Origin of the sequence: Caballeronia zhejiangensis, from assembly GCF_000698575.1 — a bacterium.
Taxonomy (GTDB): Bacteria; Pseudomonadota; Gammaproteobacteria; order Burkholderiales; family Burkholderiaceae; genus Caballeronia; species Caballeronia zhejiangensis.
Genome location: NZ_JFHD01000028.1, coordinates 1 through 56,507 on the forward strand (window position 1 = coordinate 1; position 56,507 = coordinate 56,507).

Here is a 56,507-nt window from a genome sequence, read left to right on the forward strand (position 1 = left end):
CGGTGTCGGCGGCGACGACGGTCGCGTTCGCGTCCGATGCGCCCGCGTCGAGCGACACGACCGTCTTGCGGCCCGCCGCCGCGAACGCGATCGCGCAATCGGCCGCGCCCGACAGATCGTCGGCGACGATCAGCAAACTCTTCATTGCGTGGCCCCCCGAGCCTTCGCGGACGAACCCGCATCGCGCCGAGCGTTCACGCGTTTCGCGATGGATGCGGTCAATATCGGCGACACGATCGCCGTCACGACGACGCACGCCGCGACGAGCAGCGTCGCCGACTTGGCCGCCTCGTTGTACACCGGATTCGCCGCCGCGATCAGCGCCGGAACGGCCGCCGCGTTGCCCGCGGTGTTCGCTGCCGCCGCGCCCGCCACGCCCGTGCCGCCCGTCAGACGATCCGCGAAATAGAGCGGAATGCCCGTCACGATGACGACCGCGAAACCCAGTCCGATGCCGAGCAAACCGGCTTGCCAGACCTTGTGCAGATCGAGGCTCGCGCCGAGCGCCAGCGCGAAGAACGGAATCATCACCGGGACGGCGCGGCCGAGAAACTCGCGCATCTCGCGATCGAGATTGCCGAGCAGCATGCCGACCGCGAGCGGCAGAATGCTGCCGACGAGCGTCGGCCACGGAAACGCGGACAAACCGGCGACGCCGAGCGTGACCATCGTCAGGAACGGGCCCGATTCGAGCGACATGATCGTGTACGCGCCCACGTCTTCCGAGCGGCCGTACTGGCCCATCAGCGCCATGTAGAGGCCGCCGTTGGTGTCGTTCATCGCGGCGACGACGGCGAGCGTCGAAATGCCCGCGAACAGTCCCGATGAAATCGGCTGCTCGCCCAGGAAATGCCCGAGCACGATGCCCGCGATGATTGCCGTGCCGACCTTGGTCACGAACAGCGCGCCGCCTTTCTTCAGCAGATAAGGCGTCGCCTTCACGTCGATGCTGGCGCCCATGCATACGTAGAACACCGCGAGAATCGGCAGCGCGCCGGTGAAGAGCGCGTTCGTGAACGAGCCGAAGAACTTCGGCATGCCCGGCATGAACGTCGCGATCAGCGAGCCGATGAGCAACGGGACGATCATCATCCCGCCAGGAACGCGCTCGACGGCGCGCTTGATGTGAAGTTGAGCCATGAAGTCTCCTGAGTGGTCTTTGTCCGATTCGATCATCGATTGATCGAATCGATCAAAGCGCAGTGTAGTCCTCCCGTCGGTTTTGCGCAATTTGGTCGTTCTAGGCGTTTACTCTGATCGATGTCGATCATTCCGACTGTTCGAATGACCAAATCGATCAAAATATCGGCCGTGCGCTCGACACGAACCGCGAGCATTTGACGGACCCGGCCGGTTCGCTACACTGTGCGTCGCCGCCAGAACCGTCAAAAGAAAGGAACAGGATGAAAGTCGAGAAACGCCGCGAAGCCATGTTGAAGGCCGTGCTCTCCGGCATGAACGATGTCGCCGCGCTGTGCGAGCACTTCGGCATGTCGGAGGCGACGGTGCGCCGCGACCTGCGCGCGCTCGCCGACGAACGACGCATCGTGCGCACGTATGGCGGCGCGGCGTCGGTCGGGATGCACGAGCCGGAAGAATCGCTCGATACGCGGCGCGAGAGCTATCGCGAGCAGAAGGAAGCGATCGCGCGCGCGGCGGCGCGTCACGTTCAGGACGGCGACACGATCTTTCTCGACGGCGGCACGACGACCGCCGCGCTCGCGCGCTGCCTCGCCGGGCGCACCGAGATTCACGTCGTGACGAACAATCTGCTGGCGGTGAACACGCTCGCGGCGGCGGATGTGCGCGTGACGCTGATCGGCGGCGACGTGCGGCCATCGAGCATGAGCACGCTCGGACCGATCGCGCAGGTGGCGCTCACGCGCGTCACGTTCGACAAGGCGTTTCTCGGCGCGGATGGTGTCGTCGCGGGCCGCGGGCTGTGCGAGGCGACGGCGGAGCAGGCGTTTCTGAAGGAATGCATCGCGGGCCAGGCGGCGGGCGTGTTCGTGCTCGTCACGTCGAACAAGCTGGAGCGCGCGAATCAGCAGCACTGGACGCCGCTGGAACGCAACTGGACGCTCGTCACAGATGCATGGGCCGAAGCGCCGGTGCTCGCGCGCTTCGAAGAGCGGGGGAATGTGACGGTGGAGACGGCGCAGGTTACGTCGAAAGAATCGTGACCAGCGCGACGGCGGAATCGCCTGCGAGCTGACCGCCGTTATGCTCGGCGAGCGCGACTTTCGCGTCTGGCCGTTGCCGCGCGCCCGCCCGGCCGCGCAACTGCTGCGTCAACTCGACGATCTGCGCGAGCCCGGTCGCGCCGACCGGATGACCGCGCGAAAGCAATCCGCCGTTCGGCCGAAAGCGACGGCGGCGAGGGCAATCGCGGGCGCCGCGCCGGCGATGCGCGTCGACGAATTTCTCGACGACAGCGATTTCCTCGCCGACGTGCTCTCGTCCGCGCGCGATGCGAACGGCAGGTTCTGGCCTGTGCTGAAGCTGCCATATCGGCTGACGAAAACGCCCGCGCGCGCGCGCGCCCTGCCGGGCGCGCCGCAACGCGTCAGACGCGCCCCGCCAGCGCCAGCACGCGCTCCAGCTCCGGAAGATCTACCGGCTTGACGAGATGCGCGTCGAAACCGGCGGCGCGCGTGCGGGCCATGTCCTCGTCGGAGCCGAGGCCCGTCATCGCCGCGACGATGACGTGCTTGCCATCGTCACGCATGCGGCGGATCACGTCGAAACCCGTCAGGCCGGGCATCGACAGATCGAGCAGCACGACCTGCGGCCGCGCCGCTTCGAACGATTCGAGCGCGTGCGACCCGTCGTAGGCGGCGCGCGCGTTGTGGCCGAGCATGTCGACGAGCAGCGTCATGCTGTCGGCGGAATCGCGATTGTCGTCGACGACGAGCACATCGAGCTGACGTCCCGCCGTAGCGGCCGGCGTGCCGCTCGCAGGCGTTCCGCGCGCGGGCGGCTCGGCGAGCGGCAGCCACAGCGAGAACGCGCTGCCTCGTCCGGCGCCGCCGCTTTTCGCCTCGACGTGGCCGCCGTGCAGTTCCGCGATGGCGCGCACGAGCGTGAGGCCGATGCCGAGCCCGCCTTCGTCGGCATGCGCGCCCGGCGGATGCTCCTGCACGAACAGATCGAACACCGTGCCGAGCGCTTCGGGCGAGATGCCGCGGCCTTCGTCGATGACGCGCACCAGCACCGTGCCCCCGCGCGGGCCGACTTCGAGCGTGATGGTCGAGCCGTGCGGGCTGAATTTCGACGCGTTGTTGAGCAGATTGTTGAGCGCCTGCACGAGCCGCGTCGGATCGCCGTTGACGAAAAGCGGCTGGCCGCTGTCCTGAATGTCGATGCGCTGTCCGCGCTCGTCGAACGATGGCTGGCTCGCCTCGACGCTCAGGTGCACGACATCCGCGATATCGACGATGTCCGTCGAAAGACGGATCTTGCCCGAGCTGACGCGCCCCGCTTCGAGCAGATCGTCGACGAGCTTCGTCAGATGCGCGAGCTGGCGGTCGACGATCTGACGGCTGCGGATCACGTCGGCGTCGTCGGACGATTTCAGCTTGAGGATGCTGACCGCGTTGCGGATCGGCGCGAGCGGATTGCGCAACTCGTGGCCGAGCAGCGCGAGGAACTCGTTCATGCGCCGGCTCGACGCTTCGAGTTCTTCGAGACGCCGCCGCGCGGTCATGTCGCGCGTGATCTTGACGAAGCCTTGCGCGCCGCCGTTCTTGTTGGGCAGCGCGCTCAGCATGACGTGCGCCCAGAACTCGGTGCCGTCCTTGCGAACGTGCCAGTCCTCGTGTTCGACGCGGCCGCGCTTCGCGGCGAGCGCGAGATCGTCGGTCGGACGGTCGCGGCCGTGTTCGTCCGAGGTGTAGAAAAGCGCGAAATGCCGGCCGATCGCTTCGGCCGCCGTGAAGCCGTAGATCTCGCGCGCGCCTTCGTTCCACGAGCGCACGTAGCCGTTCTGGTCGAGCATGCAGATCGCGTAGTCGCTCACCGAATCGATGAGCAGGCGCAGCCGTTCGTTCGCCTCGTTCGCGACGTGCCGGTCGGTGATGTCGTGCACGAAGCACGCGAACTGGCGCTGGCCTTCGTACCAGACTTCGCTGATCGTCAGCTCGGCGGCGAACTCGGTGCCGTCGCGGCGCAGCGCGGGCAACTCGACGCGCGTGTTGATGATGCGCGCCTCGCCCGTCGCGAGATAGCGCGTGAGGCCCGTGCGGTGTGCGTCGCGAAAGCGTTCCGGCACGATGAACGACGCGAGTTCCCGGCCCGCGACTTCGCGATGTTTCCAGCCGAAAAGCACGCTCGCGGCCTCGTTCCATTCGACGACCATGCCGGCTTCGTCCATCGATACGAATGCGACGTGCGCGTTGTCGAGCACGGTCTGACGGCGGCGCAGGGCGTCGGCGAGCTTCTTCTCGTATTCGATGCGCAGCGACGACTCGACGGAGAGATCCGCGGCGACGCTGGCTTTCTCCCGCAGCAGCGCGCGATTTTCCTGCGCGATCTCCTCGCGCGCGATGGTTTCCGCGATGCACGCGCAAAACGCATCGAGGATGCTGATGTCCGAATGTCCGAAATAGTCGACTTCACCGGAGATGAGCTTCAGCACGGCGACCGAGCGGCCTTCGTAGACGACGGGCGCGACGACCATCGACACGGCGCCGACGGCTTTGCACGCCGCGCGGTCGACGCGATGATCCGTCGCCGAATTGCGGCAGATGAGCGCTTGCTGGCGCGTGATGCAAAGCCCGGACAGACTGCCGGCCGTGGGCAGCCGCACGCCGATGTGCGCCGCCGCCTTGCCGCTTGCCGCGCGGTAGTGGAGCGTGTCGCCCTCGATCCATTCCACGACGGCGGACGCGACGCCCGCGACTTCTCTCAGCGTGTCAGTGACTTTCTGCAGATAAGCGTTAAGCGGGAGCCGCGAATGGGCGAGGCTGGCGAACGTGGCGAACCATCGCTGGAAATGCGCCTGACGCGTATGTTCCGCCTTGATTTTCTTTTCCGGTGTCGACGCCTCGTATTGAGTCCGCATAGGGTATTTCCAATCGATGGATTCGCGATCTTCGAGTCGCGGAGATATCGGGTTTTTTGCGACGGATTAATCGCTCAATTGGAACACAAATACGGCCGCAATCGTTTGCTGTTCGAGAAGATTTTTAGAGGCTTGGGCCGCCGATGAAGCGCGTCGGGGCGGCATGCCGGGGATTATTGACTGGATCGTAAGCCGTTATGGGCATAAGTACGACAAATGACCGGTTGTGCATTCGCGGATTTATTGCGTGAGTATTAATTCCGTGCCGATGGGCGGATGGCGGTAAATTCGGCTTGCTTTCTTTCGCGCGTTCGGATTTGCGATGCGGGAAAGGACCCCTCGCGGCGGATAGTTTATTTCGTTATCCGGAAAATGCGGTTCGCCGAATTGGTTTATTGGGCGATTATTACGCTATTGCTTTTGCGGTTGCTTCAGGTTCAATACGCATACCTCGCCACGACTTCGGCGACGCGCCCCAACGCGTCGCCCAACGTCGCCACATCCACCGATCCCAGCGCCAGCCGCAGCGCATGCGGCACCTGCGCCGCCGTGCAAAACGGCTCGGCCGTCCATACCGAAATCCGCTCTTCCATCAGCGCCGCCGCGATGCGATCCGCGCGCACTTCCTCGGGCATCGGCAGCCACAGAAAGTACGACGCCGGATGCGTCACGCGCTTCAAACGCCCCAACGCACGCGCCGCGATGAGCTGGCGCATCGACGCATCCGCGCGCTTTTCCGCTTCGAGTCTCTCGACCGTGCCGTCCGCGAGCCAGCCGCACGCGATGGCCGTCATGACGCCCGGCGTGTTCCACGTCGTCACGCGGATGGCGCGCTCGATCTTCGGCACCCATTCGGATGGCGCGACGACATAGCCGACACGCAGTCCCGTCGCCACGTTCTTCGAAAAGCCGGATACGTACACCGTCAGTTCCGGCGCGATCGCGGCGAGCGGCGGCGGAGCGTCATCGGCGAGAAAGGCATAGGCCGCATCCTCGATGATGAAAAAGCCATGCCTGCGCGCAAGCGCTGCCAGTTGCCTGCGCCGCGTCGCCGTCATCACCCAGCCGAGCGGATTGTGCAGCGTCGGCATCGTGTAGACCGCGCGCACGCGGCGCCGCTTGCACAACGCCTCGAGCGCGTCGGGATCGGGGCCCGTGCCCGATGCGCGTATCGGCGCGAGTTCGATCCGGTGCGCGTCGGCGAGCAGCTTGAAGCCGGGATAGGTCAGCGTATCGACCGCGACCACATCGCCGGGTTTCAAGAGCGCCATGACCGTCGTGGCGAGGCCGTGCTGCGCGCCATCGACGAGCATCACGCGATCCGCGCTCACATCGAGACCACGGCGCGCGAGATGACGCGCGACCGTCGCCCGATCGCGTGCGCGTCCGCCATGCGGCTGATAGCGCAACAGCGCTTCCAGATCGCCCGCCGATGACAACTGCCGCAACGCACGGCGCAACAGTTCCGCCTGGCCGGCGAGCGCGGGGTAGTTGAAGTCGAGGTCGACCATGTCCGCGGCGATCGCGACCTGATCGATGCCGAGCGCTCGCGAAAGCGTCGTTTCCTTCACGAACGTACCGCGTCCCGTTTCGCCGCTGACGAGTCCCATCGCGTTCAGTTCGGCATACACGCGCGTCGCGGTCACGATGCCGAGCCGCTCGCGCGCGGCCAGCTCGCGATGCGTCGGCAGACGCGTGCCGGGCTTGAGGCGGCCGGAACGAATGTCATCGACGAACCTGTCGACGATCTGCTTGTAGCGCGGTGGTTTCGGCATGAGCGCCCATTCCCGATGTATCCATGACAATTGTTTGATTGTATTCGTCTCGCGCCGTAGCATGCACTCATGCGTTCCATGCGATGAAAGGAGAACATCATGCATATCGCCATTCTCACGTTCGACGGCTTCAACGAACTCGACTCACTGATCGCGCTCGGCATTCTCAATCGCGTGAAAAAGCCTGGCTGGAAGGTGTCGATTGCATGTCCATCGGACGAAGCGCGTTCGATGAACGGCGTCGTGCTCAAAGCGCAAGCCACGCTCGAAGACGCCGCGCATGCCGATGCCGTGATCGTCGGCAGCGGCATGCTCACGCGCGAAGTCGTCGCGGATCAATCGCTGATGGCGCGCATCAGGCTCGATCCCGCGCGTCAGTTGCTGGCGGCGCAATGCTCGGGCACGCTCGTCCTCGCGAAGCTCGGACTTCTTCGGGACGTCCCCGCCTGCACCGATCTGACGACCAAGCCGTGGGTCGAGGAAGCGGGCGTGCGCACGCTCGATCAGCCGTTCGTCGCAAACGGCAATGTCGCGACGGCGGGTGGGTGCCTCGCATCGCAATATCTCGCGGCGTGGGTGATCGCGCGGTTCGAAGGCGTCGAAGCGGCGCGCAGTGCGATGCATTACGTCGCGCCCGTCGGCGAGAAGGAAGACTACGTCGAGCGCGCGATGAAAAACATCGCGCCTTACATCGACGTCGCCTGGCTCGCCTGAGCGGCGAAAAATCGTGCACCGCAAAGCCCGTCGCATTGCGCGCGACGGGCTTTTTCATGCTGCACGTGCGCAAAGAAAGCCGCTTGTATAAAGCAGTAAACGCTTCGGGAAAGTCCCTACGGAAACATCAGACGTCTGATGTATATTTCATGGACTGTCATCCGAGAGAGCCTCATGCGACTGAGCGTCGAGCGATCGATGAGCGACAAGATCCAGGAGTCGCTCCTCGCCATGATCCGCGAGCGCAAGCTCAAGCCCGGCGACCAGATTCCCACTGAAATAGAGCTTTGCGAGCTGCTCGGCGTCGGACGGTCGAGCTTGCGCGAAGCGGTTGCGCAGATGATCTCGCATGGCTTGCTGTCGCGTCAGCAAGGCAAGGGCACCTTCATCAGACAAATTTCGCTGAAGCTGCACGGCGGACTCGATGATCTGATGTCGGTGACGGACATGATTCGCAGCGTGGGCGCAGTGCCATCGACGAGTCGCATCCACACGGACACCGTCGCCGCATCGGAAAGTCTCGCGGAAAAGCTCGCGATCAGGCCCGGCGATCCATGCGTGCGAATCGAGCGCGTGCGGCGCGCGGACGACGCCATCGCCGCGTATTGCATCGACACGATCCCGAAGCGCGTGTTCGATGCGGCCGAAGGCGATCTGGGCGAATCGCTTTTCGGCATGTTCGAGCGCACGGGACGGCGGCTGTCGCATACACATACGTCGATACAGCCGACCATTCTCACGCCGCGCGATCTGCCCGAACTGGGCGACGGTTTCGGTCTGTTTCTGCTGCTGGACGAAGTGGATTTCGATCAGAGCGGCGAGCCGCTTTGCTATAGCAACGACTACTACAACACGAGCATCTTCAAGTTCGATCTGGTGCGCAAGCGTCGCTGACTGGGATGCGCGCACGGGCAACATCGGAGGAGACACCGATGGAGTTTGAAGCTTTCACCGCGCAGGAACTCGCTGCCTATCTCGGCGGCGTGCCCGACGTGCGCGCGTTGCTGGGCGAGCCCGACGATCTCGAAGTCGTCGAAGTCGGCGATGGCAATCTGAACTATGTGTACTTCGTGACCAACGCGAAGACGCCGCAGCGCAGTGTCGTCGTCAAGCAGGCGCCGCCGTTCCTGCGGCTCGTCGGCAAGACGTGGCCGCTTTCATGTCAGCGCATGGAGCATGAAGTCGCGGCGTTGCGGCGCTTCGGCGCGCTGTGTCCGCAGCATGTGCCGAAGGTTTATCACGCCGACAGCAAGCGCTTTCTGATGGTGATGCAGCATCTCGCGTCGCATCGCATTCTGCGTCAAGGTCTGATGGATGGCACGACGTATCCGCGTCTCGCGAATCATCTGTCGAGCTATCTCGCGCATACGCTGTTCTACGGCTCAGATCTCTTTCTCGCGCCCGATATCAAGAAGCAGGCCGCGAGCGCCGCGGTCAACGCGGAGCTATGCAAGATCACCGAGGATCTCGTCTTCACGTATCCGTTCGAGGATCATCCGTCGAACATGTATAGCCCCGCCTTGCCGAAGGCCGCGATCGAAAGGTTGCGAACGCACGAGCCTTTGCGCATCGCGGCCGCCGACATGAAGTGGGCGTTCATAAATCACGCCGAGACCTTGCTGCATGGCGATCTGCATACCGGCTCGATCATGGTCAACGAAGACGAAACCTTCGTGATCGATCCGGAGTTCGCGTTCTATGGACCGATGGGCTTCGACGTCGGCGCGCTCATCGCGAATCTGCTGCTCGCATATTTCTCGCGCGACTGGCACGGCCGCATCGACGGACGCGATCCCGTCGCGTATCAGGAATGGCTGCTCGAACAGATGACGCGCATCTGGACCGGCTTCAGCGCGCAGTTCCTCGAACTGTGGCGCGATCACGAGAGCCGCAGCAAGCGGCGCTTCATCGGCGGGCAAGCGGAAAGCCGCGCGCTCAGCGCGTATCGCGCGCATTTCATGCGGCGTTTGCTGGCGGATACGCTGGGCTTCGCGGGCTGCAAGATGATTCGCCGCATCGTCGGCATGGCGAAGGTGGCGGAGATCACGCGCATTCCGGATGTCGAGGCGCGCGCGCGTATCGAAGTGCGTTGCCTGCGTTGCGCGGAAGCGTTGCTCGTTGGACGCGCAACGTTCGGCGATATCGAACACGTTGCGGTGCTCGCGCGCGAAATTCAGCGCGACACCGCGACGATGTGACAGGAGACTTCATGGCTTCGCAGCCCTTGTTCAGCACGCTTCCCCCGACGATCGAATGGCGCGACGGCGATCTGCTGCTGCTCGATCAGACGCGTCTGCCGCATGAGATCGTCGTGGAGAACATCGCCGACGTGAAAGCGGTATGGCGCGCCATCCGCGAGTTGCGCGTGCGCGGGGCGCCGGCTATCGGCGTGGCGGCGGCGTACGGGCTTTGCATCGCGATGCGTGATTCGACGACGCTTCCCGTCGCGCTGTATCGCGCGGAGCTGGAACGTCATGCGAACTGGCTCGAAGCGGCGCGGCCTACCGCGGTGAACCTGAGCTGGGGCGTGCGGCGCATGCTGCGTCACGCACGCGATATCGACGCGAAAGATAGCGCGACGCTTCACGCGGCGCTCGTCGAAGAAGCGAAGCGAATCCACGATGAAGATCGCGCGCTGTGCGAAGGCATCGGCGAGCATGGCATGCCGTTGATACGCGAAGGCATCGGCGTGCTCACGCACTGCAATGCGGGCGCGCTCGCGACGACGGGCATCGGCACGGCCACCGCGCCGATCTATGCGGCGCGTCGCGCGGGCCTCGCGTTCAAGGTCTACGCCGATGAAACGCGTCCGCTTCTGCAAGGCGCGCGGCTTACCGCGTTCGAACTGCAGCAGGCGGGCGTCGACGTCACGCTCATCATGGATAGCGCGGCCGCATCGATCATGTCGCAAGGGCTCGTCGATCTCGTGATCGTCGGGACGGATCGCGTCGCGGCGAACGGCGATTTCGCCAACAAGATCGGCACGCTCGGACTTGCCATCGCAGCGAATCACTACGGCATTCCGTTCTATGTCGCGTGTCCTTCATCGACGCTCGATCTGCAAACGGCAAGCGGATCGCGCATCGAAATCGAAGAGCGCGACGCCGAGGAAATCACGCATCTCGCCGGACGACGCATCGCGCCCGATGCGATGCAGGCGCGCAATCCCGCGTTCGACGTGACGCCGCATGCGCTCGTCAGCGGCTTCATCACGGAACGCGGCATCGTGCGCGCGCCGTTCGAGCGCTCGTTGCGCACGCTGTTCGACGCAGAGGGGACCGCCGCATGATCGCGGCCGATGAAAGCGCGTTGCGCCGCGCGATCGTCGATACGTCGCTCGAAATGGAGCGGCTCGGCATCAATCAGGGCACCTCGGGCAATGTGAGCGCGCGGTATCGCGATGGCTTTCTTGTCACGCCGAGCGGCGTGTCGGCGCGCGAGCTCGACGAGCAACAGATCGTGTGGCTGCCGCTCGACGTTACCGACGATGCCGACATTCTTCGTATCGCACGGCCGTCGTCGGAATGGCGCATTCATCGCGACATCCTGCGCGCGCGTGACGATATTCATGCGGTCGTGCATACGCATTCGATCGCCGCGACCGCGCTCGCCATTCATGGCCGCGACATTCCCGCGCTGCATTACATGGTCGCGGCGGCGGGCGGCAAGTCGATACGTTGCGCGCCTTATGCGATCTTCGGCAGCCAGGCATTGTCGGATCACGCGCTTGCCGCGCTGGACGAGCGTCGCGCATGTCTGCTCGCGCATCATGGCGTGATCGCGCTCGGCACCGATCTCTCGCGCGCCGTGTGGCTCGCGCATGAAGTGGAAGTGCTCGCGAAGCAATATCTGCTGGCGTTGCAGATCGGCGCACCGCCTTTGCTTTCCGATCAACAGATGGAAGAAGTGCTGGAGAAGTTCAAGACATACGGCAAGCGCAATACGGAGGATCGCTGATACGCGCGTGACGGGAAGCGATGCCTCATCGCAAGAACAAATCGCATTGAACAACTCGTACAACGGAGACAGTCATGGCCTGGAGCTCGGCAAGATTCGACAGTTGGGGAACGTTCGGCAAATCCACGGGCGCGGCGTTGCTCTGCGCGGCGGCCGCGTTGAGCGGATGCTCGAAGAGCGACAACTCGTCGTCGACAAGCAGCACCAACGCGGCATCGGGCGCGAACGCGGCGGCTAGCGCGCCGGCGAGTGCGCCGGCCGCAACCTCGGCGGGCGGCAAGACGAAGATCGGCTTTTCGATCGCGACTTTGAACAACGCGTTTTTCGTCGGATTGAAGGCGGGCGTGGAGCGCGGCGCGAAGGATCAGGGCTTCGAGCTCGTGCAGACCAACGCGAACGGCGACGCGCAGCAGCAGGTCAACGATGCGATCAATCTGCTGAGTCAGGGCGTGACGGCGCTCGTGCTGAATCCGATCGATTCGAAGGCGATCATTCCCGCTGTCGAGAAAGCCAACTCGATGAACATACCCGTCTTCACGCTCGATCGCGGCTCGGACGGCGGCAAGGTCACGTCCTTCGTTGCATCGGATAACGTCGCGCTCGGGCAGACGGGAGCGAAGTGGATCGCCGAGCAACTGAAGAAGCGCTATGGCGAAGAGAAGGGCAACGTGGTCGACCTGATCGGTCTTGTCGGCACGACCGCCGCGACGGATCGCGAAAAGGGCTTCAGCGAAGAGATCGCGAAGTATCCGAACATCAAGGTCGTCGCGCGTCAGGAAGGCGCGTTCGACCAGGAGAAGTCGCTCAACGCGATGACGAGCATCCTGCAGAAATTCCCGCAGATCGATGCGGTGTTCGGCGCCAACGATGACAACACGGTGGGCGCGGAAAAGGCCATCGACAATGCGGGCCGCTACAAGCCGCTGGGCGACAAGGAGCACATTCTCGTGATCGGCGCGGACGGCACCGCGCAGGCGCTGTCCGCGATTCGCGCGGGCAAGCAGGATGCGACGATCTCGCAGAACCCGATCCAGATGGCGGCGAAGTCGCTGCAGTTCATCGCGGATTACAACGCGAAGAAGGACGTGCCCGCGAACTATGCGTGGCCGACGATGCTCATCGACAAGTCGAACATCGATTCGGACGAAGTGAAGAAGTACGGCCTGTGGTCCGAGGAAGTGAAGCAGTAAGGCCAACCGGAACGCGCGACATGACAGTCGAAACGGCAGCACTCGCGCACACGGCTTCGCACGCGGCGAAGCCGTTGTTGCGCATGCAGGGCATCGTCAAGAGCTTCCCCGGCGTGAAGGCGCTGCGTGGCGTAAGCCTGGAGTTGCAGGCGGGTCACGTGATGGCGATCGTCGGCGAGAACGGGGCGGGCAAGTCGTCGCTCGTGAAGGTGTTGTCGGGCGCATATGAACCCGACGAAGGCACGATCGAGATCGACGGCATGCCGCTCGCGCGTGGCACGAATGCGGCAATCGATGCGGGCGTGGCCGTCATTTATCAGGAGCTTTCGCTCATCAACGACATGACGGTCGCGGAAAATCTGTTCCTCGGCCGCATGCCTTCGCGCAACGGCTTCGTGATGATGCGCGAGGCGAACACGATGGCGCGCGAAGCGCTCGCGCGCGTCGGCCTCGACAACGTGCCGCCCTGGATGCGGCTCGGCGATCTGCCGTTGAACAAGCGGCAACTCGTCGAAGTGGCGAAGGCGATTGCACGCGATGCGCGCATCCTCGTGATGGACGAACCGACTGCCGCGCTGCAAAGCCACGACATCGAGAATCTGTATGCGGTCGTGCGCCGCTTGCGCGCGGAAGGCATGGGCATCATCTTCATCTCGCATCATCTGGAGGAGGTGTTCGAGCTTGCGGATTCCGCTGTCGTGATGCGCGATGGCGCGACCGTCGGCGCGCGCCCGATGTCCGCATGGACCGAAGCCGATCTCGTGCAGGCGATGGTCGCGCGCAATCTCGAATCGTTCTATCCGTGGGAGCCGCGCGAGTATGGTCCGGTCGTGCTCGAAGTGCGCAATCTCGCGAGCGCGCCGCTTCTGCGCAATGCGAGCTTCACGGTGCGCGCGGGCGAGATCGTCGGCATTGCGGGCATCGCGGGTGCGGGGCGCACCGAGCTGCTGAAGACGATCATCGGCGCGTTGCCGGTGACGAGCGGCGAGATCCTCGTCAAGGGGAAGAAGGTCAGCAATCATTCGCCGACGCAAGGCGTGCGTCATGGGCTTGTCTATACGTCGGAGGATCGCAAGCTCGAAGGGCTGGTGCTGGAGGCGAATATCGAAGAGAACGTCGCGTTGTCGAGCCTCAAGGCGCTGGCGAGCGGCGGCTTCGTGAGCCGCGCGAAGAAGCGCAGGCTCGCGCAGGAAGCGAGTGCGCGCTTCGGCGTGCGTGCGTCTTCGGTGTTGCAGATCACGGGAACGCTTTCGGGCGGCAATCAGCAGAAGGTGATTCTCGGCCGCGCGACGGCGACGAGTCCGGTCGTCATCATGCTCGATGAACCGACGCGCGGCATCGACGTGGGCGCGAAGTCGGAGATCTACGCGCACATGGTGACGATGGCGCGCGCGGGCGCGGCGGTCGTCATGGTGAGTTCGGAGCTGCCGGAGTTGCTGGGCATGTCGGATCGCGTGCTGGTGATGTATCGCGGCAGCATCGTGACCGAGATCGCGCGCGACAAGGCGGATTCGGAAACGGTCATTCAGTGGGCAACGACAGGAGCAGGCGCATGACCTCCACGGCAGCCGATCGTTCGGATACGGAGGCGCTGTCGCGCCGTGTGATCCGTCAGTTGAGGAGCGGCATCGGACCTTTGTTCGCGGCGCTCGTCATCATCTGTATTGCGTTGTCGATTGCATCGCCCGAGTTTCTTACGACGAGCACGCTGACCAACATCATGGTGCAGGTGTCTGTGGTCGGCATCGCGGCGGTGGGCGGGACGTTCGTCATCATCACGTCCGGCATCGATCTTTCTGTCGGATCGCTCGTTGCGTTGAGCGGGATGGTCGCGGCGACCGTCATGGCGGGGTCGAGTCCGGGCGCGGTCGGATTGGGCGTTGCGGGGTTGTGCGTGGCGCTCGCGGTGGGCGCGTTCGCGGGCGCGCTGAATGGGCTCGTGATTTCGTGGCTGAGGCTCGTGCCGTTCATCGTCACCCTTGCCGCGATGGCCATGGCGCGTGGCCTGACGCTCGCCATTTCCGATGGCCGCACCAAGTTCGATTTTCCTGACGCGTTCACGATGTTCGGTGCGCAGACCGTTGCTGGCTTGCCTATGCCGATGGTCGTGATGCTCGTCGTGTTCGTCGTCGGACATGTGTTGCTGCGCAAGACGACGTTCGGGCATCAGGTGTTCGCCGTCGGCGGGAATCAGGAAGCGGCGCGGCTTGCCGGGATTCCGGTTCGACGTGTGGTGTTCTTCACTTACATGCTTGCCGGTGCGACGGCGGCGATTGCAGGCATCGTGCTCGCCGGGCGGTTGAATTCCGCTTTGCCTTCGGCGGCTAATGGGCTGGAGTTGCAGGTTATCGCGGCTATTGTGATTGGGGGGACTTCGCTGGCGGGCGGGCGTGGGTCCATCGTCGGGACTTTTATCGGTGTCGTGCTGATTGGGGTCATCAATGTTGGGCTCTCTCTTCTTGGGGTGAATCCGTTCTGGACGCAGTTCATTCAAGGTGGTGTCATCTTTGCTGCGGTCTTGCTCGATGCGCTTAGTCAGCGGAGGAAGGTTTGATGGTTTCTGCTTTTTATCGCCGGATCCCGCTGTCGTGTCGGTCTATTAGCGTTGCCCCTGTGCGGGGCGGCAGTCACTTTCTTTGCTGCTGCAAAGAAAGTAACCAAAGAAAGCAGCTCGTCACCGCCCGCGGTCACACGCAATTTGGGTAGTTCTCTCGTCCACGGCGGCACTCGCCTAAAGAGTGCCCTCATAAGCCCCATCCGGCTTGGCTCGCGCACGGTCCGCCGCCCAATAACTTCGAGCGCGCCGGTTCAGCACGAAACAGCTCCGGCACAGCGCTACGCGCTGCCGCCGGGTATGCAAGGGAAACCAAAGGGCGGCGATTGCAGTGAGATGGAGACGTTAGCAGAGAAGCACATGCACTCCCGATTGACCCATCGGCCGCGAAGCGGGCCGGAGCTATTTGGTGCTGAACCCGTTTGGCGTGTGGTGCGATGAGACGGACCGTGCGCGAGCCAAGTCCGATGGGGCCTATGAGGGCACTCGTTAGGCAGCCCACGAAGGACGAGAGGACTACCCAAATTGCGTGTGACCGCGGGCGTATCGGAAGCTGCTTTCTTTGCTTACTTTCTTTGCAGCAGCAAAGAAAGTGAGTGCCGCCCCGCACAGGGGCAGTGCTAATAGACCGACACGAAATCAGGCTTCCACACAAACGCAAGCGAACAGAACAGAACCGAACCGAACCGAAACAAGGAGCAAACAAAGAGATGAAGAAGATCATCAACAACCCTGAAGCCTTCGTCGATGAAATCATCGAATCCCTGCTGATAGCGCATCCAAAATGGATCAAACCCGCGACAGAAGACAAACGCGCACTCGTCCGCGCTGACGCCCCGACGCAAGGCCGCGTAGGCATCGTCACCGGCGGTGGCTCGGGCCACATGCCCGGCTTCCTCGGCTACGTAGGCGAGGGCCTATGCGCCGGCGTGGCAGTCGGTAACGTCTTCTCATCGCCATCATCGGAACAGATATTCGAAGCGACGAAAGCAGTCAACGGCGATGCAGGCGTGCTCTACGTCTACGGCAACTACGGCGGCGACGTGCTCAACTTCGATCTCGCCGCGGACCTCGCGGAAGCCGAAGGCATCGACATCAAAACGGTCGTGCTGACCGACGATGTCGCCTCCGCACCGAAAGACCGCGCCGCCGACCGACGCGGCGTCGCCGGCATGGTCTTCGCATTCAAATGCGCTGGCGCCGCAGCAGAACGCGGCGATTCGCTCGACGACGTCGCGCGCATCTGCGCCAAGGCCAACGCGAATTGCCGCACGATGGGCGTCGGCCTCTCGCCGACCATCCTGCCCGCCGCAGGCAAACCGACGTTCACGCTGCCCGAAGGCGAGATGGAAATCGGCATCGGCATACACGGCGAACCCGGCACGCATCGCGGCAAGCTCGAATCCGCCGATGCCATCGCCGAGCGCATCACGAAGCAGATCGTCGGCGATCTCGCCGCGCCGAAAGGCTCGCGCGTCGCGTTGCTCGTCAACGGCCTCGGCGCGACGCCGCTCGAAGAGCTCTATCTGCTGTACCGGCATTCGGCGAAACTCATCGCCGATGAAGGGCTGAAAATCGCGCGCTCGTATGTCGGCGAATACGTGACGAGTCTCGAGATGGCGGGCGCATCGATCACGATCATGCTGCTCGACGACGAACTCGAGGCGCTGCTCGAAGCGCCCGCGCGTTCGCCGTTCTTCCGCGACGGCACCGAATCCTGAAAGGAGCGTGCAATGAGTGTGACGAGCAAGGAACTGCGGGACATCCTCACGCGCGCGCTGAACGCGCTTCCCGCACACGCCGATGAACTGCGCGATCTCGACGCGGCGCTCGGCGATGGCGATCTCGGCATCACGGTGCAGGCGGGATCGACGGCAGTCGTGAAAGCGTTGAACGCATTGCCCGACGAGGCGACGTTGAACGACATCATGCTGGCCGCGGCCAAGGCATTCTCGACGGCGAATCCGTCGACGTTCGCGGCGCTCGTCGGCGGCGGATTGATCGCAGCGGCGAAGACGGTGAAGGACAAGGACGCGATCGGCCGCGACGATGCGCTTGCGATCGGTCAGGCGGTGGCGGCGCGCATCATCGAACGCGGCAAGAGTCAGGTCGGCGACAAGACCGTGCTCGATGCGCTCGTGCCGAGTATCGATGTGCTGGCCGCATCGCAAGGCAGCGCGACGGACACGCTCGATGCCATGATCGCCAAGGCACGCGAGCAGGTCAGCGCGACTGCCACGCTGCAGTCGAAGAAGGGCCGCGCTGCATGGGTGCAGGAGCGCAGCATCGGGCACGCGGATCCCGGCGCGACGGCTTATGTCAGGTTTCTAGAGGCGTTGAGAGATGCGGTCGGGGGATGAATGCCAACGCCTTCACGCTCGCTTCCTCTGCACCACGACCTCACGCTCGCGCTTGCCCGCCGGCACCACCTTCAACTTCTTGCGCGTAAGAGCGAGCGCTTCGGCCTTCGTTGCGACGCACGGCCCTGAGCCGAGCAAAGGCTGACGCGCCGTCTCGCGCAACGCGAGCACGGACACCACGCCAATCACGGATGCCGCCATCAGGTAATACGCGGGCATCATCAGATTGCCGGTCGCATCGACGAGCCACGCCGTGACGAGCGGCGTCGTGCCGCCGAAGAGCGACACGGATACGTTGAAACCGATGGCGAGCGCGCCATAACGAATGCGCGTCGGAAAGAGCGCGGGCAGCGATGAAGGCATCACGCCGGTGAAGGTCGATAGCAGCGCGCCGAGTATCAGCAAGCCGAGAAACACCGGAAGCATCGCGCCCGTTTGAACGAGCAGCAACGCGGGAATCGACAGCGCGAAAAGCCCGATGCAGCCGATTATCATCACCGGCTTGCGGCCGATGAGATCGGAGAGATGGCCCGCGAAGAGCGTCATCGGGATCATCAGCATCATCACGAGCAACACGAGAAACAGGCCGTGCGTTTCATCGAAGTGCAGCGTCGCCGAAAGAAAGCTCGGCAGATAAGACAGCGCCATATAGTCGGTAACGTTGAAGATCAGCACGAGGCCGACGCATTGCATCATCGGCTTGAATTGCCGCGACAGCAGTTCGGCCAACGATTGTTTCGGACGCGACCGTTCATGCGCCTCGCGTGTCTCGGCTTCCTTCTTGAACGCGGGCGTCTCTTCGAGCTTCATGCGGATATACAAGCCGACCAGCCCGAGCGGACCCGCGATCATGAACGGCACGCGCCATCCCCATGAAAGCAGCGCGTCGTGCGGGAGCAGGGCGGTCAGCAACGCGACCGTGCCCGCGCCGAGGATATAGCCCGCGAGCGTGCCGACCTCCAGAAAGCTGCCATAGAAGCCGCGCCGCGCATCGGTCGAGAACTCAGCGATGAACGTCGCCGCGCCGCCGTATTCGCCGCCCGTCGAGAAGCCTTGCACGAGACGCGCGACGAGCAGGAGAACGGGCGCGAGAATGCCGATCGAGTGATAGCTCGGAATCAGGCCGATGCAGAACGTGCCGACGGCCATCATGATCATCGTCATTGCGAGCACGCGCTGGCGGCCGATCCTGTCGCCGAGCGGCCCGAAGACCATCCCGCCGACAGGACGCACGAGAAACGCAGCGGCGAACGTGCCGAAGGTCGCGATCAACTGCGCGGACGGACTGCTCGACGGAAAAAATACTTTCCCCAGCACGACGGCGATATAGCTATACACGCCAAAGTCGAACCATTCCATGGCGTTGCCGAGCGCCATCGCGCCGACGGCACGTTTCAGCAAGGCATGGTCGACTACCGTGATATCGCCCAGCGTGAGATGCGGCGACGTTTTGCTTCGGGCGTTGCGCTCGTGCGAGAGGCTCAATTGTCTCACTCCTGATTTCGCGGCGAACGCGAGGGACTGCGTTGCGTTCGCGCGGAAGGCCGCCGATGGGGCGCGGGGCCCTCGGCACGATGAATGATCAGAGTGTGCGGGTCGCGGCGCGTGCATGCCTTCGCTCACGCGTCCTTGAATCGGCAGAAAACGACACTCGCATCATTGCAATGTCGGATTGCATCGCACACGCGACGCGCAAGCGTTGGCCTCGGTCCGACAGGAGCGCCTTGACGCGATCATCGCTCAACGCGCCAATCCCTTTACGCGCAACGCTCACAGCGATTCAGCGCGTCATTGGCACGAGCCATGCGTTTGATGAAGCGGGCGCGATGCCGCCGGCACGATGATTTCATTCCGGGAACCCTGTCGACGGATCGCGCCTCTTTTTATCGACGGATTCACGGGGTTGCCATGAAAGCGAAGACCATCGCCGTTCTTCTCGCCGCGAGCGCGGCGTCGTCGGCCGTGCCTGCGTTCGCGCACGATTGCGGCGCGGCGAACATGCAGTGCGAAAGCGCGGTGAAGCATGTATCGCACAAGGAGAACAGCGCGCGGGCGGTTCATGGGATGCGCGCGAAGAGCACCGGACACGAAATGCCCGACGCTGCCAAGACGCCGCCAATCGAACACGAGCAGCACGACAGCATCGATGCGTGGTATCGCGGCGGCTGATCGCTCAATCGAACGTGATGCCGTCGAAACGATGTCCGCCGAGCGGACTGATCAGATAGCCATGCACGCGTTTCGATATCGGCTGGAAGATGTTGGCGTGCGCGAGCGGCGTGTACGGCACCTGATCCTTGAACACCACTTGCGCTTCTTCATAGAGCTTCGTGCGCGCGTTCTGATCGGTGACGAGACGCGCTTTCGCGAGCAGATCGTCGAACTGCCTGTTGCACCACTTCGCCATGTTGCTGCCGTGAACCGCGTCGCAACCGAGCGTCGTGCCGAGCCAGTTGTCTGGATCGCCGTTGTCGCCGAGCCAGCCGTAAAGAATCGCGTCGTGCTCGCCGTTCGTCTTCGCGCGCTTGTTGTACTCGGCCCATTCGTAAGTGACGATGTTCGCCTTCACGCCGATCTTCGCCCAGTCCGATTGAATCAGTTGCGCCATCAGACGCGCGTTCGGGTTATAGCCGCGCTGCACCGGCATCGCCCATAGCGTGATCGTGAAGCCGTTTGGAAAGCCCGCTTCCTTCAGCAGTTCCTTCGCCTTCGCGGGGTCGCGCGGTGCGTCCTTCAGCGCCTTGTTATACGACCATTGCGACGGCGGCATCGGATTCGTCGCGATGGTCGCTGCGCCTTCGCAGACCGTCTTGATGATCGCCTGCTTGTCGATCGCCATGTCGAGCGCGCGGCGCACGTTCACGTTATCGAGCGGCTTGTGCGTCGTGTTGTAGCCCACATACGCGACGTTGAAGCCGACGCCCGACAGCACCGTGAGCTTCGGATCCTGCTTCGCTGCGGCAATGTCGGCGGGACGCGGAAACGACGTCACCTGGCATTCTCCGCTCGATAGCTTCTGCTGACGCACGGCGGCATCGGGCGTGATCGAGAAAACCAGCTTGTCGATATGCACGTCCTTGCGGTTCCAGTAAGTCGGATTGGCGTCGTAGCGGATCGTCGCGTCCTTCTGATAGTCGCGGAACACGAACGCGCCCGTGCCCACTGGCTTCTGATTGAGGTCTTCCGGCTTGCCCTGCTTCAGCAGTTGCGCGGCATATTCCGCCGATACGATCGATGCGAACTCCATCGCGATGTTGCGCACGAACACGACATCAGGCGTCTTCAAGGTGAAGCGCACGGTGTAGTCGTTGAGCTTGTCGACGGATGCAATGTTCTTGTCGTAGCCGAGATCGGTCAGATACGGGAAGCTGACGGGATGCGCCTTCTGAAACGGCTCGTTCGGATCGATCATGCGCTTGAACGTGAATACGACATCGTCCGCGTCGAAGTCGCGCGTCGGCTTGAACCAGGCGGTCGACTGAAACTTCACGCCGCGCCGAAGATGAAACGTGAAGGTCTTCGCATCCGCGGACTCATCCCCACTTCTCGGCGAGACCCGGCACGAGATCGAGCGTGCCGCGCTTGAATTCGACGAGCTGATCGTAGACCGCATGCGCGCCCGCATCGAAGTCGGTGCTCGTCGTGTATTGCGCGGAATCGAAACCGGCGGGGCTGCCTTCGGAACAGAACACGAGCGTCTTGTTCGCCGCCGATGCGGCTTGCGACGTCAATGCGAATGCGGCAAAGAGGGAAACGGCAAGGAGTCGATGCGTCAGAACCATTTTTCTTGTTTGCTCGGAAGAGTGGGCAAGCCGCCTCGCGGCGGGCGTGAGCCATACTCTACCAAGCAAACGTTTTTCGAGCTTGCTACATCGAGCGCAACGCGAAGCGCTTGAGCTTGCCCGTCTCGGTGCGCGGCAACGCCGTTAGAAACGTCACGATGCGCGGATACTTGTAAGGCGCGACAGTGCGCTTGACGAACGCCTGCAATTCAGCAATGAGCGCATCGTCGCCGGTGAAACCGGGATTGAGCACGACGAACGCCTTTACCGCTTGCCCGCGCGTTTCATCGGGCACGCCGATCACGCCGCATTCCGCCACCGCTTCATGCTGCATCAGCACGCTTTCCACTTCCGGCCCGGAGATGTTGTAGCCCGCCGATACGATCATGTCGTCGGCGCGCGCCTGATAGAACACGTAACCGTCATCATCGATCACGACGGAATCGCCGGGCAAGTTCCAGCCGTCGCGCACGAATTTCGACTGACGTTCATCGGCGAGATAGCGGCAACCCGTCGGGCCGCGCACCGCGAGCTTGCCGATGGTTCCGGGCGGCACCGGCTGCATCGCATCGTCGACGGCCTGCACGATATAGCCCGGCACCGCGCGTCCGATCGCGTGCTCGCGCACGTCCGCACCCGCCGACGAAACGAAGATATGGATCATCTCCGTGCCGCCGATGCCGTCGATCATTTCGATGCCGCTCGCTTCGCGCCATGACGCGCGCGTGGAATCGGGCAACGCTTCGCCCGCCGACACGGTCTTCTTCAGGCTCGACACATCGAAGCCTTCGATGAGCGGCGCCATCTGCCGATAGAACGTCGGCGCAGTGAACATGATCGTCGCGCGAAAGCGCTGCACGGTTTGCAGGAGCGTTTCGGGCGTGAGCTTTTCGAGCAGGATCGTCGACGCGCCCACGCGCAATGGAAAGCACAGCAGGCCGCCGAGGCCGAACGTGAACGCGAGCGGCGGCGTGCCGCAGAACACATCGTCGGCCGTGGGCTTCAGGATGTGTCGCGGGAACAGATCGCACATCGCAAGGACGTCGCGATGAAAGTGCATGCAGCCTTTCGGCGCGCCGGTCGTGCCGCTCGTGAATGCGATGAGGCACACGTCGTCGGCGGCGGTGTCGCAGGCATCGAAATGATCGGGCTTGCTTCGAGCCAGCGATTCGAGCGACGCGGGTGCATCGTCGTGAAACGTCAGCACTTGCGCGAGCGCTTCGCAATGGAAGTCGTCGCCTTTCGTCGTGCAGCGCTGCAGTTCTTCCATGAGACGCACATCGCATAGCGCCGCCGATATCCGCGCCTTCTCGATGATCTGCTTCAGTTCTTTCGCGCGCAGCAGCGGCATCGTCGGCACGACGACGAGACCGGCCTTCAGCGCCGCGAAGAACGCGACGGCCATCTGCAAGGTATTCGGCCCGCGCAACAACACGCGATTGCCCGGACGCAAACCCATTTCATCGACGAGCACATGCGCGCTGCGATTCACGAGCGTGCGCAACTCGCGATACGTCGTTGCGTGCGGCTCGCCGTTCGCATCGGACCAGATTGCCGTGCGATCGCCATGTCCGCTCTCGATCGCGCGATCCAGCAATTCGGTCGCGCAATTCACGCGCGCCGGATAAGCGACGTCCGCATTGTCGAGCATGAGCACCGGCCATTGTTCCTGCGGCGGCAGATGATCGCGCGCGAAAGTATCGATGTGTGCCGAGCGTTCCATCGTGTCCTCCGCTTAGTCGGGGATAACAGCCGTGGCTTCGATCTCCACCAGCGCATCGTCTTCGATGAGCGCGACGACTTGCACCGCACTCATCGCGATGTCGTAATCGCCGATCAGCTCGCGGAATGCCGCGCCGATTTCCTTCGCCGCCGCGAGATACGCGCGCTTGTCGGTCACGTACCACGTCATGCGAACGAGATGCTCCGGCTTGCCGCCCGCTTCGCGCAGCACGGCCACGATATTGCGCAGCGCCTGCGCGGCCTGAGCGCCGAATGCGTTGCTGACGAAGCGCGCCTCTTCGTCCCAGCCGATCTGCCCCGCGATGAACACCTGCGTGCCGCGCACCGCGACGCCGTTCGCGTAACCGCGCGGCTTGATCCAGTCCGAAGGCTGAAGGGTCTTTTTCATGAGCGTGATTCCTCTTGAAGTGCGCGGCTCGTGCCCGGCGCGAACCGTTCGATCGCGAGGGCGATGTCGCCGGGAATGGCGATCGAGCGGCCATCGTCGAGCGATGTCGTCACGAGGACCTGCTTCGCGCGAAAGCGCACTTCGCCGTCGCAATGACAGACGATGTCGATGCGGATCGAGCGCTGTCCGACGGAATCGACCGCGAGCGACAGCGTCACCGTTTCGCCCATGCGGCTCGGTCGCGAGAACTCGCAATTGAGCTTGACGATGGGAAGTCCGACGCGGCGCCGCGAGATCATGTGCGCGTAGTCGATGCCGAGCGCATCGTCGAACCAGTCTTCGACGAGCATGTTCGTCATCACCAGGTATTGCGGAAAGTACACGATGCCCGCCGGATCGCAGTGCGCGAAGCGGATTCGCATCGGCATGTCGAAGCGTTGTGTCATCGTTGATGTGCTCCGTGCGCCTTGAGCAAGTCGCGTCCGACGATCAACTGCTGCACTTCCGTCGCGCCTTCATAGATGCGCAGCGCGCGTATCTCGCGATACAGCGATTCGACCGCCGTACCGCTCTTCACGCCGAGGCCGCCCCACAACTGCACGGCTGCATCGATGACCTGTTGCGCGCCTTCGCTCGCGTGCCATTTCGCCATCGCGGCTTCGCGCGTCACGCTCTCGCCCTGATCGCGCAGCCACGCGGCGCGATACACGAGTAGCGCGCTCGTGTCGATGGTCAACGCCATCTGCGCGAGCTTCGCCTGCGTGAGCTGAAAGTCGCCGAGCGTCTGGCCGAACATCTTGCGCGATGCGGCGCGTTCGAGCCCTTCCTGCATCGCGTGACGCGCGAAGCCGAGCGATGCCGCCGCCACCGACGTGCGGAAGATATCGAGCGTGCGCATCGCGATCTTGAAGCCTTCGCCCGCGGCGCCCAGCATCTGACTGCGCGGCACGCGCGCGTTCTCGAAGTGCAGGCGCGCGAGCGGATGCGGCGCGATCACGTCGATGCGTTCGGCGATCTGCAAGCCGGGCGTATCCGCATCGACGATGAACGCGCTGATGCCGCGCGAGCCCGGCGCTTCGCCTGTGCGCGCGAACACGACATGGAAGTCCGCGATGCCGCCGTTCGATATCCACGTCTTGTCGCCGTTCAGCACGTAGGCGTCGCCATCGGCGCGCGCATCGAGCGACATCGCCGCGACATCCGATCCCGCTTCCGGTTCCGACAACGCGAACGCCGCCAATGCAGTGCCGTTCGCGACGCGCGGCAAATAGCGCTCTTTCTGCGCATCGGTGCCGGCGAGCGATATGGCGCCCGAGCCGAGCCCTTGCATCGCGAAGGCGAAGTCCGCGAGGCCGTCGTGTTTCGCGAGCGTTTCGCGCAGCAGGCACACGGCGCGCGTGTCGATCGTATCGTTCGATGCGCCGTATCGGGTGCCGCCGATGCAATGCCTGAGCCATCCCGCATCGCCGAGCATGCGCACGAGGCGCTTGCAGGCCGCGTCGGTATCGGCGTGATCGACATGCTTCAGATGCTCGTTCGCCCATGCATCGGCATCGCGTGCGAGTTCGCGATGTCTCTCATCGAAGAAGGGCCATGCGAGCGCGCTGTGTGGATCGGCGTTCATTCAGTCTCCTTCGAACACGGGACGCGTCTTCCCCGCGAACGCGCGATAGGCGCGCTCGAAATCGCGCGTGCTCATGCAGATGGCTTGCGCCTGCGCTTCCGATTCGATCGCTTCGTCGATGCTCATGCTCCATTCCTGATGCAGCATCTTCTTCGTGATGCCGTGCGCGAAGGTCGGCCCGGCGACGAGTTCGGACGCGAGCTTCGCGGCTTCGTCGAGCAAGGTTTCGGGTGCGCAAAGGCGGTTGTAGAAGCCCCAGTGATAGCCTTCTTCGCCGCTTGCCGAGCGGCCCGTGAAGAGCAATTCGGCAGCGCGTCCCTGACCGATGATGCGCGGCAGAATCGAACACGCGCCCATGTCGCAGCCCGCGAGACCGACGCGCGCAAAGAGAAATGCGAGCTTGCTGCGCGCGGTGCCGAGACGCATGTCGGACGCCATCGCGAGGATCGCGCCCGCGCCCGCGCAGACGCCATCGACGGCGGCTATGATCGGCTGCGGGCAATGACGCATCGCCTTGACGAGATCGCCCGTCATGCGAGTGAAGAGCAATAGCTCGGGCATCGGTAGATCGATCAGCGGTGCGATGATTTCATGCACGTCGCCGCCGGAGCAGAAGTTGTCGCCCGCGCCGTGGATCACGACGGCTTTCACATCGGTCGCATAGGCGAGTTGCCGAAACAGATCGCGCAACTCCGCATACGATCCGAACGTCAGCGGGTTCTTGCGTTCGGGCCGGTTCAGCATGATCGTCGCGACATCGTTCGTGACGGACCATCCGAAGTGCGTCGCGCGATAGTCCGCGAGCGTTACGCGATTGCCGGCGAGAAGCGCATCGGCGCTCGATGAGCTCATCTGTGTCTCCTTAGTCCTTCAGCGTCTTCAGCAGATGCTGCTTCAGCTTGCCGAGCCGCTGATGCGTCTGCGATTTTTCGTTCAGTTCGAGACCGCCGAACATTTCGACGACCCATTGCTCATGCGCGGTCGCCATCTTGTCGAACGCGGCGCGGCCTTGCGGCGTGAGACGCACGCTCGTCGAACGGCGATCGTTCGGATCGGCATAACGCGATACCAGTCCTTCTTTTTCGAGCTGATCCGTGATGCCCGTCACATTGCCGCCGGTGACCATCATGCGGCGCGATAGCTCGGTCATCTTCAGGCCCTCGGGATGACGTTCGAGTTGCGCCATCAGGTCGAAGCGCGGCAAGGTCGTATCGAACTCGGTGCGCAGGCGCTTGCGCAGTTCGGCTTGCACGAGGTTCGTCGTGGTCAGCATGCGCAGCCATAAGCGCAGTCCCATGTGGCTGTCGGCGCCGGTGCTCATCTCGAGATCGACGACGTTGTCCGCCGGTTTCTCCACGCCCTTGCGCGGCGCTTTCTGCTCGGTTGCGGCGTTCGTCTTCTTGTTGCCTGCGATGTTGCTCACGTTACTTCTCCACCTGATACGGATATCGACTGGCCGTTCATCGCATCGGAACCGGGCGCGCACAGCCATAGCACGGCGTTGGCGACTTCTTCCGGCTGCACGAAACGGCGTTGCGGGTTGTTGCGCACGAGCGCATCGCGTGCGTCCTGTTCGCTGCGCGCGGTCTTCGACATGATCTGATCCAGCGATGCGCGCAGCAGCTCGGTTTCGGTATAACCGGGGCATACCGCGTTGACGGTTATGCCCTTCGTCGCGACTTCGAGAGCGAGCGCGCGCGTGAGACCGATGACGCCATGCTTCGCTGCGCAATACGCCGCGACATACGCATAACCGATCTGTCCCGCCGTGCTCGCGACATTCACGATGCGGCCAAAGCCACGCTCCAGCATCGACGGCAACACGGCGCGCGTGCAGAAGAACACGCCGGTGAGATTGACGTCGATCATGCGTTGCCACAGTGCCGCATCGGTTTGCGTGAAAGGCGCGGCTTGCGCGTGGCCTGCGTTGTTCACGAGGATATCGGCCGGACCGGCGCGCGAGAAGGCTTCGGCGACGGCGGCTTCATTCGTCACATCGACGCGTATGCACGCGACGTCGGCGTAATCGCGCATCGCGTCGCGCTGCGCTTCGAGGCGCGCGAGATCGCGGCCCATCAGCGTGATGCGTGCGCCGGCATGCGCGAGCGCCTCTGCGCACGATGCGCCGATGCCGCTGCCACCGCCTGTCACGACCGCGTGTTTGTCGGCGAGAGTCGTCATGATCAGACCGTTCCTTCAGCGCGTTGCGCGCGTTCTTGCGGCGTGAGGCGCGCATTGTCGGCGGCCAGTGCGCGCTCGCGTTCGAGATTGCGCTCCAGTTGAGATTTGGCGGCCGCGTATTGCTTCGGCCACGCGATATCGAAGTAGCCGATCTTCGCGGCCTCGTTCAATGTCCACGATGGATTCGCGAGATGCGGGCGCGCCACCGCGCACAAGTCCGCACGTCCCGCGGCGATGATGCTGTTCACGTGATCCGCTTCCGAGATCGCGCCGACCGCGATGGTCGCGATACCCGCTTCATTGCGTATGCGATCCGCGAACGGCGTCTGGAACATGCGCCCGAACACAGGCTTCTCCTGCTTGCTGACTTGCCCTGAAGAGACGTCGATCATGTCCGCGCCGGCGGCCTTGAATGCGCGCGCGATCTCGACGGCGTCGTCGGGCGTCGTCCCGCCATCGACCCAATCGTGCGCGGAGATGCGAACGGACATCGGCTTGTCTTGCGGCCACACGGCGCGCATCGCCTTGAATACTTCGAGCGGATAACGCAGGCGATTTTCGAGCGAGCCGCCGTATTCGTCAGTGCGATGATTGGTCAGCGGCGAGAGAAAGCTCGACAGAAAGTAGCCATGCGCGCAGTGCAGTTCGAGCCAGTCGAAGCCTGCAAGCGCGGCCATTTCCGTGGCGCGCACGAACTGCGTTTCGATCTCGCGCAATTCGTCGTGCGATGCCTCGCGCGACCATTGGCTCACGCCTTGCAGATACTGTTGTGGCGATGCGGAAACCAGCGGCCAGTTGCCATCGGGAAGCGGCTGATCGATGCCTTCCCAGCTCACGCGCGTCGATGCCTTCGCGCCCGCATGGCCGAGCTGCATGCCGATCTTCGCATCCGATTGCGCATGCACGAAATCGACGATGCGCTTCCACGCCGCGAGATGCTCCGGCGCATACATGCCCGGACATCCCGGCGTGATGCGCGCTTCGGGCGACACGCAGGTCATCTCGGTCATCACGAGCGCGGCGCCGCCCATCGCGCGCGCGCCGAGATGCATCAGGTGATAGTCGCCCGCGATGCCATCGACGGCGGAATACTGCGCCATCGGCGAAACGACCACGCGATTCTTCAGCGTGACGCCGCGCAATGTGAACGGCGTGAACATCGGCGGAACGGATCGTTGCCGCGCGTTGCGCTCGATGCCCGCACGCGCGGCCAGCCAGTCTTCGAATGAGGCGAGATATCCTGCATCGCGCTCGCGCAGGTTTTCATGCGAAATGCGCTGCGAGCGCGTGAGCAACGAGTATGCAAACTGCTCGGGCTCGAACGACGCGTATCGATCCACATGCTCGAACCACTCCGTCGAATTGCGCGCGGCATTCTGAATGCGCAATACATCGACGCTGCGTACTTGCGTGTAATGCGCGAGCGCGCCGTCGAGATCGCCGTTCTTCATCGCGAACGCAGTGTCGATGCTGTTCGCGAGTTCGATCGCATCTTCGAGTGCGAGCTTCGTCCCCGATCCGATCGAAAAATGCGCGGTATGCGCGGCATCGCCCATCAACACGACGGGCGTCCGTTTGCCGTTCGCGGATTCGCGCCAATGCACCCATTCGCGATTGACGACGCGCGGAAAGCGGATCCATTGCGCCGATCCGCGCAAGTGCGTGGCGTTCGAGATCAGCGCGTGGCCGTCGAGATGCTTCGCAAAAAGCTTTTCGCAGAACGCGATGCCGTCTTCCTTGCTCATGTCGGCGAGGCCGGCCGCACGCCATACGCGTTCGGGCGCCTCGACGATGAACGTCGACGTGTCTTCATCGAAGCGATAAGCATGCGCCTGAAACCAGCCCCATTCGGTTTTTTCGAACGCGAACGTGAATGCGTCGAAGCACTTGTGCGTGCCGAGCCACACGAAGCGGCAATCGCGCATGTCGATATCGGGCTGATACGTCGACGCGTATTTCTGCCGAATCGCGCTGTTCAATCCGTCGCTCGCGATGATGAGATCGGCGTCGTAGTCCTCGTCGTTCGTGACTTGCGTTTCGAAGACGAGCTTCACGCCGAGGTCTTCGCAACGCGCTTGCAGGATATTCAGCAGACGTTTGCGGCCGATGCCGCAGAAGCCGTGACCCGACGAGCGCACGGTGCGCCCGCCGATGTGGACGTCGATGTCGTCCCAGTGATTGAAGGCGTCGAGAATGGCATCGGCGCTTGGCGGGTCCGCCGCGCGCAGGTTGCCGAGCGTCTGGTCGGAGAACACGACGCCCCAGCCGAACGTGTCGTAAGGACGGTTGCGTTCGACGACGGTGATGTCGTAAGCGGGGTGGCGGCGCTTCATCAAAAGCGCGAAATACAGGCCCGCCGGACCTCCGCCGATGCAGACGATACGCATGCTTGCTCTCCGACTCGTGTCTTTCCTCGTGATAATTTAGGTTTGGATAATTTAGATGTCAAGTAAAAAGACGACGGAGCGCACCGCGCGTCCGTACTTTTCCCCGCTAGTCTTCGCGGATTTCCCGTGCGCAACGCTGCAAGCGGATGAATGCCCGATACCGCGCGTCGTGAAGGCGCGCGAGATCGCCCGTTGCCGGCGCGTAGGTTTTTTCGACGCGCGCCATGCCGCTCATCGCCGATCGAACGTCGCCGAACAGACCGCCCGCCACCGCGCCGAGCATCGCGGCGCCGAGCAGCACCGGCTCATCGACCTGCGTGGCCAGCACCGGCTTGCCGGTCGCATCGGCGAGCAGCTGCCGGACGAGATCGAGCCGGCCCGCGCCGCCGCTGATCATCACGCGCTCGATCGGCGCGCCGGCGTCCGCCTGCGCTTCGATGATCTGCCGCAGACCATAAGCGATGCTGCATACGCCGGCGACATACAGCGCGACCAGATTGTCGAGGCCGGCTTCCATGCCGAGACCGGCGATGACCGCGCGCGCGTGCGGATCGGCGAAGGGCGCGCGGTTGCCGAGAAACTCCGGGACGACGTGCAGGCCATCGGCGAGCTTCACCGCGTCCGACAGGCTGCCGGAGCCCTGAGCCGCCAAGCCGGCGAGCATGCCCGGCAGCGATTCGCCGCGCTCTTTCGCGCCAAGCGTGGCTTCGGCGGCGGCGGGATGCATCGCGAGCAGGCGCTCGATCGCCGCGCCGGCGACCGATTGACCGCCTTCGTTGAGCCACGCCTGCGGCACCATCGCCGAGAAGTACGGGCCCCAGACGCCGGGCACGAAGACCGGCTCGGCGGTCGTCGTCATCGTGCATGACGACGTGCCGAACACATAGGCGAGGCACGACTCCGGATCGCCCTGTGCGCCCACGGTGCCGATGCCGCCCGCATGGGCATCGATCACGCCCGCGCCGACCGGTGTGCCCGCGATCAGCCCGAGTTCCGCGGCGGCGCGTTCGGTCAGCCCGTTGCCGAGCCGCGTGCCCGGTTCGACCACCTGCTGGCCGATGCGCGCGAAGCCCTCGTCCGCCAGCGCGCCGAGACCGATGGTCCGGAAATAGCTCTCGTCCCAGCGCCGTTCATGCGCGAGATAGGTCCACTTGCAGGTCACGGTGCAGACCGACCGCGACGTATCGCCGGTCGCGCGCCATGTCAGGAAGTCGGTGAGATCGAAGAATTGCCATGCGGCGTCGAAGACGCGCGGACGGTTTTCCAGAAGCCACAACAGCTTCGGCGTCTCCATTTCCGGTGAGATCCTGCCGCCGACGTATTTCAGCACCGCGTGGCCGGTCGCGTTGATGCGCTCCGCCTGCCCGATCGCGCGATGATCCATCCAGACGACGATGTCGCGTTCCGCCTGCTCCGACGGTCCCACGGGCAGCGGTTTGCCGCCATCGCCGAGCACGACGAGCGAGCAGGTCGCATCGAAGCTGATGCCCGCGACGGACTCCGGCGCGATTGCCGCCTGCGCGAGCGCCGCTTTTACGGCGTGGCAGACGGCGCTCCAGATTTCCCCGCTCGATTGCTCGACGATGCCGCCGCTTTCATGAAACAGCGTGATGTCCTTTTTCGCCGATGCGGCCATGTTGCCGGCGGTATCGAAAATTCCGGCGCGTGCGCTGCCGGTGCCGACGTCGACGCCAACGACGTAGCGTTCGCCGGCGCTGCGGTTGCTTGCGTTCATCTCTCTGTCCGTGGTTCGGGATAGGGGCGTCGCAGATCGACGCTGTTCGGCAAACCTGCCGCCGAGTAGTATGCCCGAACCCCGAATTCCGAAGACGGCAACGCGAGGCGCTCGTCTAAAGCCGCTACTTGATGAAGCTGAGTTCCTTGCTGATCTTTTCGAGGATCGGCTTCTTTCTCTCGTTGAAGACCGCCTTGTTTTCCTGGATGAGATTGTTGCCCTTGGTATCGATCGAGATGATCAGCGGGCCGAACTCCTTCACGCGGTTGATCCACAAGGTTTCGGGCATGCCGAGATCCTGCCATTCGGCGCCTTCGATTTCCTCGACGAGCGTCGCCGCGAGCACCGCGCATCCGCCCGGGAAGATCGCATGAACCGCCTTGTGCTCCATGCAGCCCGCGGCCGTTTCCGGTCCCATGCCGCCTTTGCCGACGATCAGCTTCACGCCGGTCTGCTCGATGAACTCGCGCTCGAATTTCTCCATGCGCATGCTCGTCGTCGGTCCGATGGACACCATCTCGAACGCGCCGTCGTCCTTCTTGCGCACGATCGGGCCCGCATGAAAGATCGCGCCGCCGTTGAGATCGACGGGCAGATCGCGCCCTTGTTCGATCAATCGACGATGCGCGACATCGCGGCACGTCACCAGGCGCCCCGTCAGATAGACGACGTCGCCGACCTTCAGATCCTCGAGGTCTTCGCTTTTGATGGGGGTTGTCAGAACCTTCTTCACAGTACGACTCCTTCATGCGAGAGCACTTCGTAGGACATGTCTGCGTTGATGCGGATCTTGCCGCGGCGATGCGCCCAGCATCCGGTGTTGATGGCCACCCCGATGGTCGACGGATGCCGCGCCGACGATTCGATGTTGACGCCCATCACGCTATTGTTTCCGGTGAGCCCCTGAGGGCCGATGCCGACTTCGTTGAGCCCTTGTTCGAGCAACTCTTCCATCAGCGCGGCGCGCGGATTCGCGCTCTTCGAATCGACCGGACGAAGGATCGCCAGCTTCGACAGTCGCGCGGCAGTCTCGACCGAAGTGGATACGCCGACGCCGACGAGCAGCGGCGGGCACGCATTCACGCCGCGCTCGGTGATGACGTCCATCACGAATTCGGCGACGCCTTCATAGCCTTGCCCCGGCATCAGAACCTTCGCCGCGCCGGGAAGCGTGCAGCCGCCGCCCGCCATGTAGACGTCGATCGTGCAGCTGTCCTTCTCCGGCACGATGCGCCAGTCGAGCCACGGAATCTGCGTGCCGGTGTTCGTGCCCGTGTTCTTCTCGTCGAACGTTTCGACGGCGTTGTGACGCAAAGGCCCGAGCTTCGTCGCGCCGGCGGTGGCTTCCTGAAGGATTTCCTCGAGCTCGCCGAGCAGCGGAAAATTCGCGCCCGCCTCGACGAAATACTGGATCACGCCCGTGTCCTGACAGCTCGGACGGTTCAGCTTGTCGGCGGCGTCCTGGTTGCTGTCCATCGAATCGTAAATCGACTTGGCGAGCGGATTGGTTTCCATCGTGCGCAATTCCGCGAGCTTCGCCTTGACATCCTTCGGCAGGCGCTTGCCGATATAGGCGGTGAACTTCGCCATGGTGTCCGTGACGGACTGAATGGCCGCTTCCTTTTCCATCTTGATTCCTCTACGACGTGTTGAGTTGGGGGACGCGCGCGTGCTTTTTCAGTGTGCGGCGGCGTTGCTGGTCGATACCGAAGGCTTCTGCGAGCGGGCGAGAAGCAAGGTCAGCACGGCGGACATCACGAGAAGACCGGCGACGAAATAGAGGCCGCCCGCATAGCTGCCCGTCGATTCCTTGAGCCAGCCGATGACGACCGGACCGGCGAAGCCGCCCAGATTGCCGATCGAGTTGATCGTCGCGATGCCGGTGGCGGCCGCCGCGCCGGAGAGAAACATCGTCGGCATGGTCCAGAGCGGCGGCTTCGCGCAACTGATGCCGATGTTCACCAGCGTCAGCGAGGCGATCAGACCGACGACGCTATTGGCCATCGCCGCCACGATCAGGCCGACCGCCGCCGCGACGCACGCCAGCACGACGTGCCAGGTTCGCTCGCCGGTGCGATCCGAATGGCGCGACCACAGCACCATCGCGATGACGGACACGATCGGCGGAATCGCGTTGAGCAGGCCGACGGTCATCGACGACACGCCCAGTTGCTTGATGATCTGCGGCGCCCAGATGCCGAGCGTGTACAGCCCCGCCGACGTGCCGAAGTAAATCAGCGACAGCGCGATTACGCGGGGATTCGCAAGGCCGCTGATGATGCCGTGCTTCGCCGTGGTCGCGCGGCTGGCGGTTTCGGCGTTCATGACATCGACCAGCCAGTTGCGCTCGTCGTCCTTCAGCCATTTGGCCTTCTCGGGCTTGTCGGTCATGTAGAAGAAGACGACCACGCCGAGAATGAGCGCCGGCACGGCTTCGAGGATGAAGAGCCATTGCCATCCGTGCAGTCCCATTACGCCGTCCATTTCGAGCAGCGCGGCGGACAGCGGCGAGCCGAGCGCGGTGGAAAGCGGCGCGGCGGCCATGAAGAACGCGACGACGCCAGCGCGATGCCGCGCGGGAAACCAGTAGCTGAGATACAGGATGATGCCGGGGAAGAAGCCCGCTTCGGCCGCGCCCAGCAGGAAGCGGATGATGTAGAAGCTCGTCGGCCCGGTGACGAACGCCATCGCCGCCGAGATGATCGCCCACGTCACCATGACCCGCGCAATCCAGATGCGCGCGCCGACCTTGTGCAGCACGATGTTCGACGGCACTTCGAACAGGAAATAGCCCCAGAAGAAGATGCCCGCGCCGAAGCCGAGAATCGACGCGGTGAAGCCGAGGTCGGTCTTCATCGTGAGCGCCGCGAAGCCGATATTCACCCGGTCGATATACGCGATGAAGTACAGCAGCATGATGAACGGCACGATGCGCCAGCTGACCTTGCGCAGAGTGCGCTTCTCGATGTCCATTTCCATGGAACGTCTCCTGATTCCGATTGATAGGGTTCGAAACCGTCTGGTGCGGTTTTGATGCCGTCTTCGAACGTCGGCTCGAAGCGGTCGCCCTTTACGTGAGCTGACGCCTAAGTTAAAACCGTTGGAATCGCGTATGAATCGACTTAAACTTAATTCATCATTGCAAAAAAATCACGAATGGGCACCGACTCGGAACTGGGATTCTTCTGCCTGCTGGTGAAGCAAGGCAGTCTGGCCGCGACCGCGCGAGAGCTGAATCTGACGCCGCCGGCGGTCTCGCGGCGGCTCTCTTCGCTCGAAGACCGGCTCGGCGTGCGCCTGCTCAACCGCACGACGCGGCGCATCAGCCTGACGAGCGAAGGCGAGGTGTATTTCGCGAACGCCCAGCGAATATTGAGCGACATCGACGACATGGAGCGGACGGTCTCCAGCAGCCGGGCCGCGCCGAAAGGACTGTTGCGCGTCAATGCGCCGTTGGGATTCGGGCGGTCGTATATCGGTCCGGCGATCTCGGAATTCAGCGAGGCGTTTCCCGATGTCGAAGTGCAACTGCATCTGACCGATCGGCCGATCAGCCTGCCGGACGAGAGCATCGACGTGTCCGTGCGCTTCGGCGAGATGCCGGATTCACGGCTGATCGCGAAGAAGATCGCGTCGAATCGGCGGCTTCTGGTGTCGTCGCCGGGATATTTGCGTGTGGCCGGAGAGCCGGCGCATCCGCATGATCTGACTTCGCATCAATGCATCGTGCTGCGTCAGAACGAGGCCGCCTATGGCAACTGGCGTCTGACGCGCAGCGGGCGCACGGAGACCGTGAAAGTGCACGGCAAGCTCAGCACCAACGACGGCGAAGTGGCGCTGAACTGGGCGCTGGAAGGGCGCGGCATTCTCATGCGCGCGGAATGGGACGTCGCGAAGTATCTGCGCAGCGGAAGGCTGGTTCAGGTGTTGAGCGAATACGACACGCCGCCCGCCGATATCTACGCGGTCTATCCCGAACGGCTGAATCTGTCGCCGAAGGTCGCGGTTTTCGTCGATCATCTGCGTCACTATCTCGGCCAGCACGCCGATGGTCCGTCGCCCGCCGGCTCGCCGTGGTAGCGGCGCTTCACGCGTCGCCCTTCAGCTCCTGCGCGATGAAGTCGACGAACGTGCGAATGCGGTTCGACATCTGATGCCGCTGCGAGTAGACCGCGAAGATATCGGCGTTGGGCGTTTCGTGGTCGGGCAGCACGCGCACGAGCGAACCATCGGCCAGATACGGCTTCAAATCCCATTCGGCGCGCATCAGGATGCCGTGGCCTTCGAGCGCCCATTTCACGGCTATTTCGCCGTCGTTCGTCGTGAGCGTGCCGTCGATCCGCACCGCTTCCGTCTTGCGCGACGCGCCGCGTCCGGACGTGAGCCGCCACACGCCGTAGGCTTCGTCGCCCTGACGAATGCCGATGCAGTTATGCCGCGTCAGATCGTGCGGGACGAGCGGCATGCCATGCGCCTCGATATACGACGGCGCGGCGCACAACAGCCGCCGGTTTCCCGCGAGACGCCGCGCGATCACGCGCGTATCGGGCGGTTCGCCGAACCGGATGCAGACGTCGAACTTGTCGTCGGTGAGCGGCGGCGGCGTGACCGACAACTGCAACTGCACCGACACTTGCGGATACATCCTGCTGAAACGCGAAATCAGCGGCGCGACGTGACTGCGCCCGAAACCGAGCGTCGCGTTCACGCGCAGCAGACCTTTCGGGCTTTGCTTGGCGGCGCCGAGCAGTTCGGAGAGTTCGTCGATCTCGTCGAGAATCCGGCGCGCGTGTTCCAGATACAGCTCGCCTTCCGGCGTGAGCATCATCCGCCGCGTCGTGCGATTGACGAGCGCCACGCCGGCGCGCGCTTCCATCTGCGAAAGACGCTTGCTGACGGCCGCCGCCGTGAGGCCGAGCTCGCGCGCGGCCGCGCTCAGACTGCCTGCCGCCGACAGCGTGGAGAAGAAGCTCAGATCGGCGGGCTGGACGGCATCGGGCATCGGTTCATTCGTAACTTCAGGTTAAAGATGCTTTGAGTCTAGCACCGGTTTTGGAGCCGGAATGCGGTTAAAGTTCGCCCATACCCGACAACATCGAAGGACGGAGACATGAAGACCTATCGCATTGCAACGATTCCCGGCGACGGCATCGGCAAGGAAGTGGTTCCGGCGGGCCAGCAAGTGCTCGAAGCGCTCGCCGAGTCCACGCAGGCATTCGCTTTCGAATTCGAGAATTTCGACTGGGGCGCGGACTATTACCGTCAGCATGGCGTGATGATGCCCGCGAACGGACTCGATGCGATCCGGGACAAGGACGCCATTCTCTTCGGCTCGGCGGGCGATCCGGACGTGCCCGATCACATCACGCTGTGGGGCCTGCGTCTCAAGATTTGCCAGGGATTCGACCAGTACGCGAACGTGCGTCCGACGCGCATCCTGCCGGGCATCGACGCGCCGCTGAAGCGCTGCAAGCCCGAAGACCTGAACTGGGTGATCGTGCGTGAAAACTCGGAAGGCGAATATTCCGGCGTGGGCGGGCGCGTGCATCAAGGTCATCCGATCGAAGCCGCGACCGATGTGTCGATCATGACGCGCGCGGGCGTCGAGCGCATTCTGCGGTTCGCGTTCCGCCTCGCGCAGTCGCGTCCGCGCAAGCTGCTGACCGTCATCACGAAGAGCAACGCGCAACGTCACGCAATGGTCATGTGGGACGAGATCGCGAACGAAGTCGCCGCCGAATTCCCCGATGTCAAATGGGACAAGGAACTCGTCGACGCCGCCACCGCGCGCATGGTCAATCGTCCGCAGACGCTCGATACGATCGTCGCCACCAATCTTCACGCCGACATTCTCAGCGATCTCGCCGCCGCGCTCGCGGGCAGTCTCGGCATCGCGCCGACGGGCAACATCGATCCGGAGCGCCGCTATCCGTCGATGTTCGAACCGATTCACGGCTCCGCGTTCGACATTATGGGCAAGGGCCTGGCGAATCCGGTCGGCACGTTCTGGTCGGTCGTGATGCTGCTCGAACATCTCGGCGAGTTCGACGCGGCCAAACGCGTCATGCAGGCGATCGAAGCCGTGACATCCGACAAGTCGCTGCACACCGGCGATCTCGGCGGAACCGCGACGACGGCGCAAGTCACGGCCGCCGTCTGCGCGCTGGTCGACAAGCAGGCGGCTAACGCGGCCTGAATCGGTTGCCCGATGACGTCCCGCGAGCGCGTCTATTTCTCCGCGCCGATGGTCGTCACGGGCTGCCATTTCATCGACTTGACCTGATACAGCGTCGATGTCGGGTTGTTCAGATCGCCGAACTTGTCGAACGAGATATTTCCGGTGATGCCGTTGTACTGGATCGTGCGCAGCGTCTCGATGATCGCGGCGGGCTTCACGGAATTTGCCTTCTTCATCGCGGTGATGGCGAGCCACGCGCAGTCATACGCGAACGGCGCGTAGGTGAGCGTCTCCGCGCCGAAGCGCTTCTTGAATTTCGCGGCGAATGCGCGGCCTTCGGGCAATGAATCGACGGGCCGGCCGTATTCCCAGGCCATCGCGCCTTCAGCCGCGTTTCCCGCCGAACTGATGAACACACTGTCGGCAATCCCGCCGCTGCCGACGAACTGCGCGCGGATGCCGAGCTGCTTCATGCGCTTGACGATCAGCCCGGCCTGACCATCGAGTCCGCCGAAGTACAGAAGATCGGCGTTGGCGGCCTTGATGTTCGTCAGTTGCGCATTGAATTCGACGGCCTTGTCGTTGGTGTATTCCTCCGACACGACCTGGCCGCCCGCCGCCTGCACCGCCTTCCTGAACTCTTCGACAGCGCCTTGCCCGAAGGCGGTCCGGTCGTCCATGACCGCGATCCGCTTCGCCTTGGTGACCTTCACGGCATACGTGCCGGCGTTGCCGGAATTCTGCGTGTCGGTGGCGATGATGCGGAACACGTTGTTCAAGCCCTGACGCGTAATCGCGGGATTCGTCGCCGCGGGATCGAGCAGCGGAATGCCGGCCTTCCCGAAGATGGGCGCGGAAGGCAGCGCGACGCCGGAGTTGTAATAGCCGACGACCGCAACGACGCCATCGTCGACGAGCTTCTGCGCCACCTGAACGCCGATGCGCGGATCGCCCTGATCGTCGACGGATGCGAGCTCGAACTGGACCGGCTGTCCGTCGATGCTGATGTGCTGGGCGTTGGCTTCTTCGATCGCGAGCCGCACGCCGTTTTCCAGATCCTTGCCGTTCGCGGCGCTGATGCCGGTGAGCGGCGCGGACAGGCCGATCTTGACGGTCTGCTGCGCGCTTGCAATGAGCGGAGCCAGGCAGAGCGCGGAGGCCGCGAAGAGGGAAACGAACGTTTTCATGACAGGGCACTCCATCAAGTGAAGGTCATACGCGGTTCGGGCGTTCGCTTAACGCGGGCGAAGGCCGTCATTCGGCTTGTCGTATCGTTTCGGGACTTATTTTCTGTCGAATTCCGGCGGTTCGTATTCGGGGGAAAATACTGATGTCTCCGCGAGCGAACGATTGTTCTGCGGCGCGCCCATCATGAGTCGAGGATTTGCAGATGAATCGGACAGAGAAAGAAAAGATGCTGGCTGGCGAGCTGTACACGGCCAACGACGCAGAAATTCAGGCCGATCAGGCAGCGGCGCGCGCATGGATGGCGCGCTTCAATGGCGCGATGGACATGCCGCTCGCACAGCGGTACGGGTTGCTCGGCGAACGGTTCGCCGCCATCGGTCCGGACTCGATGGTCCGGCCGCCGTTTCATTGCGACTACGGCTACAACATCACGCTCGGCGCGGGCGTGTTCTTGAACTACAACTGCACGATTCTCGATGTCGTCGCCGTGGAGATCGGCGACATGACGCAGATCGCGACGGGCGTGCAGATTCTGACCGCCGATCATCCGCGCGATCCTGCCGTGCGCGCGACGGGCCTCGAACTGGGGCGTCCCGTGCGGATCGGCCGCAATGTGTGGATCGGCGCGGGCGCGATCATCCTGCCGGGCGTGACGATCGGCGATGACGCTCTGATCGGCGCAGGCAGCATCGTGACGCGCGATGTGCCCGCCGGCGCCACGGCGGTCGGGAATCCGGCGCGTGTTCGTCCTGCTGTCCGCGACTAGAAGTCCCGATCGCCGTTACCAGTTCTTCGATGCGAGCAGCGCCTTCACCTGTCCGGCGACGATGGTATAGCCGGCGTCGTTGAGATGGATCGCGTCGGAGCGCAGTGAAGACGGCGGAATGTCGTGGCTGTGATCGATGACGTCCTGAGGAAGGCTCGGATTGTAGGCATTGACGAGCGCAGACTCGACGTCGATGAAATTGTCGGGATACGCCGCCTTCAGGGACGCGTTGAGATCGTCGAGATATTTCGCGACTTCTCCGCCCGCATACTCGCCCGTGAAATCGCCCTTGATGATCGAAAGCACCGCGAAGTGCGCGCCCGCGGGCTTGAGCCACTGTACGATGGACTTCACGTCCGCGAGGACGGTCTGTGCGTCATAGCCATTGTTGCGGCCGACCCAGATGATCGCGGTCCATGTGTCATAGCCTTCCGAATCGCCGAGAAATGCCGATCCGGCGGCGCAAGGCACTGCCGATCCGGCGCTGTCCCGCACGAACGTATAGGTTTCGGTCGTCGATGGCGGCCCGCCGTCCGCTGTGCGCTGGAGCGCGCCATGCACCGAGCAGAGCGTGCCCGGCTTGCTCCGAGCGACGTCATCGGCGGGTGTCGACAGCATGTCGATCGACACGCTCGAAAGATGGACCGCCGTGTTGCCCGCCGGCACGGCGTCGCCATCGACCGTGACCGTCGATGGCAATGCTCCGACGCGCGCCGCGATCTGCGTCGATGTCTGCCCGCCGATGCCGAGATTCGCAAAGGTCCGATTATTTAGCATGCCGGACAAAATTGCCGGGTAGCCGCCGATATCCGATCCGACTCCCTGCGTCAGGCTATCGCCGATGGCAACGATATTCGGCGACGAACCCGCGGGCGTGGCAGCGGGAGCAGGCTCTGAAGCCGGCGTAGGCGCGGTCGCGGTGGACGTGCTTTGAACGCCCGAAGAACTGTCGCCGCCGCCGCCGCAAGCCGCCAGCAACGAAGTGGCGGCCAATGCCGCCAAGCGTGCCTGAATCCGGTTCATGTCTCCCCCAAGTCGACTGGACGTCGTTGTCATTGCCTGCGAGGGTACTGTCATGAAACCGGGGACATGCCGGCCGGACGGAAATCGCCAAGACCTTGTCGGCCTGGAACCTGTCCGGCGCGCGCATCCGCATGTCGCGTTGCGACTAACTGCTTACTCAAACTTCGCGATCGGGCAGCAACGCCGCAAGCAGCCGCCGTAACTCCAGACATTCCTTTTTCGTCAGCCGCGCGGTGAGAATGCGCTCGACTTCCTCGACGCGCGGACGCAGCGCCGCCAGTTGCTTCTTTCCGGCCGGCGTCAGGAAGAGCACGTAACTGCGCTTGTCGACGGGATCGTCCGAGCGTTCGATGAGACCGTTGCGAACCATGCGCGCGACGAGATCGGCGATCGTCGAACGGTCCACATCGAGTTCATCGCCGAGCTGGCGCTGATTGACGCCGGGCGTTTCGTGCAGGACTTCGAGCGCCGCGTACTGCACGCTCGTAATCTCGGCGGAAACCTCGGCGAGCCACACCGCGACATGGCGCTGCTGCGCGCGACGCACGAGGCTGCCCGTGTATCGCGACAGCGCGCGGTCATCTTCTTTATTCGGCAATTTGATCAGTTCATGAGCGGGTTGAAGCACGCGGAAAGATCGGATCGAAAAAGGCGTTCAGTTCCGCGTACGCGTCCAGGGGCAGGACATGCGCGACGTATTGATCCGGACGGACCACGACGATCGCGCCCCGTTCGCGATCGATGCCGCGCTCGTGGAAAATATCAGTCGCCGCATCGTTGGTAAATGCTTTCTCGTAGTCGACCAGACCATAGCGCCCCTTGCGCGGCAGGAGAATGCCCGGCAGTTCATTCAACGCGACGTCGCGATGATCCCGCTGCAACACCGCGCGCAGATCGAGAACGCTGTCCGGATCGGCGCCTTCCGGCGTCACGCGCCGCAGAACGGAATCGGGCGAAGCGCAAAGATGTTCGCACAGCGCATGCAGCGCGCGGCCGTTCCCATCAGCAAACGCATACAGACGCCAGCGGCCATCGGCGCGCGCGACGTGTCCGAGATGCATCGGCTTGGCATCGGCCAGACGAATCACGGGCGACGAGTGAAAGCGCGTGCCGATCGCGAAGCCGCTCGCGAGCGCCTGATGCGTCGGCTCGCCCGTCAGCATGGCCGGACGGTAGCGCGTCGCGACGCCCGCTGTGTAGCGGCCCGCGCGCACGAAGTACGCCTGAAGCTCGGCGGGATCGACGCCGCCCGCTTCGGGCCGGTTCGGGTCTTTGGGCGGTGCGGCCATCATGGCCGACCATTCCTTGTCGAAATCGATGAGCTCCTGCGCGATCGGCTGACGTTCGTCGGAATAGGTGCGCAGCAGGTCGGCGTCGCCGAGTCCGCGCAGCACCGCGCCGAGTTTCCAGCCGAGATTGAAGCCGTCCTGCATCGAGACGTTCATGCCCTGGCCGGCCTTCGCGCTATGCGTGTGGCAGGCATCGCCCGCGATGAACACGCGCGGCTCGCGACTCGTGCCATCGGCGGCGATGGCATCGTCGAAACGGTCCGTCAGACGCTGCCCGACCTCGTACACGGAGAACCACGCGACTTCCTTCACGTCGAGCGAATAGGGATGAAGGATACGTTGCGCGGTCTGAATGATGCGATCGACCTTGATCTGCTTGATGGTGTCGCGATTGTCCGCCGTGACCTCGCCCAGATCGACGTAAAAGCGCACCAGATACCCGCCTTCGCGCGGAATGATGAGCAGATTGCCTTCGCTCGCGGATTGAATCGCGACCTTCAGACGAATGTCGGGGAAGTCCGTGACAGCGAGCGCATCCATCACGCCCCACGCGTGATTGGCCGCATCGCCACGCAGCGTTTGCCCGATGGCCGTCCGCACGCGGCTGCGCGCGCCATCGCAACCCACGACATAACGCGCGCGCACGGTGACGGTCTCGTCGAGCCGCGCCGCATCGGTGCGCCGCAGCGTGACTTTCACCGGATGATCGCCGTCGCCGTCGCCGTCGCCGTCGTCGTCGCCGTCGTCGTCGCCGTCGCGCTCGACATCGACGACTTCGAGATCGTAGTCCGGTTCGAGACGCAAGGCGGAACGCCGCATCACACCGAGCAGATAGTCCTGCACGCGCGCCTGATTGACAATGACGTGCGGAAACTCCGACAAACCTGTTTCGGTATCCTGAACGCGGCCGGTACGCCTGATCGCGCCGCGATCTTCGGCATCGGGCCGCCAGAAAGCCGTTTCGTTGACCCAGTACGCCTCGCGCTGCAGGCGATCGCTCAGGCCGAACGCATTGAACATCTCGACAGTGCGGCACGCGACGCCGTCCGCCTGGCCCATCAAGAGCGGTCCGGAACGGCGCTCGACGATGCGCGTATCGATCGTCGGAAACTGCGAGAGTTGCGCGGCCAGCACGAGTCCCGCAGGCCCGCTGCCGACGATCAGGACATCGACCGTTTCGGGCATGTCGACGCGAGGCGCGTCGCTGGCGGCAGGTTCGATCGTCGGATCGCCGACGCGGAAACCGTCGAGATGAAATTGCATGGTGTCTCCCTCTTTGACTGGATGTCTCGATGGCCTGAAATATACTCCGTACACCAACTATATCAAAGCGATTCCGACGAACTGGATGTTTACCCCTAGATCGGCGCGTCTCGTGCAGCAAAGCATGACGGGTTGCGTCGGCTGGCTCGGGCCGCAGCGTGCGTTATGCGCGCGTGGCGGCATCGACGAATGCGGATATATTCAATTGCGTGGCGGCGGGCGATCGGCTCGTACATCTGATTCGCTCGGATCGGCGACGGCGATCTGGATCGTCAGCCGCACGGGCGGCTGAGCCGCGCATGTGATGGAGCAGCGCACGCAGACTTTCCTGCTGCGTCCGCGGGCGAAGTATGAGATGACGCCGTCATCCGAAAACGCGACCGGTTCGCAGGAATCGCGTGCGGCGGGAAACGATCAACCAAGGAGGCATCCATGGTCATCACGAACTCGCAGTCCGGCACGAACGTCGAGGAAATCGCCGCTGGCGTGTATCGCATCAACACGCCCGTGACGCTGCCCGGCGATGCGGGCGGTTTTTCCTTCAACCAGTATCTGATCGTCGATGACGATCCGCTGCTCTTTCATACCGGTCCGCGCAAGATGTTCCCGCTCGTGCGGGAAGCGCTCGCGAGCGTGATCGATCCGGCGCGCTTGCGGCACATCGCGTTCTCGCACGTCGAAGCGGACGAGTGCGGTTCGCTCAACGAGTGGCTTGCGGCGTCGCCCGATGCCACGCCGCTGTGCGGCACGGTTGCTGCGATGGTGTCGATCACCGATCTCGCCGATCGCGCGCCCGTCGCGCTCGCCGACGGAGAATCGATCCCGCTCGGACGTCATCGCGTGCGATGGATCGACACGCCGCATCTGCCGCACGCCTGGGAGTGCGGCTTCATGATGGAAGACAGCACGCGCACGCTCTTATGCGGCGATCTGTTCACGCAAGGCGGCGCGACGCTGCCCGCGTTGACCACCGGGGATATTCTGGGCCCGAGCGAAGCGTTCCGGCGCAGCATGGATTACTTCTCTCACACGCGTAACGCCGACGCGATGTTCGAGCGCCTCGCGCAACTCGCTCCGACCACGCTCGCCTGCATGCACGGCAGCGCGTGGAGCGGTGACGGCGCTGCGTTGCTGCGCGCATTGGCGCAGAGCGTGAAGCAATGAAACGTCCGACGTCATTCGATAACGAGTTTCGTCAGACACATTCCTTTCGCCCCGACGACACAGCCCGTCACGACATCGAAACGCAGGCCGTGCGCGGGGCATTGAAGGATATGTCCGTCGAGCCGGCCGTTCGCGAGCGAAGCGCCGTTGTGCGGACATGAATTGTCGATCGCGTGAACGACGCCTTCGATATTGAAGAGCACGACGCTGCGTCCATCGACGAACGTGAGCGTGCGCGCGCCGGTCTGCGGCACGTTCTCCGGCGCGATCGATAGTTTGTGTGTCATCGCGGATTCAATGCCACGGACTCAGGTCATCGCACGGCGTGTGCGCGTCCATCCAGTCGTAGGGGCCGTATGACGCTCCCCACGCCCATGTCCGCGTGGACGTCGAGGTCGACGGGACCTCCGGCTTCGATTGTTCGACGGTGTCGGCGGTTTCGGTCGACGAAGCCGTGTGCAGGCGATCGGTCATTGCGGTTTCTCCTTGAAGTGGCGTGAATTTATCGGCTGATTTCGGTTGCTTGCTGCTCTGATGCACGTCCGCGCAGCGCGTCGATCTTGTCGAGATCGCGTGCATATCTCGCTCTGCCGAGCGCGAATGCGACCATTGCCGCCACGCCGACGAGCGGAATCACCTGTAACGCGCCCAACAGACCGATGCGGTCGGCGATCGCGCCCGTCACGAGCGGGCCGGGCGCGAGGCCGAGCAGGTTGTTGGCGAGCGTGAGCGTCGCGAATGCGGAGGCGTGGATCGTCGATGGCGTGAGGTTGGCCACCATCGCGCCCGCCGGCCCCGACGTACCCGCGACGACCAGAATGCCCGCGCCGAGCAGCACGAGCTGCAATGCGCCTGGCGCAACGCGGAAGCCGATGGACAGCAGCACGATCGAGATCAGGCAATAGGCCAGCGCCGTGATCCACTTGCGCGACGGCGCGTTGCGGCAAATCTTGTCCGTGACGACACCGCACGCGACCATGCCGATTCCGCCGAGCAGCACGAAGACGGCGGCGCCTGCCGCGGCCTTGTCGGCGGGCATCGCGTAGTAGCGGTTGAGGAAGCTCGGCATCCACGCGATCACCGCGCCCATGATGAAAAGCTGCAAGCCGCTGCCGACGTACGCGCAGACGACGGAAACCGTCGAGAAGAGTCCGGCCAGCAGCGCGCGCAGACTCGTGCGGATGCCGTCCGCCTGTCGCGTGGCGGGTTGCGCGTCGCCATATCGCGCGGCGATGCGCTTGTCGGAAACCGTCAGACGATAGACGATCACGAGCACGATGCCGAAGATCGCCATCGCCGCGAACGAGGCACGCCATCCGAAGTGCATGGCGACGAAGCCGCCGAGCGCCATGCCGAGCACCGAGCCGAACGCACCGCCGGCCATGAACGCGCCGGTGAGCGTGGAGCGCAAGTGCGCGGGGAAAATGCTGAGAATCAGCGCGATGCCGACGCTGCCGTAAGCCGCCTCGCCGAGACCGACGCAGGCGCGCGCCACGAGCATTTCGCCGTAGTTGGTCGCGATCGCACAGCCGAGCGTCGCGAGACTCCAGAGCGTCGCCATCAGAACGAGGCTGCGCACGCGGCCCCAGCGGTCGGCGAGCACGGAAAGCGGAAAGGTGAGTAGGCCGACCATCAGCGCGACGACGCCGCTCAACGAGCCCAACTGCGTGTCGGAAAGGCCCCATGCCTGCTTGAGCAGCGGAAACACCGCGTTCAGCACTTGCCGGGACATGTAGTCCGATAAAAGCAGACCGAAGGTCAGCGCGAAAACGATCCACGCGTATTTGCGTGATTTGGCCGTGGCGGTGTTGTCGTCACACTTCGCCGGCTCGATGCAATGAATATCCAAGATTGTCTCCTCCGATGTCCGGCTTCCGGCAGGACGCGTGAGCATCCCGCCATCGCCGTGGAGTGTTGATGTCAGGCCGCGCGCAGCGGCAGATTGACCTGGCCGGCCTTGCGGTTCGGCGCCATACCGTTGGCGGCGAGCGTTTCGTCGATGGTTTCGTATTGCACGCCGATGCGATAGATCTCGCGCGCTTCCTTGCCGCTCGCGATCTCGCGTCCCAGTTCGCGCGCCACGCGCACGCACTGCTCGATCTGCTGCACCGACGTGAAACGGTTGCCGTGCTGATCGATGATCGTATCCTCGATGCCGCAGCGCGGATGCAGGCCCATCGACATCGCCATCATGTTGAACGGCAGCACGTTCTTCAGCAGCGACTCCGCCGTGAGCGTGCAGCCGTCCGGCGCGCGATGCACGAAGTTGAAGAAGTTGAACGGATTCGGACCGTCGAAGCCGCCGCCGATGCCGATCCACGTCAGATTCAGCGGCCCCTTGTACACGCCCTTGCGCACGAGGCGTTCGAGCGTCTCCAGCGCGTGGATGCCGGTCAACTGGAAATGCGGCTGGATGCCGGACGCCTGCAGACGGCGCAGATGCTCCTCGACCCATGCGGGGCCGGCGGGAACCGTCATTTCCGCGTAGGCGGCCATGAACGCCGGGTTGGAGAGCGAAGTGCCCGCCAGATACTCCGGATACAGCAGCTCCATGATGTTCATCTGCGTCGTGTTGATCGCGACGGTCACCTGATCGGGCTTCGGATCGAGTTCGGCGAGCATGTGACGCGTATCGTCGGAGAGCCACTTGGCCGCCTGACCGTCGTCTTCCGGCGCGAACGAGATCGAACCGCCGACCTGGATGATCATGTCCGGCACCGCCGCGCGCACGCCGGCGATCAGCTCGTTGAACTTCGAGAGGCGCTTGCTGCCCTTGCCATCGAGTTCCCGCACATGCAGATGGAGAACGGTCGCGCCCGCGTTGTAGCAGTCGACGGCTTTCTGCACCTGCTCTTCCATCGTCACGGGGATATCTTCAGGGAAATCTTCCGGCATCCACTCGGGACCGTAAGGCGCAACGGTGATTACGACCTTGTCCTGGTTTTCGGGGTGCAGGGAATCGTCGAGGAATTGCATGTTCGCTCCTGTGAATTGGATTCGTTGACCTGAACCCATCGTAGTGGAGAGATGTCTCGTGCAACCCTCTCGCGTCGGGAGGGGAGGGCGCGATATTGAGGGCGCGATCTGCAGCCGTTGCCCCTCCCGCCGCGAGAGGGGTTTTGACCGCGCGCTTTCCGTATTCTTGCAACATGACTTCACGCGCCGTGAAGCGGCCGATTACGCGGCTGCCTTTTCGATCACGACGTCCGGAAGCAACAAGATACGGAGACCTTATGAAACTCGGAAGAATTCCATGCTTCGCCGCGTTGCTCGCGTGCTCAGGCGCTGCGGCGGCACAAGGTTCGGTGACGCTTTACGGCGTCGTCGATGCAGGCTTGCTTTATCAGAGCACGTCGGCCGCGTCGTTCGCGCCGAACGCGCCCAATCTGGGCAAGGTGTATCGCTACAAGGACGGCGGCATCTACGCCAGCTACTGGGGCCTTAAAGGCTACGAGGATCTCGGCGGCGGATATCGCGTCAACTTCAGGCTGCAGGGCACCTTCGATTCGGGCAGCGGCCGCTTCGGTCTGTCCGACACACCCGGCGTGCCCGCGCAGTTCAACCAGTTCGCGACGCTCGGCATTTCCGGCCCGTTCGGCACGTTCAACGCGGGCCGCCAGATCGTGCCGATGGTCTACGCAATGTTCGATACCGACGTGCGCGGCGCGCAGTACTTCGGCAGCATTCTCACCGCGTGGCTCGGCATGAACCAGGCCGCCGGCTGGCCGGGCACCAGCACGAACGGTCCGATCGGCGCGCTGTACGACAGCAACGCGCTCGTCTACGAATCGCCGAAATTCTATGGCGCGTCGCTCGCGCTCGAATACGCGCCGGGCGGCGTACCGGGCGAATTCCAGGGCGGCACGCGCGAGTCCGCCGTGGTCAAGTATTCGAACTTCGGCCTGAACCTCGCGGCGGTCTACTACAACGGACACGATGCGAACCCGCTGCCCGGCGTCGCGGCGACCGGCCTCAACAACAACCGGCTCGTCTACTTCGGCGCGATGTACACGTTCAGCGACATTTCGGTGTCCGGCTCGTACAGCCACGGCAAGAATCCGGCGAACGCGGGCCGCGCGGACTACGACCTCTATTCGGCGGGCCTCGGCTATCGCTTCTCGCCGGTGTTCAAGATGACTTCGGGCTTCTATTACCTGAAGGACAACAACAACTCGACGAATCATTCGAGCGAATTCGCGCTCGGCGCGGAGTACAGCCTGTCGAAGCGCACGCTCGCTTATGCGCAAGTCGGCTATGTCGACAATCACGGCACGATGAACCAGACGATCGTCTACGGGCAACCCGTGGCTCCGGGCGAGTCGACCACCGCGGCGATGATCGGCCTGCGGCACAACTTCTAAGACGATAAACGGAGCAACCATGAAGAAAATCATGTCACGCAATGCGGTGGGCGGCGCAGCGATCGTGATGGCGTCGATGAGCGCCGGCCTCGAATCGAGCCAGTCGATCGCGGCGGCGAGCGCGCCTTCGATGGCCTCGGCCGCGAGCGCGCCTGTCGCGACGCGCAAGGAGAATCGCGCGCTGCGCAAGCTCGTGTACGCGGCGTTCGCGAAGGACAAAAGCATCGATGCGGGCGATATCGGCGTGAGCGCGAAAGACGGCGCGGTGACGCTGACGGGCACCGCGGCCGACGCGGCGCAGATCGAGAAGGCTGCAACGCTGGCGAAAGGCGTCCCGGGCGTGACGTCTGTCACGAACAAGCTGACCGTCCGGCGCAATTTCGCGCAATAACGGAGATTGCATGAGAACGATGGAATACAGCATGGCGACGATCGATGAATTCGTCGGCCAGGAATTGGGCGTGTCGGACTGGGTCATCGTCGATCAGGCGCGCATCGAGGCATTCGCGCAATGCACGGGCGACATGCAGTGGATTCACGTCAACGAGGAACGCGCGAAACGCGAGAGCCCGTTCGGCGGAACGATCGCGCACGGCTATCTGACGCTGTCGCTCCTGGCGACGCTCGCGATCGAAGTCGGCCTCATTCCGCCCGATGCATCCGCCGCGCTGAATTACGGACTCGACAAGGTGCGCTTCATGACGCCGGTGCGATCGGGCAAGCGCGTGCGATGCCGCGTCGTGCTCAGTGCGGTGGAGCGCAAGGACGGCGGACGCATCCTCGTGAAGACGGACAGTGAATTACAGATCGAAGGCGAGACGAAGCCGGCGCTGATCGCACAAACGCTCGCAATGCTCGTCGCGTAACGGCGGCGCGTGGAAGGAATTTCAAATGATCAACGAGAACGAAGGCCTCACGGCCAGCGCCGCCGACGGCATGCTCGGACCCAACCCGTTCGTCGGATTGCGCGCGGTCGACATGTTTGCGGCTGCGGGACAGATCGGCGCTCAGGCGATGCTGCATCCCGCGTTGCTGATGGGACAGACCGCGGCGCTCGTCCGCGATCTGAGCTCGGCGGTCAACGGCGCTCACGCGCCTTCGCCGCAGCAAGGCGACAAGCGATTCGCCGATCCGGCATGGCGCGAACAGCCGCTGTATCGCACGACGCTGACGGGGTATCTGGCATGGCGCGATGCGCTCGCCGGATTCATCGATCGGTCCGCGCTCGACGATGCCAGCAAGGAGCGCGCGCAGTTCGTGATGTCGCTCCTGACCGATGCGCTCGCGCCGACCAACACGCTCGCGGGCAATCCGGCGGCGCTGCGCAAGCTCGTCGACACGCGCGGTGCGAGCGTCGTCGCCGGCATGCGCAACATGCTCACCGATACGCTCAACAACAAGGGCATGCCTTCGCAGGTCGACAAGCGCGCGTTTCGCGTCGGCGGGAATCTCGCGACGACGCCGGGCGCGGTCGTCTTCCGCAACGAAGTGCTCGAACTCATCCAGTATGCGCCGGCGACGCCGAACGTCCGCGCGCGTCCGCAGCTCATCGTGCCGCCGCAGATCAACAAGTTCTATATCTTCGATCTGTCGGCGGGGAAGAGCATCGTCGAATATCTGGTGCAGAGCGAGTTCCAGGTGTTCGCCGTGAGCTGGCGCAATCCGACCGAGGCGCAGCGCGACTGGGACATGGACACGTATGTCGCCGCGCTCATCGAAGCGATCGACGCGGTGCGCGACATCACCGGTCACGCGGATGTGAACCTGCACGGCGCGTGCTCCGGCGCGATGACGATCTCCGCGCTGCTCGGCCATCTGGCGGCGCGCGGCGACAAGACGGTCCACGCGGCCACGCTGATGGTCGCCGTGCTCGACAGCAGCGCCGATTCGCAACTCGGTCTCTTTACGACGCCCGAAGCCATCGAAGTCGCCAAGCGCAGCAGTCGCGCGAAGGGCGTGCTGCCCGGCGAGGAAATGGGCCGCGTGTTCGCATGGATGCGGCCGAACGATCTCGTCTGGAGCTTCTGGGTCAACAACTATCTGATGGGCGAGGCGCCGCCGGCCTTCGACATCCTCTACTGGAACAACGACACGACGCGCCTGCCCGCGAAGCTGCACGGCCAGTTGCTCGACATCTTCACGCGCAGCCTGCTCAGCGAGCCGGGCAAGCTGACGGTGCTCGGCACGCCGGTCGATCTGTCGAAGGTCGAGTGCGACACGTATGTGATGGCCGGCGTGACCGATCACATCACGCCGTGGAAGGGCGTCTATAACACGGCGCGCGCGTTCGGCGGCAAGACGCGCTATGTGCTGAGTTCGAGCGGGCATATCCAGAGCCTCATCAATCCGCCGGGCAATCCGAAGGCGAAGTTCTTCCGTAACGACGCATTGCCCGAAGACGCCGATGCATGGTTCGCCGGCGCGCGCCCGGAAGCGGATTCGTGGTGGAACGACTGGCGCGACTGGCTTGCGCAACGCTCGGGCGAACTGCGTCCCGCGCCGCGAGCCCTCGGCAACCGGCGTCACAAGCGACTGGCCGACGCGCCCGGAACGTATGTCAGCGAGGCCTGAAGCGAAGCGTCCAAACGGAAAACAAAGATGAAAAACGTGCGCGCACCGGAAATACAGACTGTTTCGCTGGATGGCCAAACGCTTCGCGTGGGCATCTGGCGTGGCAACGAGACTTCGCCGCCGCTCGTCGTGTTCAACGGCATCGGCGCGAATCTCGAACTGATTCAGCCATTCGCCGATGCGCTCGGCGATGTCGAAGTCGTCGTCTTCGATGTTCCCGGCGTCGGCGGATCGCCCGCGCCGCTCGTGCCGTATCGCTTCGCGACGCTCGCGGTGATGACCGACAAGCTGCTCGGGAAGCTCGGCTACGAAGGGCCGGTCGACATTCTCGGCGTGTCGTGGGGCGGCGCGCTGGCGCAACAGTTCGCGTATATGTATCCGTATCGCTGCCGCAGGCTGGTGTTGGCCGCGACATCGCCGGGCGTCATCATGGTGCCGGGGCGGCTATCGGTGCTGTCGAAGCTCGTCGGCGCGCGGCGTTACCGCGATCCGGACTATCTGCGGGAAGTGGGCGCGGAGATTTACGGCGGCGCTTATCGGCGCGATCCCGCGCTGCTGGCGGAACATGGCCGTCACATTCGCGCGCCGGGCGGACGCGGATACATGTATCAACTGCTCGCGACGTGCGGATGGAGCAGCCTGCTCTGGCTCGGCTCCCTGCGCCAGCCGACGCTCGTCATGCACGGCGACGACGATCCCATCGTTCCGCTCGTCAACGCGCAAATCCTTGCGCGCCGCATCCGGCGCGCGACGCTGCATGTCATCGAGGACGGGCATCTGTTTCTCATCACGCGAACATGCGAAGTCGGGCCGCTGGTGCGCAGTTTCCTGGCGAGCGAATAGCGAAAGAAACGCGTATCGTGTCGGATACCTCGGACTCGCATCGTGCTTCATGAACCTCATTCGCCTCGACATGCGGCGCGCGATCGTCATCGCCGCCGCCAGCTTCATGCTCGCGCTGACAGGATGCGCGTCTTCTTCACGCGATGCGCAATCGTCGCTCGATGCCGCCATTAACGGATCGCAACGCAGCGACAAGGCGAGGGCGCGCGACGTCTATCGTCATCCGAGAGAAACGCTGCAGTTCTTCGAGCTGACTCCGACCCAGGCGGTGCTCGAAATCGCGCCGGGCGGCGGGTGGTACACGGACATACTCGCGCCCTATCTGCACGATTCGGGTCAGCTTTACGAGGCGCAATATCTGAGCATATCCGCCGATCTCGCCGCCGAGGACAGCGATACCGACGCCGCTTATCGGCGCAAGCTCGCGGCTGCGCCCGCGGTGTATGGAAACGTCGTCGTCGGCACGTTGCACGCGGGGCGCTTCATCGGCTTTAACGCGCATGAGCGGTTCGACCGCGTGTTCACGTTCAGGAACATCCATAACTGGATCAAGGACGGCCAGATCGATGCAAACCTGCGCGCGTTCAATGACGCGCTCAAGCATGGCGGCGTGCTCGGCGTGGAGGAGCATCGCGCGCGGCCGGGAACGACCGTGCAGCAAATGATCGATTCCGGCTACGTGACCGAAGCATTCGTGATCGAGCACGCGCAAGCAGCGGGTTTCGTGCTGGTTGCGCGCAGCGAGATCAACGCGAATGCAAAGGATACGAAGGACTATCCGAACGGCGTGTGGTCCTTGCCGCCCACTTACCGGGGCGGCGATGTCGACCGGTCGCGTTACGCCGCCATCGGCGAGTCGGATCGCATGACGCTCAGGTTCGTCAAGCCTTAGTGAGGTCTCAGACCTGAGCGATGCCGCCGTCGACGAAGAATTCCGCGCCCGCGACGAAGCTCGATTCATCGGATCCGAGGAACAGCACGACCTTCGCGACTTCGTCCGGATCGCCGACGCGTCCGAGCGGCACGTTCGACGCCATGTAGTCGAGCAGGCCTTGCTGCTGCGCCTGATCGGGGCCGGCCAGCTCGACGAGACCAGGCGTTTTCACCGGCCCCGGGCTGACGACGTTCACGCGAATTCCGCGATCCTTCAGGTCCAGCGTCCAGCTACGCGCGAGGTTGCGCACGGCCGCCTTCGACGCGCTATAGACGCTGAACGCGGCGGTGCCCACGCTGCCCGCCGTCGACCCGGTCAGGATCACCGATGCGCCGTCGCGCAGCAGCGGAAGCGCCTTCTGAACGGTGAAGATCGTGCCCTTCACGTTGCGCCCGAACGTGTCTTCGTAGTGCTCTTCGGTGATCGCGCCGAGCGGCAGCATCGAGCCGCCGCCGGCGTTGGCGAACAGCACGTCGATGTGCGAATGCTTCTGCTGAACGGCATCGTAGACGCGGTCGATATCCGCGAGGTTCGACATGTCCGCGCGGATGCCGACGACGCGGCCCTTCATCGACTCGACAGCCGCGTCGAGCTCCTTCTGACGACGGCCGGTGATGAACACCGACGCGCCTTCCGCCGCGAAACGCGCCGCCGTTGCATAGCCGATTCCGCTGGTGCCGCCCGTCACGACCACGACCTTGTTTTCGAATTTGCCAGTCATTTGAGTTCTCCGTTGGTTTCGCGTCGCACGTTGCGTCGCGTTGAAGACATCATGCCGATGAGACAATCGGCGCGGTAGACTGCGAAACTGGGTTTGATAGTTCCAAAAATGGGTCAATCGAGGCAATCGGCATGGCGGACATCAACGATTACGTTCTATTTGCGGAAGTCGTCGGGCATGGAGGCTTCGCGGCGGCGAGCCGCGTCCTGCGCACGCCTAAATCGACGATCAGCCGACGCATCGCCGGGCTCGAAGCGCGGCTCGGCGTGCGCCTGATCGAACGTTCGACGCGCCGCTTTCGCGTGACCGACGTCGGACAGGCGTTCTACGAGCGTTGCCGGACGATCGTGCTCGACGTGCAGCAAGCCGATTCGGTCGTCTCCGAAGCGCTCAGCGAACCGCGCGGCGTGATCCGCTGCAGTTGTCCGCTCGGTCTCATGCCGACTTTGTCGAAGGCATACAACACGTTTCTGACGCGCTTTCCGAAGGCGCGCTTGCAGGTGATCGCCGTGGATCGTCCCGTCGATCTGATCGAGGAACGCATCGACATTGCCATTCGCGTGCGCGTCAGGCTGGACACGGACGCGTCGTTGATCGTGCGGACGCTGGGGCATTCGAGCCGCATTCTGGTGGCCGCGCCCGTCGTCGCGTCGCTTTGCACGAGCGGCGACATTGCGGTGTTATCGACATTGCCGACGCTCGCGACCACCGATCAGATGGGCGAGATCGAATGGCAATTCACCGGACCGGATGGCGCGTCGCATACGATCCGCAGCGAGCCGCGCATGACGTGCGTGGACTATATCTCACTGCGCGATGCGACGATGGCTGGGCTCGGCGTCGCCTTGCTGCCGGATCACGTTTGTCGCGAGCAGGTCGCGAGCGGCGAGCTCGTGCATGTATTTCCGTCGTGGAAAACCGAAACCGGGATCGTCCACCTCGTCTTCACGACCCGTCGCGGGCTGCCGCCTGTCGTCCGCGCGTTCATCGATCATGTGGCGTCCATCTTTCAGCTTTGAATCTCGCTCACGGAATGCGATAGCTGCCGGTCTTCTTGCCGACGTAGTTATATGTCCCTTTGTCCGAGGGCAGGGCGACGACTTGCTGCCAGTCGAACTGACCTTCGATGCCCTTGTATTTTCCCGTGCCCGAGCCGATCGTTCCCTTGCCCTTGGGCGTGCCGCCCTGATACGTGTAGGACTCGATGAACTTGTCGCCGTCCTTGTCCGAATAGACGCAATATCCGGTCGCCGTGCCCGCGCTGAAGCCAGCTTCGACGCAGCGCGCGGTGACGTTTTGCATCAGCGGCGATTTGTTGTTCGTCATCAGGAGCGTGGATTCGAAGAGATACACGGCGTCATCGCCGCTCACGCTGATATTGCGCACATCCGCGCCGGATGCGGTGTACGTGGCTTCGATATTGCCTTGCTTCGGAAGCGTCTGCGCCCAAGCGGCGGATGCGCCTGCCATCAGGCTCAGAACCGGCAACGCAAGGAGTTTCGTTGAACAGGGGAAACGGGTCATGATCAACCTCCAAAATTTTCTTCAGAACATATGGTTCGAGTTCCTAACTAATTCGAGCGAGCTTCGTCGCGGACGGATGCCTTTCGGACGGCGCTTGCACATCCCGTTATAGAAGTTTCAATCTGAAAGGTCCAGCGATTCGTCCGCACCGCTCTGGACGTTCGCGATGAAGCACGAACGTACGCGTTCCGCGCTACGCCGCCCGGCGGCTATGACAAAATCGGCCTCATGAGGCCTCCTTCCCCAACCGTTCCCATCTCGGTCGTCAACGGCTTCCTTTCGGGCGCCGACCGCGCCGCGGTCATCCGGCTCGCGGAACATTCCGGCATTCCGCACGAATTACTCGGCATGCCAGCCGCGCGCGTCACACAGGAGCAGTTTTCGACGCTTTATCGCCTGCTTGCGATGGAACTTGACGACGAGATGCCGGGAATCTTCGCGCGTCCGCTGCGCAACGGCACGCTCAAATTTCTGTGTTTGAGCCTGCTCGACGCGCCGCGTCTGGAGGTCGCGCTGCATCGCTTCGGGCAGTTCTTCCATCTGGTGCTCGATGAATTCCAGCTCGTGTCGCGCCGCGAGGGACCGTATGCGACCGTCGAATTCGTCGCGAATCCCGCTGGACCGCCCGCGAGCGCGCTCGCGCGGGAACTCGTGCTGAAGCTCGTGCACGGCGTCGCGTCGTGGCTGATCCGCGCGAAGATTCCACTCATCGAAGCGGCGTTCGAATTCATGCGGCCCGCGCAGTCCGGCGATCTGCTGTACCTGTTTCCGGGGCCGGTGCGTTTCGGCCGCGACCGCACGCTCATCGCGTTCGATGCGCGCTATCTCGACCGCCCGATCCGTCAGCGCAAATCCGATCTCGACGCGTTTCTTCAGCGCGCGCCGGAGGACTGGATTTTCGTGTCGTTCACGGAAGAGATGGTGTGTCATCGCGTGCGGCAGTGCATCGCGACGGGCCTGCCGTCGACGCCGACCGTCGATGCCGTCGCGCAGCAGTTGCACTATTCGATGCGCACGCTCTGCCGACGTCTCGAAGCCGAGGGCACGACCTTTCAGGCGATCAAGGACGAAGTGCGCCGCGACATCGCGATCCAGCGTCTCACCCGTTCGAACGATGCCATCGCGGCCATTGCATACGACGTCGGCTTCGATAATCCGACCGCGTTTCATCGCGCGTTCCGTCACTGGACCGGCAGCACGCCCGCGGCGTACCGGCAAAGAAAAGGCGAG

At 63.6% G+C, this 56,507-nt stretch carries 53 protein-coding genes and 2 pseudogenes (1 of these 55 running past the window's edge); 25 read left to right on the forward strand and 30 right to left on the reverse strand.

Annotated features, from left to right (window positions below):
* Together BG60_RS39675 and BG60_RS26525 are read right to left on the reverse strand one after the other, a co-directional pair.
* A partial coding sequence (locus BG60_RS39675; RefSeq protein WP_277621799.1) for a four-carbon acid sugar kinase family protein occupies window positions 1–145 on the reverse strand: 145 nt, incomplete at its 3' end.
* Window positions 142–1,140 carry a 2-keto-3-deoxygluconate permease gene (locus BG60_RS26525; RefSeq protein ID WP_008347443.1) on the reverse strand — a complete coding sequence of 333 codons (999 nt, stop codon included), beginning with the start codon at window positions 1,138–1,140 and terminating at the stop codon, window positions 142–144. The genes BG60_RS26525 and BG60_RS39675, both read right to left, overlap by 4 nt.
* Window positions 1,141–1,403: 263 nt before the next feature.
* On the opposite strand from BG60_RS26525, the gene BG60_RS26530 reads away from it, so the two are divergent.
* Window positions 1,404–2,183 (forward strand): DeoR/GlpR family DNA-binding transcription regulator, encoded by a 780-nt coding sequence (locus BG60_RS26530; RefSeq protein ID WP_008347445.1) that lies wholly within the window; start codon window positions 1,404–1,406, stop codon window positions 2,181–2,183.
* Here BG60_RS26530 and BG60_RS37200 read toward each other — a convergent pair.
* From BG60_RS37200 to BG60_RS26545, 3 genes and pseudogenes are all read right to left on the reverse strand, one after another.
* A pseudogene (locus tag BG60_RS37200) lies at window positions 2,164–2,361 on the reverse strand (thiolase C-terminal domain-containing protein); the annotation flags it as partial. The gene BG60_RS26530 and the pseudogene BG60_RS37200 overlap by 20 nt on opposite strands.
* A gap of 205 nt (window positions 2,362–2,566) precedes the next feature.
* A complete protein-coding gene (locus BG60_RS26540; protein ID WP_008347449.1) occupies window positions 2,567–5,062 on the reverse strand; it encodes a hybrid sensor histidine kinase/response regulator in 2,496 nt (831 codons plus the stop codon).
* A gap of 437 nt (window positions 5,063–5,499) precedes the next feature.
* A complete protein-coding gene (locus BG60_RS26545; RefSeq protein WP_034473352.1) occupies window positions 5,500–6,837 on the reverse strand; it encodes an aminotransferase-like domain-containing protein in 1,338 nt (445 codons plus the stop codon).
* Window positions 6,838–6,936: 99 nt separating this feature from the next.
* Here BG60_RS26545 and BG60_RS26550 point away from each other — a divergent pair, with 99 nt between their 5' ends.
* The 10 genes from BG60_RS26550 (at window position 6,937) to BG60_RS26595 (ending at window position 17,612) form a co-directional block, all read left to right on the forward strand.
* Window positions 6,937–7,551, forward strand: a complete 615-nt coding sequence (locus BG60_RS26550; protein WP_008347453.1) for a DJ-1/PfpI family protein — start codon at window positions 6,937–6,939, stop codon at window positions 7,549–7,551.
* 198 nt (window positions 7,552–7,749) lie between these two features.
* Window positions 7,750–8,445 (forward strand): GntR family transcriptional regulator, encoded by a 696-nt coding sequence (locus tag BG60_RS26555; RefSeq protein WP_235366160.1) that lies wholly within the window; start codon window positions 7,750–7,752, stop codon window positions 8,443–8,445.
* A gap of 38 nt (window positions 8,446–8,483) precedes the next feature.
* Window positions 8,484–9,749 carry an S-methyl-5-thioribose kinase gene (gene mtnK, locus BG60_RS26560; RefSeq protein WP_008347457.1) on the forward strand — a complete coding sequence of 422 codons (1,266 nt, stop codon included), beginning with the start codon at window positions 8,484–8,486 and terminating at the stop codon, window positions 9,747–9,749.
* Window positions 9,750–9,760: 11 nt separating this feature from the next.
* On the forward strand, window positions 9,761–10,840 hold the full coding sequence (mtnA, locus tag BG60_RS26565; RefSeq protein ID WP_008347459.1) for an S-methyl-5-thioribose-1-phosphate isomerase: 1,080 nt from the start codon (window positions 9,761–9,763) through the stop codon (window positions 10,838–10,840).
* Complete coding sequence (locus BG60_RS26570) at window positions 10,837–11,508, forward strand: L-fuculose-phosphate aldolase (RefSeq protein WP_008347461.1); 672 nt, start codon at window positions 10,837–10,839, stop codon at window positions 11,506–11,508. The genes mtnA and BG60_RS26570 overlap by 4 nt, the downstream gene beginning before the upstream one ends.
* Before the next feature lie 74 nt (window positions 11,509–11,582).
* Complete coding sequence (locus BG60_RS26575; RefSeq protein ID WP_008347464.1) at window positions 11,583–12,698, forward strand: sugar ABC transporter substrate-binding protein; 1,116 nt, start codon at window positions 11,583–11,585, stop codon at window positions 12,696–12,698.
* A gap of 20 nt (window positions 12,699–12,718) precedes the next feature.
* A complete protein-coding gene (locus BG60_RS26580; protein WP_034473353.1) occupies window positions 12,719–14,254 on the forward strand; it encodes a sugar ABC transporter ATP-binding protein in 1,536 nt (511 codons plus the stop codon).
* On the forward strand, window positions 14,251–15,252 hold the full coding sequence (locus BG60_RS26585; protein ID WP_008347468.1) for an ABC transporter permease: 1,002 nt from the start codon (window positions 14,251–14,253) through the stop codon (window positions 15,250–15,252). The genes BG60_RS26580 and BG60_RS26585 overlap by 4 nt, the downstream gene beginning before the upstream one ends.
* A gap of 710 nt (window positions 15,253–15,962) precedes the next feature.
* The gene (locus BG60_RS26590; protein WP_008347470.1) at window positions 15,963–16,973 is read left to right on the forward strand and encodes a dihydroxyacetone kinase subunit DhaK; all 1,011 of its coding nucleotides are present in this window, start codon (window positions 15,963–15,965) and stop codon (window positions 16,971–16,973) included.
* Between the two features lie 12 nt (window positions 16,974–16,985).
* Window positions 16,986–17,612 carry a DAK2 domain-containing protein gene (locus BG60_RS26595; protein ID WP_008347472.1) on the forward strand — a complete coding sequence of 209 codons (627 nt, stop codon included), beginning with the start codon at window positions 16,986–16,988 and terminating at the stop codon, window positions 17,610–17,612.
* Window positions 17,613–17,624: 12 nt separating this feature from the next.
* Here the strand turns inward: BG60_RS26595 and proP are convergent, their stop codons facing one another.
* Window positions 17,625–19,097: a glycine betaine/L-proline transporter ProP gene (gene proP / locus BG60_RS26600; RefSeq protein WP_008347474.1), complete on the reverse strand. Its 1,473-nt coding sequence runs from the start codon at window positions 19,095–19,097 to the stop codon at window positions 17,625–17,627.
* A 423-nt stretch (window positions 19,098–19,520) separates the two neighbouring features.
* On the opposite strand from proP, the gene BG60_RS26605 reads away from it, so the two are divergent.
* Entirely contained in the window at window positions 19,521–19,781 is a 261-nt protein-coding gene (locus BG60_RS26605) for a hypothetical protein (protein WP_008347475.1), read from the forward strand.
* A gap of 4 nt (window positions 19,782–19,785) precedes the next feature.
* Here the strand turns inward: BG60_RS26605 and BG60_RS26610 are convergent.
* From BG60_RS26610 to BG60_RS26670, 13 genes and pseudogenes are all read right to left on the reverse strand, one after another.
* Window positions 19,786–21,394: pseudogene (locus tag BG60_RS26610) on the reverse strand (ABC transporter substrate-binding protein).
* 85 nt (window positions 21,395–21,479) lie between these two features.
* Window positions 21,480–23,117 (reverse strand): AMP-binding protein, encoded by a 1,638-nt coding sequence (locus tag BG60_RS26615; protein WP_008347481.1) that lies wholly within the window; start codon window positions 23,115–23,117, stop codon window positions 21,480–21,482.
* Window positions 23,118–23,129: 12 nt separating this feature from the next.
* The gene (locus tag BG60_RS26620; protein WP_008347482.1) at window positions 23,130–23,525 is read right to left on the reverse strand and encodes a RidA family protein; all 396 of its coding nucleotides are present in this window, start codon (window positions 23,523–23,525) and stop codon (window positions 23,130–23,132) included.
* On the reverse strand, window positions 23,522–23,971 hold the full coding sequence (locus tag BG60_RS26625) for an acyl-CoA thioesterase (RefSeq protein WP_008347484.1): 450 nt from the start codon (window positions 23,969–23,971) through the stop codon (window positions 23,522–23,524). The genes BG60_RS26620 and BG60_RS26625 overlap by 4 nt, the downstream gene beginning before the upstream one ends.
* On the reverse strand, window positions 23,968–25,149 hold the full coding sequence (locus tag BG60_RS26630; protein WP_008347485.1) for an acyl-CoA dehydrogenase family protein: 1,182 nt from the start codon (window positions 25,147–25,149) through the stop codon (window positions 23,968–23,970). Before BG60_RS26630 ends, BG60_RS26625 begins: the two co-directional genes overlap by 4 nt.
* Window positions 25,150–26,001, reverse strand: a complete 852-nt coding sequence (locus BG60_RS26635; RefSeq protein WP_008347487.1) for an enoyl-CoA hydratase family protein — start codon at window positions 25,999–26,001, stop codon at window positions 25,150–25,152. It abuts the gene before it with no gap.
* 10 nt (window positions 26,002–26,011) lie between these two features.
* On the reverse strand, window positions 26,012–26,572 hold the full coding sequence (locus BG60_RS26640; protein ID WP_008347489.1) for a MarR family winged helix-turn-helix transcriptional regulator: 561 nt from the start codon (window positions 26,570–26,572) through the stop codon (window positions 26,012–26,014).
* Entirely contained in the window at window positions 26,569–27,330 is a 762-nt protein-coding gene (locus BG60_RS26645) for an SDR family NAD(P)-dependent oxidoreductase (protein ID WP_008347491.1), read from the reverse strand. Before BG60_RS26645 ends, BG60_RS26640 begins: the two co-directional genes overlap by 4 nt.
* A gap of 2 nt (window positions 27,331–27,332) precedes the next feature.
* Window positions 27,333–29,717: a bifunctional salicylyl-CoA 5-hydroxylase/oxidoreductase gene (locus BG60_RS26650; RefSeq protein WP_008347493.1), complete on the reverse strand. Its 2,385-nt coding sequence runs from the start codon at window positions 29,715–29,717 to the stop codon at window positions 27,333–27,335.
* A 106-nt stretch (window positions 29,718–29,823) separates the two neighbouring features.
* Window positions 29,824–31,452: an FGGY-family carbohydrate kinase gene (locus BG60_RS26655; RefSeq protein ID WP_034473355.1), complete on the reverse strand. Its 1,629-nt coding sequence runs from the start codon at window positions 31,450–31,452 to the stop codon at window positions 29,824–29,826.
* 124 nt (window positions 31,453–31,576) lie between these two features.
* The gene (ttdB, locus tag BG60_RS26660; protein WP_008347496.1) at window positions 31,577–32,185 is read right to left on the reverse strand and encodes a L(+)-tartrate dehydratase subunit beta; all 609 of its coding nucleotides are present in this window, start codon (window positions 32,183–32,185) and stop codon (window positions 31,577–31,579) included.
* Window positions 32,182–33,081 carry a L(+)-tartrate dehydratase subunit alpha gene (gene ttdA, locus BG60_RS26665; RefSeq protein ID WP_008347498.1) on the reverse strand — a complete coding sequence of 300 codons (900 nt, stop codon included), beginning with the start codon at window positions 33,079–33,081 and terminating at the stop codon, window positions 32,182–32,184. Before ttdA ends, ttdB begins: the two co-directional genes overlap by 4 nt.
* Window positions 33,082–33,129: 48 nt before the next feature.
* Entirely contained in the window at window positions 33,130–34,431 is a 1,302-nt protein-coding gene (locus BG60_RS26670) for an MFS transporter (RefSeq protein ID WP_008347500.1), read from the reverse strand.
* A gap of 177 nt (window positions 34,432–34,608) precedes the next feature.
* Between BG60_RS26670 and BG60_RS26675 the strand changes: the two genes are divergently transcribed.
* Window positions 34,609–35,532: a LysR family transcriptional regulator gene (locus BG60_RS26675; RefSeq protein ID WP_008347501.1), complete on the forward strand. Its 924-nt coding sequence runs from the start codon at window positions 34,609–34,611 to the stop codon at window positions 35,530–35,532.
* Window positions 35,533–35,539: 7 nt separating this feature from the next.
* Here the strand turns inward: BG60_RS26675 and BG60_RS26680 are convergent, their stop codons facing one another.
* Entirely contained in the window at window positions 35,540–36,454 is a 915-nt protein-coding gene (locus BG60_RS26680; protein WP_008347503.1) for a LysR substrate-binding domain-containing protein, read from the reverse strand.
* Between the two features lie 108 nt (window positions 36,455–36,562).
* On the opposite strand from BG60_RS26680, the gene BG60_RS26685 reads away from it, so the two are divergent.
* Window positions 36,563–37,648: a tartrate dehydrogenase gene (locus BG60_RS26685; protein ID WP_008347505.1), complete on the forward strand. Its 1,086-nt coding sequence runs from the start codon at window positions 36,563–36,565 to the stop codon at window positions 37,646–37,648.
* A gap of 32 nt (window positions 37,649–37,680) precedes the next feature.
* Here BG60_RS26685 and BG60_RS26690 read toward each other — a convergent pair whose 3' ends face one another.
* On the reverse strand, window positions 37,681–38,817 hold the full coding sequence (locus BG60_RS26690) for a branched-chain amino acid ABC transporter substrate-binding protein (RefSeq protein ID WP_008347507.1): 1,137 nt from the start codon (window positions 38,815–38,817) through the stop codon (window positions 37,681–37,683).
* A gap of 203 nt (window positions 38,818–39,020) precedes the next feature.
* On the opposite strand from BG60_RS26690, the gene BG60_RS26695 reads away from it, so the two are divergent.
* Entirely contained in the window at window positions 39,021–39,584 is a 564-nt protein-coding gene (locus tag BG60_RS26695; RefSeq protein WP_008347508.1) for a sugar O-acetyltransferase, read from the forward strand.
* 15 nt (window positions 39,585–39,599) lie between these two features.
* Here BG60_RS26695 and BG60_RS26700 read toward each other — a convergent pair whose 3' ends face one another.
* From BG60_RS26700 to BG60_RS26710, 3 genes are all read right to left on the reverse strand, one after another.
* A complete protein-coding gene (locus tag BG60_RS26700) occupies window positions 39,600–40,607 on the reverse strand; it encodes an SGNH/GDSL hydrolase family protein (protein ID WP_008347510.1) in 1,008 nt (335 codons plus the stop codon).
* 157 nt (window positions 40,608–40,764) lie between these two features.
* Entirely contained in the window at window positions 40,765–41,205 is a 441-nt protein-coding gene (locus BG60_RS26705) for a MarR family winged helix-turn-helix transcriptional regulator (protein ID WP_033536433.1), read from the reverse strand.
* Between the two features lie 10 nt (window positions 41,206–41,215).
* The gene (locus BG60_RS26710) at window positions 41,216–43,159 is read right to left on the reverse strand and encodes an FAD-binding monooxygenase (protein ID WP_034473358.1); all 1,944 of its coding nucleotides are present in this window, start codon (window positions 43,157–43,159) and stop codon (window positions 41,216–41,218) included.
* An 85-nt stretch (window positions 43,160–43,244) separates the two neighbouring features.
* Between BG60_RS26710 and BG60_RS39110 the strand changes: the two genes are divergently transcribed.
* Window positions 43,245–43,451: a hypothetical protein gene (locus tag BG60_RS39110; protein ID WP_033536413.1), complete on the forward strand. Its 207-nt coding sequence runs from the start codon at window positions 43,245–43,247 to the stop codon at window positions 43,449–43,451.
* Between the two features lie 140 nt (window positions 43,452–43,591).
* On the forward strand, window positions 43,592–44,323 hold the full coding sequence (locus tag BG60_RS26715) for an MBL fold metallo-hydrolase (protein WP_008347516.1): 732 nt from the start codon (window positions 43,592–43,594) through the stop codon (window positions 44,321–44,323).
* Between the two features lie 11 nt (window positions 44,324–44,334).
* On the opposite strand, the gene BG60_RS26720 is transcribed toward BG60_RS26715, so the two are convergent.
* From BG60_RS26720 to BG60_RS26735, 4 genes are all read right to left on the reverse strand, one after another.
* Complete coding sequence (locus tag BG60_RS26720) at window positions 44,335–44,610, reverse strand: Rieske (2Fe-2S) protein (RefSeq protein ID WP_008347518.1); 276 nt, start codon at window positions 44,608–44,610, stop codon at window positions 44,335–44,337.
* Between the two features lie 7 nt (window positions 44,611–44,617).
* Window positions 44,618–44,797: a hypothetical protein gene (locus BG60_RS26725; RefSeq protein WP_033536412.1), complete on the reverse strand. Its 180-nt coding sequence runs from the start codon at window positions 44,795–44,797 to the stop codon at window positions 44,618–44,620.
* A gap of 28 nt (window positions 44,798–44,825) precedes the next feature.
* A complete protein-coding gene (locus BG60_RS26730; protein ID WP_008347520.1) occupies window positions 44,826–46,172 on the reverse strand; it encodes an MFS transporter in 1,347 nt (448 codons plus the stop codon).
* 71 nt (window positions 46,173–46,243) lie between these two features.
* Window positions 46,244–47,299, reverse strand: coding sequence for a beta-keto acid cleavage family enzyme (locus tag BG60_RS26735; protein ID WP_008347521.1), 1,056 nt, complete (start codon window positions 47,297–47,299; stop codon window positions 46,244–46,246).
* Between the two features lie 257 nt (window positions 47,300–47,556).
* On the opposite strand from BG60_RS26735, the gene BG60_RS26740 reads away from it, so the two are divergent.
* From BG60_RS26740 to BG60_RS26765, 6 genes are read left to right on the forward strand one after another with little or no spacing between them, the layout of a single operon-like run.
* Window positions 47,557–48,684, forward strand: coding sequence for a porin (locus BG60_RS26740; protein ID WP_008347523.1), 1,128 nt, complete (start codon window positions 47,557–47,559; stop codon window positions 48,682–48,684).
* 19 nt (window positions 48,685–48,703) lie between these two features.
* Window positions 48,704–49,075, forward strand: a complete 372-nt coding sequence (locus tag BG60_RS26745) for a BON domain-containing protein (RefSeq protein WP_008347525.1) — start codon at window positions 48,704–48,706, stop codon at window positions 49,073–49,075.
* A gap of 10 nt (window positions 49,076–49,085) precedes the next feature.
* Window positions 49,086–49,550 (forward strand): MaoC family dehydratase, encoded by a 465-nt coding sequence (locus BG60_RS26750; RefSeq protein WP_033536411.1) that lies wholly within the window; start codon window positions 49,086–49,088, stop codon window positions 49,548–49,550.
* A 25-nt stretch (window positions 49,551–49,575) separates the two neighbouring features.
* A complete protein-coding gene (locus tag BG60_RS26755) occupies window positions 49,576–51,255 on the forward strand; it encodes an alpha/beta fold hydrolase (RefSeq protein WP_008347528.1) in 1,680 nt (559 codons plus the stop codon).
* 27 nt (window positions 51,256–51,282) lie between these two features.
* Entirely contained in the window at window positions 51,283–52,098 is an 816-nt protein-coding gene (gene phaZ / locus BG60_RS26760; protein ID WP_008347529.1) for a poly(3-hydroxyalkanoate) depolymerase, read from the forward strand.
* A gap of 49 nt (window positions 52,099–52,147) precedes the next feature.
* On the forward strand, window positions 52,148–52,990 hold the full coding sequence (locus BG60_RS26765) for a class I SAM-dependent methyltransferase (RefSeq protein ID WP_034473361.1): 843 nt from the start codon (window positions 52,148–52,150) through the stop codon (window positions 52,988–52,990).
* Between the two features lie 7 nt (window positions 52,991–52,997).
* Here the strand turns inward: BG60_RS26765 and BG60_RS26770 are convergent, their stop codons facing one another.
* Window positions 52,998–53,753 carry an SDR family NAD(P)-dependent oxidoreductase gene (locus BG60_RS26770; RefSeq protein WP_033536410.1) on the reverse strand — a complete coding sequence of 252 codons (756 nt, stop codon included), beginning with the start codon at window positions 53,751–53,753 and terminating at the stop codon, window positions 52,998–53,000.
* 131 nt (window positions 53,754–53,884) lie between these two features.
* Here BG60_RS26770 and BG60_RS26775 point away from each other — a divergent pair, with 131 nt between their 5' ends.
* Window positions 53,885–54,772, forward strand: coding sequence for a LysR substrate-binding domain-containing protein (locus tag BG60_RS26775; protein ID WP_008347535.1), 888 nt, complete (start codon window positions 53,885–53,887; stop codon window positions 54,770–54,772).
* Between the two features lie 7 nt (window positions 54,773–54,779).
* Here BG60_RS26775 and BG60_RS26780 read toward each other — a convergent pair whose 3' ends face one another.
* Entirely contained in the window at window positions 54,780–55,277 is a 498-nt protein-coding gene (locus BG60_RS26780) for a hypothetical protein (protein WP_051079011.1), read from the reverse strand.
* 228 nt (window positions 55,278–55,505) lie between these two features.
* Between BG60_RS26780 and BG60_RS26785 the strand changes: the two genes are divergently transcribed.
* Window positions 55,506–56,507, forward strand: the 5' portion of a protein-coding gene (locus tag BG60_RS26785) for an AraC family transcriptional regulator (protein ID WP_081851888.1). The gene runs 3 nt beyond the window's last position; only the first 1,002 of its 1,005 coding nucleotides appear in the window; its start codon is at window positions 55,506–55,508; its stop codon lies beyond the right edge, outside the window.

What these genes read in the sequence shown, in the direction of transcription:
- BG60_RS26525 (WP_008347443.1), bottom strand. Translation starts at nt 1,140, where the DNA reads ATGGCTCAACTTCACATCAAGCGCGCCGTCGAGCGCGTTCCTGGCGGG.
- BG60_RS26530 (WP_008347445.1), top strand. Translation starts at nt 1,404, where the DNA reads ATGAAAGTCGAGAAACGCCGCGAAGCCATGTTGAAGGCCGTGCTCTCC.
- BG60_RS26540 (WP_008347449.1), bottom strand. Translation starts at nt 5,062, where the DNA reads ATGCGGACTCAATACGAGGCGTCGACACCGGAAAAGAAAATCAAGGCG.
- BG60_RS26545 (WP_034473352.1), bottom strand. Translation starts at nt 6,837, where the DNA reads ATGCCGAAACCACCGCGCTACAAGCAGATCGTCGACAGGTTCGTCGAT.
- BG60_RS26550 (WP_008347453.1), top strand. Translation starts at nt 6,937, where the DNA reads ATGCATATCGCCATTCTCACGTTCGACGGCTTCAACGAACTCGACTCA.
- BG60_RS26555 (WP_235366160.1), top strand. Translation starts at nt 7,750, where the DNA reads ATGAGCGACAAGATCCAGGAGTCGCTCCTCGCCATGATCCGCGAGCGC.
- mtnK (WP_008347457.1), top strand. Translation starts at nt 8,484, where the DNA reads ATGGAGTTTGAAGCTTTCACCGCGCAGGAACTCGCTGCCTATCTCGGC.
- mtnA (WP_008347459.1), top strand. Translation starts at nt 9,761, where the DNA reads ATGGCTTCGCAGCCCTTGTTCAGCACGCTTCCCCCGACGATCGAATGG.
- BG60_RS26570 (WP_008347461.1), top strand. Translation starts at nt 10,837, where the DNA reads ATGATCGCGGCCGATGAAAGCGCGTTGCGCCGCGCGATCGTCGATACG.
- BG60_RS26575 (WP_008347464.1), top strand. Translation starts at nt 11,583, where the DNA reads ATGGCCTGGAGCTCGGCAAGATTCGACAGTTGGGGAACGTTCGGCAAA.
- BG60_RS26580 (WP_034473353.1), top strand. Translation starts at nt 12,719, where the DNA reads ATGACAGTCGAAACGGCAGCACTCGCGCACACGGCTTCGCACGCGGCG.
- BG60_RS26585 (WP_008347468.1), top strand. Translation starts at nt 14,251, where the DNA reads ATGACCTCCACGGCAGCCGATCGTTCGGATACGGAGGCGCTGTCGCGC.
- BG60_RS26590 (WP_008347470.1), top strand. Translation starts at nt 15,963, where the DNA reads ATGAAGAAGATCATCAACAACCCTGAAGCCTTCGTCGATGAAATCATC.
- BG60_RS26595 (WP_008347472.1), top strand. Translation starts at nt 16,986, where the DNA reads ATGAGTGTGACGAGCAAGGAACTGCGGGACATCCTCACGCGCGCGCTG.
- BG60_RS26605 (WP_008347475.1), top strand. Translation starts at nt 19,521, where the DNA reads ATGAAAGCGAAGACCATCGCCGTTCTTCTCGCCGCGAGCGCGGCGTCG.
- BG60_RS26615 (WP_008347481.1), bottom strand. Translation starts at nt 23,117, where the DNA reads ATGGAACGCTCGGCACACATCGATACTTTCGCGCGCGATCATCTGCCG.
- BG60_RS26620 (WP_008347482.1), bottom strand. Translation starts at nt 23,525, where the DNA reads ATGAAAAAGACCCTTCAGCCTTCGGACTGGATCAAGCCGCGCGGTTAC.
- BG60_RS26625 (WP_008347484.1), bottom strand. Translation starts at nt 23,971, where the DNA reads ATGACACAACGCTTCGACATGCCGATGCGAATCCGCTTCGCGCACTGC.
- BG60_RS26630 (WP_008347485.1), bottom strand. Translation starts at nt 25,149, where the DNA reads ATGAACGCCGATCCACACAGCGCGCTCGCATGGCCCTTCTTCGATGAG.
- BG60_RS26635 (WP_008347487.1), bottom strand. Translation starts at nt 26,001, where the DNA reads ATGAGCTCATCGAGCGCCGATGCGCTTCTCGCCGGCAATCGCGTAACG.
- BG60_RS26645 (WP_008347491.1), bottom strand. Translation starts at nt 27,330, where the DNA reads ATGACGACTCTCGCCGACAAACACGCGGTCGTGACAGGCGGTGGCAGC.
- BG60_RS26650 (WP_008347493.1), bottom strand. Translation starts at nt 29,717, where the DNA reads ATGCGTATCGTCTGCATCGGCGGAGGTCCGGCGGGCCTGTATTTCGCG.
- BG60_RS26655 (WP_034473355.1), bottom strand. Translation starts at nt 31,452, where the DNA reads ATGAACGCAAGCAACCGCAGCGCCGGCGAACGCTACGTCGTTGGCGTC.
- ttdA (WP_008347498.1), bottom strand. Translation starts at nt 33,081, where the DNA reads ATGGAAAAGGAAGCGGCCATTCAGTCCGTCACGGACACCATGGCGAAG.
- BG60_RS26670 (WP_008347500.1), bottom strand. Translation starts at nt 34,431, where the DNA reads ATGGAAATGGACATCGAGAAGCGCACTCTGCGCAAGGTCAGCTGGCGC.
- BG60_RS26675 (WP_008347501.1), top strand. Translation starts at nt 34,609, where the DNA reads ATGGGCACCGACTCGGAACTGGGATTCTTCTGCCTGCTGGTGAAGCAA.
- BG60_RS26680 (WP_008347503.1), bottom strand. Translation starts at nt 36,454, where the DNA reads ATGCCCGATGCCGTCCAGCCCGCCGATCTGAGCTTCTTCTCCACGCTG.
- BG60_RS26685 (WP_008347505.1), top strand. Translation starts at nt 36,563, where the DNA reads ATGAAGACCTATCGCATTGCAACGATTCCCGGCGACGGCATCGGCAAG.
- BG60_RS26690 (WP_008347507.1), bottom strand. Translation starts at nt 38,817, where the DNA reads ATGAAAACGTTCGTTTCCCTCTTCGCGGCCTCCGCGCTCTGCCTGGCT.
- BG60_RS26695 (WP_008347508.1), top strand. Translation starts at nt 39,021, where the DNA reads ATGAATCGGACAGAGAAAGAAAAGATGCTGGCTGGCGAGCTGTACACG.
- BG60_RS26700 (WP_008347510.1), bottom strand. Translation starts at nt 40,607, where the DNA reads ATGAACCGGATTCAGGCACGCTTGGCGGCATTGGCCGCCACTTCGTTG.
- BG60_RS26710 (WP_034473358.1), bottom strand. Translation starts at nt 43,159, where the DNA reads ATGCAATTTCATCTCGACGGTTTCCGCGTCGGCGATCCGACGATCGAA.
- BG60_RS39110 (WP_033536413.1), top strand. Translation starts at nt 43,245, where the DNA reads ATGTTTACCCCTAGATCGGCGCGTCTCGTGCAGCAAAGCATGACGGGT.
- BG60_RS26715 (WP_008347516.1), top strand. Translation starts at nt 43,592, where the DNA reads ATGGTCATCACGAACTCGCAGTCCGGCACGAACGTCGAGGAAATCGCC.
- BG60_RS26720 (WP_008347518.1), bottom strand. Translation starts at nt 44,610, where the DNA reads ATGACACACAAACTATCGATCGCGCCGGAGAACGTGCCGCAGACCGGC.
- BG60_RS26725 (WP_033536412.1), bottom strand. Translation starts at nt 44,797, where the DNA reads ATGACCGATCGCCTGCACACGGCTTCGTCGACCGAAACCGCCGACACC.
- BG60_RS26735 (WP_008347521.1), bottom strand. Translation starts at nt 47,299, where the DNA reads ATGCAATTCCTCGACGATTCCCTGCACCCCGAAAACCAGGACAAGGTC.
- BG60_RS26740 (WP_008347523.1), top strand. Translation starts at nt 47,557, where the DNA reads ATGAAACTCGGAAGAATTCCATGCTTCGCCGCGTTGCTCGCGTGCTCA.
- BG60_RS26745 (WP_008347525.1), top strand. Translation starts at nt 48,704, where the DNA reads ATGAAGAAAATCATGTCACGCAATGCGGTGGGCGGCGCAGCGATCGTG.
- BG60_RS26750 (WP_033536411.1), top strand. Translation starts at nt 49,086, where the DNA reads ATGAGAACGATGGAATACAGCATGGCGACGATCGATGAATTCGTCGGC.
- BG60_RS26755 (WP_008347528.1), top strand. Translation starts at nt 49,576, where the DNA reads ATGATCAACGAGAACGAAGGCCTCACGGCCAGCGCCGCCGACGGCATG.
- phaZ (WP_008347529.1), top strand. Translation starts at nt 51,283, where the DNA reads ATGAAAAACGTGCGCGCACCGGAAATACAGACTGTTTCGCTGGATGGC.
- BG60_RS26765 (WP_034473361.1), top strand. Translation starts at nt 52,148, where the DNA reads ATGAACCTCATTCGCCTCGACATGCGGCGCGCGATCGTCATCGCCGCC.
- BG60_RS26770 (WP_033536410.1), bottom strand. Translation starts at nt 53,753, where the DNA reads ATGACTGGCAAATTCGAAAACAAGGTCGTGGTCGTGACGGGCGGCACC.
- BG60_RS26775 (WP_008347535.1), top strand. Translation starts at nt 53,885, where the DNA reads ATGGCGGACATCAACGATTACGTTCTATTTGCGGAAGTCGTCGGGCAT.
- BG60_RS26780 (WP_051079011.1), bottom strand. Translation starts at nt 55,277, where the DNA reads ATGACCCGTTTCCCCTGTTCAACGAAACTCCTTGCGTTGCCGGTTCTG.